Genomic DNA, 56814 nt, shown 5'->3' on the forward strand with positions numbered 1-56814 from the left:
GTGGTCCCACCTGACCCCATGCCGAACTCAGAAGTGAAACGCCGTAGCGCCGATGGTAGTGTGGGGTCTCCCCATGCGAGAGTAGGGAACTGCCAGGCATCAAATTACGTAATAAACCAGAACCATATCTGGTAATTACAAAAAATACGGTGGAGCGGTAGTTCAGTCGGTTAGAATACCTGCCTGTCACGCAGGGGGTCGCGGGTTCGAGTCCCGTCCGTTCCGCCACTTATTAAGAAGCCCTGAGCTCACGCTCAGGGCTTTTTTCTTGCCTGCTGTTTGATTATTGCTGTAAACGCAAAAATCCTCTGCTTAATACGATCTTTTTTCACATATCCCCGCCAGAGATAATCCTCTTTATTAACAAACATGATGAAGAAAAGAGGAATTTCATGTCTATCCCTGCATTCGGTCTTGGCACTTTCCGCCTGAAAGACGACGTTGTTATCGCATCCGTTAAAACTGCCCTCGAACTGGGTTATCGCACGATTGATACCGCCCAAATCTACGACAACGAAGCCGCTGTGGGTCAGGCGATCGCAGAGAGCGGCGTACCGCGTAACGAACTTTTTATTACCACCAAGATCTGGATTGAGAACCTCAGCAAAGAGAAATTAATCCCAAGCCTGAAAGAGAGCCTGAAAAAGCTGCGCACCGATTATGTGGATCTGACCCTGATCCACTGGCCATCGCCGAACGATGCGGTGTCCGTTGAAGAATTCATGCAGGCTTTGCTGGAAGCTAAAACGCAGGGACTGACGCGCGAAATTGGTATCTCCAACTTTACTATCCCGTTGATGGAAAGGGCAATTGCCGCAGTTGGCGCAGAAAATATCGCCACCAATCAGATCGAACTATCCCCTTATCTGCAAAACCGGCAGGTGGTGGAGTGGGCGAAGCAGCATGGCATCCATATCACTTCTTACATGACGCTGGCTTACGGTAAGGCTCTGAAAGACGAAACCATTCTGCGCATTGCTACCAGGCATAATGCCACCGCAGCACAGGTTATCCTGGCATGGGCGATGGGCGAAGGTTATGCAGTGATCCCGTCTTCAACCAAACGTGAAAACCTGGCGAGCAATCTGCTGGCACAGGATCTGAAGCTGGATCTGGATGATAAAAAAGCGATCGCGGCACTCGACTGCAACGATCGTCTGGTTAGCCCGGAAGGTCTGGCGCCGAAGTGGGACTAATCTAGCCCGCCCTCTGTACCCTGAACCCTCTCACAGCTCCTTCGGGAGCTGCTTTACATGCTCGCTCAGAAAATCAATAAAGGCCCGGATGCGGGTGCTTACCGCTCTGTCACTGTAATAAACCGCACTGAAGGGCATCTCTACCGGCAGGCGCTTGTCTGCCATCAGCTCGACTAACTCCCCCCGCGCAATCTCTTTATCAATCATATAATCCGACAGGCAGGCAATCCCATTTCCTTCAAGGCATAACTGTTTGAGCGTCTCGCCGCTGTTGGATGATAAACCGCAAACCACTTCATGCAGCTGGCCATCATGGCAGGCGAGAGGCCATGTATTAAGGGATACCGGCTCCGTAAAGCCCAGGCAGAGATGCTGCTTCAGTTCCTCTATCGTCTCAGGCTTGCCGAAACGGGCAATATAGGCCGGGGAGGCGATGATTTTGCGATAACTGGTGAACAGAGGGCGTGCCCGCAGGCTGGAATCGGTCAGCGTCCCCGCGCGGATCGCCACATCCACCTTGCGCTCAATCAGGTTGATAAACGTTTCTGAAGAAACCAGAGAGAGCGTCATTTCCGGATAACGTTCGCGGAAAGGTTTAATTAAAGGCATCAGGAAATGCAGCACCACGGGCGTCGCCGCATCGATACGCAGAAGCCCGCGTGGCGTGCTGCGCGTCTCCATGATCTCTGTTTCTGCGGCGGCCATCTCCTGCAGAATAGACTGCACGCGGCGAAAATAGCGTTCGCCTTCTTCGGTCAGGCTCAGTTGCCGGGTCGTCCGGTTAAGCAGGCTGACGCCCAGCTTCATCTCCAGCTTTTTCACCGAGCGGCTGACGGCTGAATTAGCCTGTCCCAGCTGTTCTGCGGCACGGCTAAAACTGCCGCTCTCAACGACGGCGACAAATATCGCCAGCTCCTCAGACGTTGCTTTCATTGTTGCTTAATCCGCAAAATTGTATTGATACTTTGAGCATTTTTGTTATTTAAACACTGGCGCATACTCCGTGTCATCTTAATCCTGATGAGACGGAGTTATTTATGCCTCTGGCGCTACTTGCCCTGACGATCAGTGCCTTTGCAATCGGCACGACTGAATTTGTTATTGTAGGTCTGGTTCCTACGATTGCTGACCAACTTGCCATCTCGCTGCCTTCGGCGGGTTTACTGGTCTCTATCTATGCCCTCGGTGTGGCTATCGGCGCACCGGTACTGACCGCACTCACAGGCCGTCTGCCGCGTAAACAGCTGCTAATGGCGTTGATGGTGCTGTTTACCGCAGGCAATATCCTTGCCTGGCAGGCACCTGATTATACAACCCTGGTCATAGCCCGCCTGCTGACGGGGCTGGCTCATGGCGTCTTCTTCTCCATCGGCTCGACAATTGCGACGAGCCTGGTGCCGAAAGAGAAAGCGGCCTCTGCTATTGCCATTATGTTTGGCGGTTTAACCGTAGCCCTGGTGACGGGTGTACCGCTGGGCACCTTTATTGGGCAACATTTTGGCTGGCGTGAAACCTTCCTCGCGGTCTCTCTGCTGGGCGTGATTGCGCTGATTAGCAGTCTGGTGCTGATCCCGTCCACTATTCCGGGACGCGCGGCAGCGACGCTGCGCGATCAGCTGAAAGTGCTGACTCATCCTCGTTTACTGATGATCTATGCCATTACGGCGCTGGGCTATGGCGGCGTGTTTACCGCATTTACCTTCCTGGCGCCAATGATGCAGGATCTGGCAGGCTTCTCACCGAGCGCAGTAAGCTGGATCCTGCTGGGCTATGGCGTTTCGGTGGCGATCGGCAATATCTGGGGCGGAAAGCTGGCCGATAAGCATGGCGCAGTCCCGGCGCTGAAAATTATCTTTGCTGCCCTGATAGTGCTTTTACTGGTCTTCCAGTTCACCGCTTCCATACAGTATGCCGCGCTGGGTACGGTACTGGTAATGGGGATCTTCGCCTTCGGCAACGTACCGGGTTTACAGGTCTATGTCGTGCAGAAAGCCGAACACTATACACCCAACGCCGTGGATGTTGCTTCCGGTCTTAATATCGCCGCGTTTAATGTCGGTATCGCCCTGGGTTCCATTATTGGTGGGCAGACGGTCGAGCATTTTGGTCTGTCGCAAACGCCGTGGATTGGGGCGGTCATTGTTCTCGTGGCGTTTCTGTTGATTGGCCTGAGTGGTCGTCTGGATAAGCCCGCGCGCGTTACTCTCGGATAACTTTATGTAAGTACTTACCGACAAAACAGCTCAGCGGAATCTGAGTAACTCAGTAGTTTCTTAGTAATAGCGTTGAAAGTGTGAGCTGAAAACCCTATAACATTAGAACCCGCTCCTGTTTCTGGACGGGTTCAAGTTGATAGGGGTCGTTTCACACCGTGCGAAAAAATACCTATGCCATGCGTTATGTTGCCGGACAGCCAGCGGAGCGAATTTTACCTCCGGGGTCGTTTGCGAGCATTGGCCAGGCATTGCCTGCAGGTGCGCCTTTAAGCAGCGACGAAAAAATTCGGGTGCTGGTATGGAATATCTTTAAACAGCAACGCGCCGAATGGTTATCCGTCCTGCAGAATTTTGGTAAAGATGCTCATCTGGTGCTGCTGCAGGAGGCGCAAACCACACCTGAACTGGTCAGGTTTGCGACCACTAACTATCTCGCTGCTGACCAGGTGCCGGCATTTGTCTTACCCCAGCATCCGTCAGGGGTGATGACGCTCTCTGCCGCTCATCCCGTCTATTGCTGCCCACTGCGCGAGCGCGAACCGCTTCTGCGCCTGGCGAAATCCGCCCTGGTCACCGTGTATCCGCTGCCGGATACCCGGCTGCTGATGGTGGTCAATATCCACGCGGTTAACTTCAGCCTTGGCGTGGATGTCTACAGCAAGCAGCTGCTGCCTATCGGCGATCAGATTGCCCATCACAGCGGCCCGGTGGTTATGGCTGGCGATTTTAATGCCTGGAGCCGTCCGCGAATGAATGCGCTTTATCGCTTTGCGCGTGAGATGTCGCTGCGCGAAGTACGTTTTACTGATGACCAGCGGCGCAAGGCCTTTGGTCGTCCGCTCGATTTTGTCTTCTATCGTGGTCTGAACGTGAGTGAAGCCTCTGTGCTGGTCACTCGCGCATCCGATCACAATCCGCTACTCGTTGAATTCAGTCCCGGCAAACCTGAGAGATAGAGGTGCGTCAGGTCTGCCGTGGGGCAGGCCTGTACGGGTGCTGCCCTTTATTTTTCATCAACCGAAGGACAGCAAAATGACAACACAGTCCCATCATGACAACGTAGAAAAACAGTTTGGCTCTCAGGCTAAGGCCTACCTCACCAGCGCGGTTCACGCATCCGGGCGCGATTTGCAGCGTCTGGCTGAACGTCTGGCTGATTTTCCGAAAGCCAGCGTCCTTGATTTAGGCTGCGGGGCAGGTCATGCCAGCTTTGTGGCAGCGCAGCAGGTGGCTCAGGTGACGGCATATGACTTATCCAGCCAGATGCTGGAGGTGGTTGCCGCCGCAGCCAGCGAGAAGGGGCTGAATAATATTGCCACCCGTCAGGGCTATGCAGAATCATTACCCTTTGACGATGAAATGTTTGATATTGTGATCAGCCGCTACTCGGCGCACCACTGGCATGACGTCGGCCAGGCGTTGCGCGAAGTTAAGCGGGTGCTGAAGCCGGGTGGGCTGGTTATCATCATGGATATCATGTCGCCGGGTCATCCGGTACGTGATATCTGGTTACAGACGGTAGAAGCGTTGCGGGATACCTCGCATGTCCGGAACTACTCCAGCGGCGAGTGGTTGTCCATGTTCACCGATGCCGGGCTGATTGCACAATCGCTGCAGACTGACAGATTAAGGCTGGAGTTTTCTTCGTGGATTGCGCGTATGCGCACACCAGAGACGTTGAGCCAGGCGATCCGGCTGTATCAGGATAGTGCCTCGGCCGAGGTCAAAGCCTACTTTGAGCTGCAGGAAGAGGGCTCCTTTACCAGCGATACCCTCCTGGCTGAAGCCCAAAAGGCGGGATAAACAAAAAAGGCACCGAGGGGAATCGGTGCCTTTTTACATCAGGTCTCTGAAATCAGGAATCCGGTGTGGCGTTGTTTTTTACAAACAACGTTATCCGGTCGCCAGGCTGCAGATTATCCGTATCGCTGTTCCAGCGCATCACATCTTTGATGTTTACGCCGTGACGCTTGGCAATACTGGAAAGCGAATCGCCTTTTTGTACGCGATAGGTAATGCTATCGCTATTATTGGCGAGACGCTGCGCGCTGTTACCCGCGCCAATCGTCAGGTTCTGACCCACTTTCAGGGTAGAGCCACGCAGCTTGTTCCACTGCTGCAGATCTTTCGTGCTCACGCCAAGACGTGAAGCAATGCCTGAAAGCGTATCGCCTGTACGTACCCGATAGCTACGGCTATTTAACGGTGTGTTATCCGCAATCAGCGTAGACTGGACCGCTGCAATCTCACCCGACGCTAACGATACCCGTAACTGTTCAGCGTGTTTCTGCGGCACCAGAACGTATTTTGGTCCGCTGGTACCTAACGTAGAGCCCTTCACACCTGCGTTGAAGGCTTTCAGTTTGGTCACCGAGATACCTGCCATATCCGCAACCTGTTTCAGTTCAACAGGGTTGTTGATACGCACTTTCGCCAGCGCACGACTTTCGTCGGAGGTTGGCAGCTGCACGCCGTACTGTTTGCTGTTTTTGAAGATTTCACTCAAAGCCAGCATTTTAGGTACGTATAATTTGGTTTCCCGTGGCAGTGGAAGCGACCAAAAGTCGGTAGGTTTACCCCGTGCTTTATTCGCTTTCATTGCCTTCAGTACACGACCCTCACCGCTGTTGTACGCAGCGACAGTCAGCAGCCAGTCACCGTCGAACATCTTGTTCAGACGTTGCATCATATCGAGAGCGGCAGTCGTCGAGGCGACCACATCACGACGCGCATCGTAGTTGCGGGTCTGTTTTAAACCATAATTGCGCCCTGTGCTCGGTATGATCTGCCAAAGACCTGCGGCCTTGGCGCCAGACGTTGCGTGTGGGTCAAAAGCGCTCTCCACTATGGGTAGTAGTACCAGTTCCATGGGCATGTTACGTTTCTTAACTTGCCCTGCTATCCAGTACATATACGGCTCTGCCCGTAAAGTTACATCGTGGAGATAGCTCTTATTGCTTAAATACTTCTGTTTCTGTTCGCGAATCCGGCTGTTTTCCGGAATTCCCATCTTTAGCTCGTCACCAATAGAGACCCACAAGTCTTGATCCTGTGCGAAGGACGTCCCATCGTCTGCCCATCGCGATTGACTTGTGAACTTCCCTGCTTCCCCTTGACCAGCTGCAGAAAGGCTCTGTGCGTGCTGTTGTACGTTGCCAGTGTTCTGTGACGACTGGCAACCCACAAGCAGGACAGAGGCGAGTAATATCGCTTTTGCCTTCATGTGTGTGTCAATAGTTGCTTAAAAGACGAGCGATGATAACGACGAATAGTTAAAAAGGCAACATGCAATTGTCAGAAGTCATCTTTCTTTGCCCTTAACCACGCGAAACAATCCTCAGGTTGTAACATATTTGTTTCTTCTTTAATTTTATTAACTAAATCAATGTCATTTGTTCTAAGAAATAAATTAATTTTACGTTCATTTTTCAGAATTACGGGCAGTGTTTTTTGGTTTTTTGCACGTAACTCATTCACTTTGCGGTAATAATCCTGAATCGCACTATCCTCAGGCAGAACGTGCATCGCAAACTTCATATTCGCTAAAGTGTATTCATGTGCGCAACAAATAAGGGTATCGTCGGGGAGAGCGTTAATTTTCTGGAAGGACTGGTACATCTGGGCTGGAGTGCCTTCGAAGAGTCGTCCGCAGCCACCAGAGAACATTGTGTCCCCACAGAAAAGATAAGGGAAGCTAAAGTACGAAATATGTCCAGAAGTGTGACCCGGTGTGGCAATTACAGAAAATTCCAACGTAAGAATGAGGATCTTTTCGCCATCTTTTACTACGCGCGTAGCCCCCTTATCTTGTGTCTCAGCAGGACCGTATACCACAAGATGCGGAAATTTTGCGCAGAGTGCCGCCACGCCGCCCACATGGTCATGGTGATGATGCGTGAGCAGAATGGCTTCCGGCTGCCACTGGTTTTGCTCGATGGCGTTTAACACCGGCTCCGCCTCGCCAGGATCGACAATCACGCAACGACCCTCATCATTGCTTAAAACCCAGATGTAATTGTCCTGAAAAGCAGAAATACTGTTAAGATTCATACATTACCTCTCATAGCGTGGCGGGTGTTTTGATGAAACCGGCAAGGATACCTCAGATTGTTACCGCACCGAAACACTGGGCGGAGTTGCCCTGGGGTGAATACTATCGTGAAGCGCTCGAGTTACAGCTTAAGCCCTGGTTTGCGAAAATGTATGGTTTTCACCTGCTTAAGATTGGCAATCTGAGCGCGGAAATCAACTCTGAAAGCTGCGCCATCTCGCATCAGGTCAATGTTTCGCTGGGCGGTGAACCCGTTCAGGTGAAGGCCAATCCGCTGCAGCTCCCTTTTGCCGAGAAGTCCGTTGATGCGTGCCTGTTGGCACATTCGCTGCCCTGGTGCGATGACCCGCACCGTCTGCTGCGGGAAGCCGATCGGGTTTTGATTGATGATGGCTGGCTGGTGATTAGCGGCTTTAACCCGATGAGTCTGATGGGGCTGAGAAAGCTGGTGCCGGTGCTGCGTCGCACGCCACCCTATAACAGCCGCATGTTCACGCTGATGCGCCAGCTGGACTGGCTCTCGCTGCTCAATTTTGAGGTGATGCACCAGAGCGGTTTTCAGGTGATACCCTGGACGCGGCAGGGCGGGAAGTTACTCAGCACCCATTTTCCGGCGCTGGGCTGTATGCAGCTAATTGTGGCGCGCAAGAGAACCATCCCCCTGACGCTCAATCCGATGAAATCAGGCAAAGCCAAGACCCAATTGCGCCCCGCTGTAGGTGCCACGCGGCAGTACCGAAAGCCCTGATCAGGCTTCCGGTTTATACCCCACATCGTCATGCTGCGGATTGAGCGCAGCAGCGCGCGCCAGTTCGTCGCAGCGTTCGTTTTCGGGATGTCCGGCGTGGCCTTTCACCCATTCCCACTGGATTTTATGCTGGCTGAGCGCCGCATCCAGGCGTTGCCAGAGATCGACATTCTTCACCGGTTTTTTGTCCGCGGTTTTCCAGCCGCGTTTTTTCCAGTTGTGGATCCACTGGGTGATCCCCTGGCGTACATACTGGCTGTCGGTACTCAGCACAATATCGCAATGCTCTTTCAGTGCCTCAAGAGCCACAATCGCGGCCATCAACTCCATGCGGTTGTTGGTGGTCAGGCGAAAGCCTTCATTGAAAGTTTTTTCGTGCTGTCGATACCGCAAAATGGCGCCGTAACCCCCTGGGCCCGGATTGCCGAGGCACGAGCCATCGGTGTAAATCTCTACCTGTTTACGCATCCTGGCAGACATCCTGTAATAAAAACGGTAAGTCTGACATAAATGGTCTTCCTCGGCACGGCAAAATAAAGTCCGCGTGAATTAGCCTTTGAACGCCAGGTCAGGTTGATTACAATGTCATCGTTAATAAGAACAGGCTGACAGAATGAGTATTGCAGACACACATAACGCCGACAGGATCATCGTTCTCGATACCGAAACGACGGGTATGAACCAGATCGGTGCTCACTATGAAGGGCATAAGATCATCGAGATCGGTGCGGTAGAGGTGGTCAACCGCCGTCTTACCGGCAATAACTTTCACGTTTACCTGAAGCCAGACCGGCTGGTGGACCCTGAAGCCTTTGGCGTTCACGGTATTGCAGATGAGTTTCTGCTCGATAAACCTACCTTTGCCGACGTTGCCGATGAATTCATCGACTACATTAAAGGCGCCGAGCTTGTCATTCATAACGCCTCGTTCGATATCGGCTTTATGGATTACGAATTCAGCAAGCTCAACCGCGGCCTGCCGAAAACAGACGCCTTCTGCAAGGTCACTGATAGCCTGGCGATGGCAAGGAAGATGTTCCCCGGCAAGCGGAACAGCCTTGATGCATTGTGCTCGCGCTATGAAATAGATAACAGCAAACGAACGCTACACGGGGCACTGCTCGATGCCCAGATCCTGGCGGATGTTTATCTGATCATGACGGGCGGCCAGACCGCCCTGGCGTTTAATGCCGATAACGAGGCGCAGCAAGAGTCCGGCGAGAGCGAAATCCAGCGCATTATTCGTAAGTCCAGCGCGCTGCGCGTTATACTTGCGAGTGATGAAGAGTTAATGGCGCATGAATCCCGTCTGGATCTGGTGCAGAAGAAGGGCGGAAGCTGCCTCTGGCGAGGCTAAAAGCCGCTGAAATGCTGGTAAAATAACCGTTTGGATCGTTTTTGCAGCAAACGATTCAAAAGCAGAGAAAAAGCATTGACGGGATCGAGGGTAAACCGTAATATCTGCCTCGTTCCCAAGGGAACACAGCGGAGCGGTAGTTCAGTCGGTTAGAATACCTGCCTGTCACGCAGGGGGTCGCGGGTTCGAGTCCCGTCCGTTCCGCCACATTCAGGCCCATGTTAGCAATAACATGGGCCTTTTTTCGATCTCTGTTTTTGTGCAACTTCCCCCAGCAACATCTTCCGTCTGGCTTATGCCGTTGAGCCTGAAAATGCCCAGGTTCCGTTATCCTCATTCAGCGTATTCGCAACGATAGACTCCTCCTTATCTTTTTCCGGCCTGCATAAATAATAAATTCAACAACGCTCCAGTCGCCCAACCGGTTAACGGGAAAAAAGAAGAGGTTAAAAATGGTCTGCGTTCTTCTATTAAGGGGCAGGGCAATATCCTATTTTGCGGAGAAGAATTTCATTGTTAAACCCGGCGCAGGATTCAAGCAGGGCAGGGCGAATGATTTCTGGACGCATGGCTTCAAAGGACGCCAGGTTATTACGTTTTAGAGGACAAGGATATGCAAACTTCTTCCGTTATTCCCACACGTTACGATCGCTTTTCTCGCCTTTTACACTGGGTGGTTGCAGCCGTCATTATCTACGCCATGTGCATGGGCTACATTCTTCACGCGCTGGAAGGGACCCGTTGGTTTACCTTTTTTTCTGTGTTGAATATGTCGCTTGGCACCATTGCAACGCCAATCATGCTGGTGCGTTTTGTCTGGCGCTTCTTTCGTCCTTCAGTGCCTTATCCGGCAACGGTGGCGGGGCGGAAAAAGCAGATGGTGGTTTTTATCCATGAGCTGTTTTATCTGACCATTATGTTGGTGCTGGCCAGCGGCTTCCTGATGCTGCACAAAGATTACAGCCTGTTTGGGCTGCTGCCGATTACTCATCCAATTAACACGATTGAAGTTAATGAATTCTTCTTTAAAGTGCATCGCGTTAGCTGCATTTTACTGGGCCTGATTCTGCTTGGGCATGTCGCGGCGGTAATCAAATATACCTTCAAGGGACAGCGCGAAATCCTGCAACGCATGCTGTAAGAAAAAGGCTGACGCCTTTCATTAGATGAAGTAACAAACAGCAGAGCCGCACCGCTCCTGTCCCTTTATGCCGGTGAGGTGAGGGGACAGGGACAGTGCGGCTTTACCCTTCAGTCAATACTAAACGGATCCGCATCCTGCCAGGCAGGAAACTTCTCCCGGTACTCCCTCAGCGCGGTCAGCGACAGCTCGGCATCAATCCGGGTTGCATGATGCGGCTCAGCGGTGGCAATAATCTCACCCTGCGGGTTGATCACCCGGCTGTCGCCCCGGTAGTGATGCCCGTTGCCGTCAGTACCGACCCGGTTGCAGCCAGCGATATAGGCCTGGTTCTCAATCGCACGTGCCGTCAGCAGCGCCTGCCAGTGGAGAGAGCGGGGCGCCGGCCAATTGGCGACGTAGATCGCCAGGTCGTAATCATCGCGGTTACGGGACCACACCGGGAAACGCAGGTCGTAACAGACCAACGGCAGAATGCGCCAGCCGCGCCACTCAAAGACAACCCGCTCATTACCCGCTTCATAGTGCTGGTGCTCGTCCGCCATGCGGAACAGATGGCGCTTATCGTAGAAGTGCACCTTGCCCTCGGGCTCCACCAGCAGAAAACGGTTCACCGGTCCGCGTTCGGTCTGCAACGCTGCGCTGCCAGCGATTAACGCCTGGGTTTGTTGCGCTCTGGCCTGCATCCAGGCAACCAGCTCGTCCTGCGGCAGGGACTGCTTAGCCGCCTCCATGGCGAAGCCAGTGGTGAACATCTCGGGCAGGATAATAATATCCCGTCCGGCGATCCCTTCCAGCTGACGATCAAAATGGCGCAGGTTGGCCGGACCATCCATCCACACCAGCGGTTGTTGCAAAAGCGTAATCTTCAGACCAGGCACAGTTAAGACTCCTCGAATAACCCCATTTTGACACTGTAGCACGACAAACAGAGAAACGGGTGGCAATAAAAAACCCCGCACGAGGCGGGGTTTTGGCGGGCTGAAATGGCTTACGCAGCTTCAGGTTTACGCACGATCTCTTTCAGCTTTACCGGCTGTGTCGCCAGCTCTTCAGCGTCAAAATCATCAACGTTAATACTGCGCAGACGGCTCTCTTCGGCTTTAATCAGCAGGTCCGCTTCATCTTTGGTGATGATGCCGCCCGCCAGCGCCTCTTTAGCCAGCTCGTTCAGGCGGGTGAAGGGCAGGTTTTTACCCAGCTGCTTGCAGATCTTCTGGTGAATCGGGTCGGCCGCCATCACATCCAGCAGCGCCTCTTCCAGCAGACCGACCGGGTTGTGCTCGCTTGGGGTCAGATACTGACCGCGGCCAATACGGGAGCGGGTTGCGCTCGGTACCTGCAGGATCTTCGCCACTTTATGATCCAGCTTATCGGACGGGGCCAGATAGTGACGACCGGTCGGGAAGATCACCACGCGCAGGGCGCCTGCCACAAAGCGGTTCGGGAAGTTGGCCAGCAGATCGTCGATGGCCTGTTCCGCCTGATACAGCGCATCCTGTACGCCCCAGTGGACCAGCGGCAGGTCCGCTTCATGACGGCCTTCATCGTCATAGCGTTTCAGTACCGCCGAGGCGAGGAAGATCTGGCTCAGCACATCACCCAGTCGGGCGGAGATGCGTTCCCGGCGTTTCAGGCTACCGCCCAGCACCGCCATTGACACGTCAGAGAGCAGCGCAAGGTTGGCACTCAGACGGTTCAGGTGCTGGTAGTAACGACGGGTCGCGTCGCCGGTTGGCGTGGCGCTGGTCAGGCCGCGGGTCAGGCCCAGCCACAGGCTGCGCATTTTATTGCTACCGACATGGCCGATGTGTTTAAACAGCAGTTTATCGAAGGCATCCACGTCGTTGTTCTGCGCGGCGGCCATCTCTTCCAGCACGTATGGATGGCAGCGGATTGCCCCCTGACCGAAGATCATCATGCTGCGGGTCAGAATGTTCGCCCCTTCAACGGTGATGGCAATCGGTGCGCCCTGATAGCCACGCGCCAGGAAGTTACCTTCACCCAGCATAATGCCTTTACCGCCGGCAATATCCATCGCATCGATGATCGACTGTTGGGCACGGTGGGTACAGTGGTACTTCACGATGGCGGACAGCACGGCCGGTTTTTCACCCAGCATGATGCCATAGGTAATTAAGGAAGCGGCGGCATCCATCACATAGGCGTTACCTGCGATACGGGCCAGTGGCTCCTCAATCCCTTCCATCTTACCGATAGAGATTTTGAACTGACGGCGGATGTGGGCGTAAGCGCCAATCCCCATTGCCACCGATTTCAGACCGCCGGTTGAGTTCGACGGCAGGGTAATACCACGGCCAACAGACAGACACTCAACCAGCATGCGCCAGCCCTGACCGGCCATTTTCGGGCCGCCGATGATGTAATCGATCGGCACAAAGATATCCTGACCGCGGGTCGGACCGTTCTGGAACGGTACGTTCAGCGGGAAGTGGCGACGACCAATCTCCACGCCAGGCGTGGTGGTCGGGATCAGCGCACAGGTGATGCCCAGATCCTCTTCGCCGCCTAACAGCTTGTCCGGGTCGGAGAGTTTAAAGGCCAGACCGAGCACGGTGGCGATAGGCGCCAGCGTAATGTAGCGTTTGTTCCAGGTCAGACGCATACCCAGAACCTGCTCACCCTGCCAATCGCCCATGCAGACCACACCCGTATCCGGGATAGCGCCCGCATCGGAACCCGCTTCCGGGCTGGTGAGTGCGAAGCAAGGGATTTCCAGACCACGGGCCAGGCGCGGCAGGTAGTGATTTTTTTGCTCTTCAGTACCGTAATGTTGCAGCAGTTCGCCCGGGCCTAATGAGTTAGGTACGCCGACGGTGATCGCCAGGATCCCGGAGACGCCGGACAGTTTTTGCAGCACCCGAGCCTGGGCATACGCAGAGAACTCCAGCCCGCCGTACTCTTTCTTGATGATCATCGCGAAGAAGCGATGCTCTTTTAAAAATGCCCACAGCTCCGGCGGCAGATCGGCCATCTCATGGGTGATCTGGAAATCGTTCGCCATCCGGCAGGCTTCTTCAACCGGACCGTCAATAAACGCCTGCTCTTCAGCAGTCAGGCGCGGCTGCGGATAGTTATGCAGCTTTTTCCAGTCAGGGTTGCCCTGGAACAGCTCGCCTTCCCACCAGGTGGTGCCCGCGTCGATCGCCTCTTTTTCGGTACGCGACATCGGCGGCATCACCTTACGGAAACCACGGAAGACCGGGGCAGAAATCAGGGATTTACGCATCGAGCGCACGTTGAACGGCACCAGGATAATTGCCAGCGGAACCAGCACCCAGATGTTCCAGATGCCGGTCACGCCAAGGGCAGCGGTCCAGGCCAGTAAGATAAGACTGCTCAGCATTAAGCTGACCCGGTGATAGAACAACACCCCGAGCAGAACAACGGTTAACAGAATACTTAAAATCATCATAAAGAATTGCTCCCTGTCTTGTAGGAGGTCTGACCACTTGTGATGATATGGTTGTAGTGGATGTTATTTCTTTTAGCAATGCATTCACAAAATAATTACAACCTGGTTCACATTGTTCAGGTTTTACCCGGCACAAAAACGCAAAACGCCCGACGATTCCCATGGCTTTAGCTTCTCGCTTTTACCGCTATCCGGTAAACTTGCTCTGTTATTTCATCAATACTGAAGGATTATCCTCATGTACCAGGATCTTATTCGTAACGAACTGAACGAAGCGGCGGAAACGCTGGCCAACTTTCTGAAAGATGAAGCCAATATCCACGCTATTCAGCGCGCGGCGGTCCTGCTGGCCGACAGCTTTAAAGCGGGCGGTAAAGTGCTCTCCTGCGGCAATGGTGGTTCACATTGTGATGCCATGCACTTTGCCGAAGAGCTGACGGGGCGTTATCGTGAAAACCGTCCGGGCTACCCGGCGATCGCGATCTCTGACGTCAGCCACATCTCCTGCGTGAGCAACGACTTTGGTTACGATTATGTCTTCTCCCGCTATGTTGAAGCGGTAGGGCGTGAAGGGGATGTCCTGCTGGGGATCTCCACCTCCGGCAACTCCGGCAACGTCATCAAAGCCATTGAAGCGGCTCGTGAGAAGGGGATGAAAGTTATCACCCTCACCGGCAAAGATGGCGGCAAAATGGCAGGCACCGCAGATATCGAAATTCGTGTGCCTCACTTCGGTTACGCTGACCGTATTCAGGAAATTCATATCAAAGTGATCCACATCCTGATCCAGCTGATTGAAAAAGAGATGGTTAAGTAAGACTTCGCTGGGGGGGGAGTGCCCCCCGCTGTTGTGGAGGTGAGATATGTGCGAACTGCTCGGGATGAGCGCCAATGTGCCAACCGATATCTGCTTTAGTTTCACCGGACTGGTGCAGCGCGGTGGAGGAACCGGGCCGCATAAAGACGGCTGGGGTATCACCTTCTATGAAGGAAAAGGCTGTCGCACGTTCAAGGACCCACAACCCAGCTTCAACTCCCCTATTGCCAAACTGGTGCAGGACTACCCCATTAAATCCTGCTCGGTGGTGGCGCATATTCGCCAGGCCAACCGCGGTGAAGTGGCGCTGGAAAATACCCACCCCTTTACCCGCGAGCTATGGGGACGCAACTGGACTTACGCCCATAACGGCCAGCTTAGCGGCTATAAGTCGCTTGAGACGGGCAACTTCCGCCCGGTGGGTGAAACCGACAGCGAAAAGGCTTTTTGCTGGCTGCTGCATAAGCTGACTGAACGCTACCCGCGCACGCCGGGCAACATGACCGCGGTCTTTAAATACGTGGCCTCGCTGGCGACGGAGCTGCGGGAGAAAGGGGTCTTTAATATGCTGCTGTCGGACGGGCGGTATGTGATGGCGTTCTGCTCGACGAACCTGTTCTGGATCACCCGGCGGGCGCCGTTCGGCGTGGCAAAACTGCTGGATCAGGATGTGGAAATCGATTTTCAGACCGAAACCACACCCAACGATGTGGTCACGGTGATCGCCACTCAGCCGCTGACGGGCAATGAAGCCTGGCAAAGAATCATGCCAGGCGAGTGGATCTTATTTTGTCTGGGGGAGCGCATAGTTTGACGCCAGCTGTGGCTGGACGACTTCGTGGCTCAGCGGCTTGCTGACCACGTAACGTCCATCCACCACCGAAACGGTCGGCGGCTTGTGCGTCTGCTGGAAGTAGTCATAACCCGGCTTCAGCTGTTTCCAGAAATCGGCGTAGTATGAGCTCTTGTGACGCTGCATATTGGCATCGGTCATGCGGAACGGATAGATGCTGACCTGCACCGCAGACTGGCCAAAGACCAACGCGCCGGTGACGAACTGGAAGATCTCATCAATACCGCTGTCGGTCATGGCGTAGCAACCCACTGACACACAGGCACCATGAATCATCAGATATTTACCGTCATAGCCGTGCGCACGGTCAAAGGCATTGGGGAAACCAATGTTGATCGCTTTATAGAAGCGACTGTCAGGTTTTAGCTGGTTACGCTGAACGCTGTAGAACCCCTCCGGGCTTTTGAAATCACCCTGACGCTGTTTCGGGCCAAGGCCACCGGAGTAGTTGCAGATTTTATAGCTGTCGAGCAGCTGATACGTCTCACCCATCTTCACGAACAGGTCTAACGTGCGCTCTTCCTTATAGATCTGGATATAGACCGGAGAGCCCATCAACTGCTGTTTGTATTCTTTGCTAATCGGCGTTGTTGAGCTGTTGCTGCTGAGCAGCCCGGCAAACGAAACGCACGGAATAAGAAGCATCGCAATGAACAATGCGATTTTACGCATACTACATGTTCCTTGATAAAACCTAACCAACTTGCCAGGACGGCAAAAGAGACCCGAAATCAGATTAATCTGCATTAGGAGCGCTCACATTAGCACCACTGCATTTTTTCGCAAGCGTCAGCGCGTCGGTTTACAAAATAGTTTTCCTTATAACCTGGATTGGCCGTGCTGGCATTGAGAACTTTGCGTAATCGGTCGCATTTTAGCACCCGCCGCTGCGTTATCGCTGCCGCCTGATTGGCAGAAATGGTACACTCCCCGCGTCTTACGACCGAAGGTGAAGAAAGGATGCTTTTCTCAGGGTCAGCCACGATCCTGCATGTAACATGAGTGAGCGTTCACCGCCTTTCTTCTCCTGTGAAACGACTTCTGACTCGTCCGGCTATCTGGCCGGAACGATTTTTCATGGATAACAACTAACACTATGATTAGAATCAGAAAAGGACTTGATTTGCCGATTTCTGGCATTCCCGATCAGCAGATTTCGCCCTGTCCGATGCCTCGCCACGTTGCGCTTCTGGGGGACGATTACGTGGGCATGCGCCCCACGATGCTGGTACAGGAAGGCGACAGCGTCATCAAGGGGCAGCCGCTATTCGAGGATAAAAAAAATCCTGGGGTCTTCTTTACCGCACCCGCCAGCGGGACGGTCGTCGCCATCAATCGTGGCGAACGCCGGGTACTACAGTCGGTGGTGATCCGCATCGAAGGTGAGGGTGAGCGCGAGTTTACCCGTCACGATGCGACGGCGCTCGCCACCCTTACCCGTGAGGCTGTGCAATCCCAACTGCTGGAGTCGGGACTGTGGACGGCATTTCGTACCCGCCCCTTCAGCAAAACCCCGGTGCCCGGCACCGTCCCGGCAGCCATTTTTGTCACCGCCATGGACACCAACCCGCTCTGTGCCGACCCGCAGCCGCTCATTCTGGCGCAGCGTCAGGCATTTGATGCCGGGCTAACCCTGCTCACGCGTCTGACGGAGGGCAAAGTGCATGTCTGCCAGGCAAGCGGCGGCAAACTGGGCGGACACCCGCAGGGGCAAGTCACCTTTAATACCTTCGCCGGGCCGCATCCGGCAGGGCTTGTGGGTACGCACATCCATTTCCTGGAGGCGGTCAGCCTGACCAAACAGGTCTGGCATCTGAACTATCAGGACGTTATCGCTATCGGCAAGCTGTTCACTACCGGCCAGCTTTGCACCGAGCGGGTTATCGCCCTGGGCGGCCCGCAGATGCGCCATCCGCGTCTGGTACGCACCTGCCTTGGCGCAGACATCAACGAGCTGCTGGTGGACGAAACCCTGGAAGGTGAAAACCGTCATATTTCGGGTTCTGTGCTGAGCGGCAGACATGCCGTCGGGGTGCAGGCGTACCTCGGGCGCTTCCATTTGCAGGTCAGCGTGGTGAAGGAAGGGCGTGAGAAAGAGCTCTTTGGCTGGGTGATGCCGGGCAAAGAGAAGTTCTCCATCACTCGTACGACGCTGGGCCATTTCCTGCGCAACAAGCTGTTCAACTTCTCCACCGATACCAACGGCGGCGAGCGGGCGATGGTGCCTATCGGCAACTACGAACGGGTGATGCCGCTCGACATCCTGCCGACCGTGCTGCTGCGCGATCTGCTGGCGGGTGATACTGACGGTGCTCAGGCGCTGGGCTGTCTGGAGCTGGATGAAGAAGATCTGGCGCTCTGCACCTACGTTTGCCCCGGCAAATATGAATACGGACCGGTGTTGCGCGAGGTGTTAACCCGCATTGAGCAGGAAGGATAACTGATGGGCCTGAAACATCTCATTGAAAAACTGGAGCCGCATTTTACTCACGGCGGCAAGCTGGAAAAGTACTACCCGCTGTTTGAAGCGACCGCGACGCTCCTGTATACGCAAGGGCAGGTGACGAAAGGGGCCGCGCACGTGCGCGACGCCATCGATCTCAAACGTATGATGATCCTCGTCTGGTTCGCTGTGTTCCCGGCGATGTTCTGGGGCATGTACAACGTCGGTCTGCAAACCATCCCCGCGCTTAACCATCTGTACGATGCGCAGCAGCTTCAGCAGGTTATCGCTGGCGACTGGCACTACCGGCTGGCGCAGACGCTGGGCGTGAGCTTTGCGCCTGATGCCGGCTGGATCAGCATGATGACGCTGGGGGCGGTCTACTTCCTGCCCATTTACATGACGGTCTTTCTGGTCGGCGGCTTCTGGGAAGTGCTGTTTGCCATCGTGCGTAAGCATGAAATCAACGAAGGCTTCTTTGTCACCTCCATTCTGTTTGCCCTGATTGTGCCACCGACGTTGCCACTGTGGCAGGCGGCGCTGGGGATCACCTTTGGTGTGGTGATGGCGAAGGAGATCTTCGGCGGTACCGGGCGTAACTTCCTTAACCCGGCCCTCGCCGGGCGTGCGTTCCTGTTCTTTGCTTATCCGGCGCAAATCTCCGGCGATCTGGTCTGGACCGCCGCCGACGGGTTTTCCGGCGCAACGCCACTCTCCCAGTGGGCCGCTCGCGGCGGTGAGGCGCTGGTCAACAACGCCACCGGACAGCCGGTTAGCTGGTTCGATGCCTTTATCGGTACCATTCCTGGGTCAGTCGGCGAAGTTTCCACGCTGATGATCCTGATTGGCGGAGCCATCATTCTCTTTGGCCGTGTCGCCTCCTGGCGCATTGTGGCAGGCGTCATGCTTGGCATGATCCTCACCGCGACGCTGTTCAACCTGATCGGTTCGGCGACGAATCCGATGTTCGCCATGCCGTGGTACTGGCATCTGGTGCTGGGCGGGTTCGCCTTCGGCATGATGTTTATGGCGACAGATCCGGTTTCGGCATCCTTTACCAATAAAGGAAAATGGTATTACGGGGCGCTTATTGGTGCGATGTGCGTCCTTATCCGCGTGGTGAACCCGGCCTATCCGGAAGGGATGATGCTGGCGATCCTGTTCGCCAACCTGTTTGCGCCGCTGTTCGATTACCTGGTGGTGCGTGCCAACATCAAACGGAGGAAGGCGCGTGGCTGAGATTAGAAATAATGACACTATCGGCAAGACGCTGATGGTGGTGGTGGTGCTTTGCCTGGTCTGCTCCATTGTGGTAGCAGGATCTGCGGTGGGTCTTAAATCCCGTCAGCAGGAGCAACGCGCCCTGGATAAACAACGTAACATCCTGGCCGTCGCCGGGCTGATGAACGGCGAAATGAGGGCTGAGGATGTGGCGCAGACCTTTGCTTCACGTATCACGCCACGTCTGGTGGATCTCAATACTGGCGAGCTGCTGGAGACCGATCCATCCACATACAATCAGGCCCAGGCGCTGAAAGATCCGCAGCGCAGCACCGAACTGGATGCCAGCCAGGATCCGGCAGGGATTAAACGCCGCAGCAATACGGCGGAAATTTACCTGGTGCGCGATGAACAAAACCGTGTCCAGGAGTTGGTTCTGCCGGTCTATGGCAATGGTCTGTGGTCGATGATGTATGCCTTCGTGGCGCTCAACACCGATGGACGCACCGTCAAGGGCATCACTTACTACGATCAGGGCGAAACCCCGGGGTTGGGTGGCGAAGTCGAAAACCCAGCCTGGCGGGCGCAGTTTGTCGGCAAAAAAGTGCTGGATGATAACGGCCAGCCGGCGCTTAAAGTGGTGAAAGGCGGGGCGCGTCCGGGTGATGAGTACGCCGTCGATGGCCTGTCGGGCGCCACGCTGACCTCAAACGGTGTGCAGCATAGCTTTGATTTCTGGATGGGCGAGATGGGTTTTGGTCCTTTTCTCAAAAAGGTACGTGAAGGAGAGCTGAACAATGGCTGATGTGGGCGAACTGAAAGAAGTTAAACGGGTGCTTATTGGGCCGCTCATCGCCAACAACCCGATTACCCTGCAGGTACTGGGCGTCTGTTCGGCGCTGGCGGTCACCACAAAACTGGAGACCGCCGTGGTGATGACCCTGGCGGTGACGCTGGTGACGGCGTTTTCCAGCTTGTTTATCTCAATGATCCGCCACCACATCCCGAACAGCGTGCGCATTATCGTGCAGATGGCGATCATCGCCTCGCTGGTCATTGTGGTGGATCAGCTGCTGCGGGCATTTGCCTACGAAATCTCAAAACAGCTGTCGGTCTTTGTTGGCCTGATCATCACCAACTGCATCGTGATGGGACGTGCAGAAGCCTATGCGATGAAAATGCCGCCGCTGGCCAGCTTTATGGACGGTATCGGCAACGGTCTTGGCTATGGCGTGATCCTGCTGACGGTCGGTTTCCTGCGCGAGCTTCTTGGCAGCGGCAAACTGTTTGGTATTCCTGTCCTTGAAACCGTACAAAACGGTGGCTGGTATCTGCCAAACGGCTTGTTCCTGCTGGCGCCCAGCGCGTTCTTCATTATCGGTTTGTTGATCTGGGCGGTGAGAACCTGGCGCCCTGAACAGCAGGAAAAGGAGTAACCGACAATGGCTCATTACATTAGCTTGTTTGTGCGCGCGGTGTTTGTCGAAAACATGGCGCTCGCGTTTTTCCTCGGGATGTGTACTTTCCTCGCGGTCTCCAAAAAGGTATCGACCGCCTTCGGGCTGGGCATTGCCGTCACGGTGGTGCTGGGGCTGTCGGTCCCGATCAACAACCTGGTATTTAACCTGGTGCTACGCGACAGCGCGCTGGTTGAGGGGATTGACCTGAGCTTCCTCAACTTTATCACCTTCATTGGGGTGATTGCGGCACTGGTTCAGATCCTCGAGATGATCCTCGATAAATACTTCCCGTCACTGTATACGGCGCTGGGCATCTTCCTGCCGCTGATTGCGGTGAACTGCGCCATCTTCGGTGGCGTATCGTTTATGGTTCAGCGTGATTACAACTTTACCGAGTCGATAGTGTACGGTTTCGGCTCTGGTATTGGCTGGATGCTGGCTATCGTGGCGTTGGCGGGTCTGCGTGAAAAAATGAAGTATGCCAACGTGCCGGCCGGTCTGCGCGGCTTAGGGATCACCTTTATCACCACTGGTCTGATGGCGCTGGGCTTTATGTCCTTCTCCGGTGTGCAGCTGTAAGGGCAAAATCTATGGAAATTATTCTTGGCGTAGTGATGTTCACGCTGATCGTGCTGGTGCTCTCGGGGCTGATTCTGGTGGCGCGCTCAAAGCTGGTCAATTCCGGCGATGTGATCATTGAGATAAACGATGAGGCAGATAAGCAGATCCTGACGCCTGCGGGCGACAAGCTGCTGAACACCCTCTCTGGCAATGGCATTTTTATCTCCTCTGCCTGCGGTGGCGGTGGCTCGTGCGGACAATGCCGCGTGACCGTCAAAGAGGGCGGCGGCGATATTCTGCCAACCGAGCTGTCGCACATCAGCAAGCGCGAGGCGAAAGAGGGCTGTCGTCTGGCTTGCCAGGTGGCGGTTCGCCAGAACATGAAGATCGAATTGCCGGAGGAGATCTTCGGCATTAAGAAGTGGCAGTGTGAAGTTATCTCCAACGATAACAAAGCCACCTTCATTAAAGAGCTTAAGCTGCGGGTTCCCGACGGGGAAGACGTGCCGTTCCGTGCGGGCGGATACATTCAGATTGAATGCCCGGAACATACTGTCGCGTATAAAGATTTTGATGTGCCTGAGAAGTACCGCGGTGACTGGGATAAATTCAACCTGTTCCGTTTTGTCTCTGAGGTAAAAGAGCCGACGCTGCGCGCCTATTCAATGGCCAACTACCCGGAAGAGAAGGGCATTATCATGCTCAACGTGCGTATTGCCACGCCGCCACCAAACGTGCCGGACGCACCGCCGGGGATCATGTCTTCTTATATCTGGTCGCTGAAAGCGGGAGATAAAGTCACTATCTCCGGTCCATTTGGTGAGTTCTTTGCTAAAGATACCGACGCCGAAATGGTCTTTATCGGCGGGGGCGCCGGCATGGCGCCGATGCGCTCGCACATTTTTGACCAGCTTAAGCGCCTCGGCAGTAAGCGTAAAATCAGCTTCTGGTATGGTGCCCGTTCGCTGCGCGAAATGTTCTATCAGGATGAGTTTGAACAGCTTGCGCGGGACAACCCGAACTTTACCTTCCACATTGCGCTTTCCGATCCGCAGCCGGAAGACAACTGGACCGGCTATACCGGCTTTATTCATAACGTCCTGTATGAAAACTATCTGAAGCACCATGCCGCGCCGGAAGACTGTGAGTTCTACATGTGTGGTCCGCCGATGATGAACGCCGCAGTCATTAAAATGCTGCAGGATTTGGGCGTGGAAGATGAGAACATCATGCTGGATGATTTTGGAGGCTGATGATGATGACCTTCGTGCTGACCTTTGCCGTTTTTGTGCTGGTGATCTTCGGCATGTCCCTCGGCTGGCTGATTAAGCGCAAAAGCATTCAGGGCAGCTGTGGTGGCATCTCTTCCCTGGGTATGGAGAAAGTTTGCGATTGCCCTGAGCCGTGCGATGCGCGTAAAAAGCGTATGGCGCGTGAGGCGCAGCGCCAGCAAAACCGGATCCTCTGAAATAAACAGGCCGCATCAAGCGGCCTGTTTTTTTTACTTAAGCCACTCCCGCGCCTGGGCTGGGGAATCGACCATCACCCCATCGGCCCCCAGCGCTTTTGCTTTCTGGTAATCCTCCGCGGAATTTACCCCCAGCAGGATAATGTGACCATTCCCCTGCGAGCGGAAACAGTCCATCGCCTCTTTGTCCCATGTCAGGGTTGCCGGAGAGATCCCCTCGCCCAGGGTAAATTTCTCCACCACCTCGACCTTGCGGTTCAGCTCCAGCCCGTACCAGTATGCGTCCATTGTCTTTGCTGGTGCCTGGCACACGTGGTTCAGCGAGATATTTGCCAGCCGGGTACGCGTTTCACTGCGGGTGACAAAACGCGGTATTTCTGCAGGCAGCGCATCCAGATAGCGATCTTCGGTAGAGTACACGCGCACGCGGTTCAGGCTGTTGGTCTCTTTCAGCACGGTCAGCAGCTGCTTGCCCATCCCGGCCGCATCAGCATCCGGGGATTTGATATCAATATAGAAGCGGGTCTCAGGCCAGCGTTCAAGCACGGCTTTCAGCGTTGGAATAGTGGCGCCGGTAACGCTCTCTTTCCATTTCGCACCTGCGTTAAATGTCGCCAGCTCTGCCTGGGTGTACTGGGACACTTTTCCCTGAGCGGGGGTTAACGCGCTCAAATCGCTGGGACGATACAGAACGGGAACGCCGTCACGGCTGAGCTGCACGGTTATCCAGATAGCCTGAGCATGATTTTCCAGCGCCAGGGCGATGGCAGGCAGCGTATTCTCCGGCGCATCGGCGGTTCCGCCGCGGTGAGCAATAATTTGCGGGTCAGCCCAGGCGTTTGAGGCGATCAGCAGTGAAGCGATAATCATCTTTTTCATGAATAAATTTCCATTTTAAATGCATTAACTTGATGAATTTAAAGCGTTTATTGGCTCTATCTTGTACCACGATTTAATGACAGAAGTGAGACAGTAAAACTGCTGACGCATTTTTTGTACTTTGTTATACTGGATGTAATTACAGGTGTGGTGAAGACTATGCGCAAAATCATCCATGTCGATATGGACTGTTTTTTTGCTGCGGTGGAGATGCGGGATAACCCGGCGCTGCGGGATATCCCCATTGCCATTGGCGGCAGTCGCGAGCGGCGTGGCGTGATCAGTACCGCTAACTATCCGGCGCGTAAGTTCGGGGTGCGCAGCGCCATGCCAACCGCCATGGCGTTAAAACTCTGCCCGCATCTCACCTTACTACCGGGGCGTTTCGATGCCTACAAAGAAGCCTCCAGCCATATCCGCGACATCTTTTCCCGCTACACCTCCCTGATTGAACCGCTGTCGCTGGATGAAGCCTATCTGGATGTCACCGACAGCCTGCACTGTCACGGCTCCGCCACGCTGATGGCGCAGGAGATCCGTCAGACGATTTTCAATGAGCTGCAGCTCACCGCCTCGGCGGGCGTCGCCCCGGTTAAATTTCTCGCCAAAATTGCCTCGGATCTCAATAAGCCCAACGGTCAGTATGTGATCACCCCCGACGAGGTCCCGGCATTTATCAAAACGTTGCCGCTCAGCAAGATCCCCGGCGTGGGTAAAGTCTCTGCGGCAAAGCTGGAGAAGATGGGACTGCGCACCTGCGAGGATGTGCAGAACAGCGATCTGGGCATGTTACTTAAGCGCTTTGGTAAGTTTGGCCGGGTGCTCTGGGAGCGAAGCCAGGGCATTGACGAGCGCAACGTTAACAGCGAGCGGCTGCGTAAATCGGTCGGTGTGGAACGGACCCTGGCTGAGGATATCCACGAGTGGGCAGCCTGTGAAACCATTATTGTCGAACAGCTTTATCCGGAACTGGAACGGCGGCTGGCGAAGGTCAAACCGGATCTGCTGATTGCCCGGCAGGGGGTAAAACTGAAGTTTAACGACTTTCAGCAAACTACGCAGGAGCACGTCTGGCCGCGGCTCAACAAGGAAGATCTGATCGCCACCGCGAAGAAAACCTGGGAAGAGCGTCGGGCAGGGCGCGGGGTGCGGCTGGTGGGATTACATGTCACGCTGCTGGATCCGCAGCTTGAACGGCAGCTGGTGCTGGGGCTGTAAAAAAGCCCGGTGGCGCTCGCGCTTACCGGGCCTACAAACTACTGCCCGGTGGCGCTCACGCTTACCGGGCCTACAAATGACAAACGACGTTGACCTTGTAGGCCCGGCAAACGCAGTGCCGCCGGGCAACAGTCGGCTGATTACTTCGCCGGGATCGCTTTCAGCAGTTCCGTCAGCAGGGTCCTGTAATGGCCCACGCTTTCAATATGAACCTGCTCATCCGGCGAGTGCGGACCGGTAATGGTTGGCCCGATAGACACCATATCCATATCCGGGTACGGTTTTTTGAACAGACCGCACTCCAGACCAGCGTGGATCACCTGAATGTTCGGCGTGCTGTTGAACAGACGCTGATAGGTTTCACGCACCAGCGCCATCACCGGCGAGCTCGCATCTGGCTGCCAGCCCGGGTAGCTGCCCTTGGCGACGGTCTGCGCGCCAGAGAGTTTGCCCAGAGATTCCAGCATGCTCACCACGTAATCTTTCCCGCTGTCGATCAGGGAGCGGATCAGGCAGATGATCTCTGCGCTGTCGTCAGCCATGGTCACCACGCCGACGTTCAGAGAGGTTTCCACCACGCCTTTCGCCACGTCAGAGTTGCGGATCACGCCGTTTGGCGTGGCGTTCAGCAGCTGAACAAAGCGGTCGCGGGACTGTTCAGTCAGCGCCGCTTTATCGCTGGTGCTCGCTTCCAGAACCACGGTCAGGTTCTTCTCTTTGGCGTCCAGTTCGTTTTTCAGGATATCCAGATAAACGGAGGAGAGCTTTTTCAGCGCATCGGCTTTGTCTGCGGCAACCGCCACGGTCGCGAACGCTTCACGCGGGATAGCGTTACGCAGCGTACCGCCATTGAAATCCACCAGACGCAGATCCAGCTCGGCAGCATGACCGGCCAGGAAACGGGCCAGCAGTTTGTTGGCGTTGCCTAACCCTAAGTGGATGTCACCGCCGGAGTGGCCGCCTTTCAGACCTTTCAGCGTCAGCTTAAAGGTCTGGAACCCTGCCGGGATCGCTTCACGGGTCAGTGGCAGCGTGGAGATAAAATCAATCCCCCCGGCGCAACCCATATAGATTTCGCCTTCCTCTTCGGAGTCGGTATTGATCAGGATATCCGCCTGCAGCCAGTTCGGTTGCAGACCAAACGCGCCATCCATACCGGCTTCTTCGGTCATGGTCAGCAGCACTTCCAGCGGACCATGCTCAACGCTATCGTCGGCCAGCACCGCCAGCGCAGAGGCCATACCGATACCGTTATCGGCACCCAGGGTGGTGCCGCGGGCTTTAACCCACTCGCCGTCGATGTACGGCTGAATCGGATCTTTGGTGAAGTCGTGAACGGTGTCGTTGTTCTTCTGTGGCACCATGTCCAGGTGCGCCTGCAGCACAACCGGTTTACGGTTTTCCATGCCTGCGGTGGCGGGTTTGCGGATCAGAATGTTGCCAACCTGGTCGCGTTCGGCGTGCAGCCCTTTTTCCTTCGCCCAGCCCATGATGTGTTCGGCAAGCTGTTCTTCGTGATAGGACGGGTGAGGAATGGAGCAAATTTTGGCAAAAATATCCCACAGCGGCTGTGGCGATAGTTGAGACAGTTCAGACACAGTAAGTCTCCTTGTCGATCTCCTGCAGACAATCTTGCAGGTCACGGGGTTAGCAGGTTTAGAGTTACCACAAGTCAGACTTGCGAGGTGGGTTTGAGAATACCACTTTCTCTGTCGGCTGGTAGGGGTAAGCAAGTAAAAACTCCCGCTGTAACCGCTTAGCACTGGTTTTTAGTGCTTCAGATCTCTATAATCTCGCGCAACCATTTTCCCCCTCGAACACTTTTTAAGCCGTATAAACACAGGCTGGGACAATTCACATGAGCGAAAAATACATCGTCACCTGGGACATGTTGCAGATTCATGCACGTAAACTGGCTGCGCGCCTGATGCCATCCGAACAGTGGAAAGGCATCATCGCTGTCAGCCGCGGCGGCCTGGTACCAGGGGCACTGCTGGCACGTGAGCTGGGTATTCGTCATGTCGATACCGTGTGCATCTCCAGCTACGACCATGACAACCAGCGTGAGCTGAAAGTGCTGAAACGCGCTGAAGGCGATGGTGAAGGTTTCATCGTGATTGACGATCTGGTTGATACCGGCGGTACGGCAGTGGCTATCCGCGAAATGTATCCAAAAGCGCATTTCGTCACTATCTTCGCGAAACCAGCCGGCAAGCCGCTGGTTGACGATTATGTCATTGATATCCCACAGGATACCTGGATCGAGCAGCCATGGGATATGGGCGTTGTATTCGTCCCACCTATTTCTGGTCGCTAATCCATATTTTTTAACGCCCGGTGATGCCGGGCGTTATTTTTTCGCCACTGGCGCGTTACAATGACCCTCTCTGACGTATCTATAGAGGCAGCGCGCAATGTCCCAGGCGAATCTCAGCGAAATTCTCTTCAAGCCCAAGTTCAAGCACCCGGAAACGTCGACGCTGGTTCGTCGTTTTAACGGCAGTACACAGCCGTCAGTACAGTCCGCGCTCGATGGCAAAAATATCCCGCACTGGTATCGCATGGTTAACCGCCTGATGTGGATCTGGCGTGGTGTCGATCCCCGCGAAATTCTCGACGTGCAGGCGCGTATTGTCATGAGCCAGGCCGAGCGCACCGACAGTGAACTGTACGACACGGTGGTGGGCTATCGCGGCGGCAACTGGATCTATGAATGGGCAAAACAGGCGATGATCTGGCAGCAGAAGGCCAGCCAGGAGGAGGATCCTCTGTTAAGTGGCCAGCACTGGCTGCACGCCTCTAACCTCTACAGCATTGCGGCTTACCCGCACCTGAAAGGCGACGAGCTGGCAGAGCAGGCCCAGGCGCTGGCAAACCGCGCCTATCAGGAGGCGGCCCAGCACCTGCCTGGCCGGATGCGGGAAATCAGCTTTACCATCCCCGGCGGCCCGGCAGTCACCGGCTTCCTCCATATGCCCGCGGGCGACGGCCCCTTCCCGACGGTGATGATGTGCGGCGGCCTCGACTCCCTGCAAACCGATTACTACAGCCTGTATGAGCGCTACCTGGCGCCGAAAGGGCTGGCGATGCTGACCCTCGACATGCCCTCTATTGGCTTTTCGTCAAAATGGAAACTGACCCAGGATTCCAGCTTGCTCCACCAGCATGCCCTGAGAGCGCTGGAGCAAAACCCGTGGGTGTATCACACCCGCGTAGCGGCGTTTGGTTTCCGCTTTGGCGCCAATGTCGCTGTCCGTCTGGCTTATCTCGAATCTTCACGTCTGAAGGCGGTGGCCTGTCTGGGGCCGGTGGTTCACGCCCTGTTAAGCGAACCTGCCCGCCAGAGCAGCGTGCCGGAGATGTACCTTGATGTGCTGGCCAGCCGGCTGGGTATGCACGATGCCTCGGACGAGGCGCTGCGCGTAGAGCTCAACCGCTACTCTTTGAAAATGCAGGGGCTGCTGGGGCGTCGTTGCCCTACGCCAATGCTCTCTGGTTTCTGGAAAAACGATCCCTTCAGCCCGGAAGAGGAGTCCCGCTTAATCACCTCGTCATCTGTGGATGGCAAGCTGCTGGAGGTGCCGTTCAGCCCGGTGTATGAGAATTTTGACAAAGCACTGCAGCAGATCACGCGCTGGATCCATCAGAGATTGAGTTAAGAGATTGCTAATTTTTTTGGGTTTGGTAAAACAGTGGCTTCACAAAAGGAGATCGCAATGACGTTACCGAGTGGACATCCGAAAAGTAGGATGATCAAGAAGTTTATGGCTCTTGGCCCCTACATCCGCGAAGAGCAGTGCGAAGAGAATCGCTTCTTTTTCGATTGCCTGGCAGTTTGCGTTAACGTAAAGCCAGCGCCGGAGAAGCGCGAATTCTGGGGATGGTGGATGGAAATGGAAGCAGAAGCGTCACGCTTCACCTACAACTATCAGTTTGGCCTGTTCAATAAAGAGGGTCACTGGCAGGAGATGGCCATTAAGGATCCAGAAGTGATCCAGCGCCTTGAGCATACCTTGCGTGAATTCCACGAAAAAGCCCGTACGCTGCTGGCAACGTTCGATCTGAAACTCGAGCCTGCTGATGATTTCACCAATGAACCGGTGAAGCTGACAGCATAAGCCCGGCATCAAAAAGACAATAAAAAAACCCGGCGCTTAGCCGGGTTTTTTATCGGCATAAATCAGAACTGGTAGGTCATACCCAGCGCAACGATGTCATCGCTGCTCACACCCAGTTTATTGTTGTCATCAATCTGGTTGATTTTATAATCAACAAACGCGGACATATTTTTGTTGAAATAGTAGGTCGCGCCGACGTCGATATATTTCACGATATCTTCATCACCGATGCCTTCAATATCCTTGCCTTTTGACTGGACATAACCCAGGGATGGACGCAGACCAAAGTCAAACTGATATTGCGCAACGGCTTCGAAGTTTTGCGCTTTATTGGCAAAGCCACCGGAGATTGGCGTCATATTACGCGTTTCGGTGTACATGGTTGCCAGATAAATGTTGTTGGCGTCATATTTCAGGCCGGTACCCCAGGCTTCGGCTTTTTTACCTTCGCCGCGCGCCAGCAGGTTCTGGGCATTGGTTCGGTCAGAGTTGGTGTAGGCGCCGCTAATGGCGAAGTCGCTGCCGCCGAAGTCATAGGTCAGAGCGGTACCAAAGCCGTCGCCGTTCTGTTTTTTAGCTTCGCGGCCTTCGTTTTTACCCTGATATTGCAGCGTCAGATCCAGGCCATCGATGGCGCCGAAGAAGTCACTATTACGATAAGTTGCCAGGCCGCTGGAGCGCTTGGTCATGAAGTTGTCGGTCTGCGCAGAAGAGTCACCGCCGAATTCCGGGAACATATCGGTCCAGGCTTCAACGTCATACAGCGCACCGAGGTTACGACCGTAATCGAATGAGCCGAAATCCTTCAGCTTAATACCGGCAAAGGCCAGACGGGTTTTCTGTGAAGAGTCGCTTTCAGCTTTATTGCCGGAGAACTCAGCTTCCCAGCGGCCATAACCGGTGAGCTGATCGTTAATCTGGGTTTCGCCCTTAAAGCCGAAACGCACATAAGTCTGGTCACCATCTTTGGCATCATCATCGCTGATATAACGCATCGCTTTCACTTTTCCGTAAACGTCCAGTTTATTGCCGTTTTTATTAAACACTTCGGCTGCCTGTACAGATGCGGAAGCAACAACGCCCATTACCACTAATGCCAGAGTACTCTTTTTCATTTTCAATCCTGGTTTTATATACGCGCTAATATTCGCTGAACAGTAAGCTCATGCTTTTGTTCCGTGAAAAAACAGGAAGGGTTTTAACGTTCTGTAATGAACGTTTTATGACAATCTCAGAATAATTTTAAATAATTGTATTTTTCTGTTTCAGTAATAAAACCGTCAAATTCTGCCGCTACGCTTCCTGATCCCGCGCAACAAAGTGGTTGCCTCTGCGTTATGGCGGTTGGCAACGGACCCCAGTCCTGATAAAAAGTCTGATTAATATCATTTCCCTTATTGTTGAACGGCAGAGAACTATGAGTGACAGCCAGACGCTGGTGGTAAAACTCGGTACCAGTGTGTTAACAGGCGGATCGCGCCGCCTTAATCGCGCCCATATTGTTGAGCTGGTGCGCCAGTGCGCGCAGTTGCACGCCGCAGGGCACCGTATTGTGATTGTCACCTCCGGGGCGATTGCTGCCGGGCGTGAACACCTGGGCTACCCCGAACTTCCGGCCACTATTGCCTCCAAGCAGTTGCTGGCGGCGGTGGGGCAAAGCCGTCTGATTCAGCTCTGGGAACAGCTGTTCTCCATCTATGGCATCCATGTCGGACAGATGCTGTTGACCCGCGCCGATATGGAAGACCGGGAGCGTTTTCTGAACGCCCGCGACACCCTGCGCGCGCTGCTGGATAACAACATCGTTCCGGTCATTAACGAAAACGACGCGGTCGCCACCGCAGAAATCAAAGTCGGCGATAACGATAACCTTTCGGCGCTGGCCGCCATTCTGGCGGGCGCAGACAAGCTGCTGCTGCTGACCGACCAGCAAGGTCTCTTCACCGCCGATCCGCGTACCAACCCGCAGGCTGAACTTATCACCGATGTAAAAGGTATCGACGATGCGTTGCGCGCCATCGCGGGCGATAGCGTCTCTGGCCTCGGCACCGGCGGCATGGGGACCAAACTGCAGGCCGCCGATGTGGCCTGCCGCGCCGGGATCGACACCATCATCGCCGCGGGCAGCCGTCCGGGGGTTATCGGCGATGTCATGGAAGGCATCTCGGTGGGCACTCGTTTCCATGCCGAAGCGACCCCGCTGGAAAATCGCAAACGCTGGATCTTCGGCGCGCCACCCGCCGGACAGCTCACCGTGGATGAGGGCGCCACCGCCGCTATTCTGGAAAGAGGCAGTTCATTGCTTCCAAAAGGAATTAAAAGCGTGACAGGTAACTTCTCCCGTGGTGAAGTGATTCGTATCTGTAATCTGGAAGGGCGCGACATTGCCCACGGCGTCTCCCGCTACAACAGCGATGCGCTGCGCCGCATTGCAGGCCACCATTCACAGCAGATCGATGCCATTCTCGGCTATGAGTACGGCCCGGTTGCTGTCCATCGCGACGATATGATCACCCGTTAAGGAGCAGGACATGCTGGAACAAATGGGCGCCGCTGCCAAAGCCGCCTCGTACAAACTGGCGCTCCTTTCCAGCCGCGAGAAAAACCGCGTGCTGGAAAAAATCGCTGACTATCTGGAAGCCCAGTCCCACGAGATTTTGCTCGCTAACGAGCAGGATCTGCTGGAAGCCCGCCGCAACGGTCTGAGCGAGGCGATGCTCGATCGCCTGGCATTAAACCCTGCGCGTCTGAAAAGCATTGCTGACGATGTGCGTCAGGTATGCAGTCTGGCCGATCCGGTAGGGCAGGTGATTGACGGCGGACTGCTGGACAGCGGCCTGCGCATCGAACGTCGCCGCGTGCCGCTGGGGGTGATTGGCGTGATCTATGAAGCCCGTCCGAACGTCACCGTTGATGTCGCCTCGCTGTGCCTGAAAACCGGCAATGCCGCCATCCTGCGCGGTGGAAAAGAGACCTGGCGCACCAACGCCGCCACGGTAAAGGTGATCCAGCAGGCGCTGGAAGAGTGCGGCCTGCCAGCCGGTGCGGTACAGGCGATTGAAAGCCCGGATCGTGCCCTGGTCAACGAGATGCTGCGCATGGACAAATATATCGACATGCTGATCCCACGCGGTGGCGCAGGCTTACATAAGCTGTGCCGCGAGCAGTCGACGATCCCGGTGATCACCGGTGGTATTGGCGTGTGCCATATTTTTGTAGATGACACTGCCGAGCTCGAACCGGCCCTGAAGATCATCGTCAACGCCAAAACCCAGCGCCCAAGCACCTGTAACACGGTGGAGACGCTGCTGGTACACCAGGGCATCGCCGAGACCTTCCTGCCTGCCCTGAGCAAGCAGATGGCGGAAAGCGGCGTGACTCTGCATGCCGATGCCAACGCGCTGACGCAGCTGCAGAACGGCCCGGCGAAGGTTGAACCGGTGAAAGCGGAGCAGTACGACGACGAGTTTCTGTCGCTGGATCTGAACGTGAAGGTGGTGGCCGATCTCGACGATGCTATCGCGCACATTCGTGAACACGGCACCCAGCATTCAGATGCGATCCTCACCCGCACCCTGAGCAATGCCGGTCGCTTTATCAACGAGGTGGACTCATCTGCGGTTTACGTCAACGCCTCCACCCGCTTCACCGACGGCGGCCAGTTTGGTCTGGGCGCAGAAGTGGCGGTCAGCACCCAGAAGCTGCATGCCCGCGGCCCGATGGGTCTTGAAGCGCTCACCACCTACAAATGGATTGGCTTCGGCGACGATACCATTCGCGCCTGATTGCCTGCGGGGGCAGCCTCAGCGGTTGCCCGCGCTCGCTCTGGTGTTGAGACCTGCCCGATTCTGCGCCGCCAGGTCCAGCACGGCGATTTGCTGTTTTAGCGCTGTCAGGCTGAGCGGCCTGCTGATGTAATAGCCCTGGGTTTCATCGCACTCCATCATCATCAGTTTTTGCAGTTGTCCTTCGTTCTCTACGCCTTCAGCCGTAATACTCAGCGAGAACGCTTTACCCAGGCCGATAATATTTTCGACGATGGTATTGGCGCTGTCGCTCTCTGGCATACCGTCGATAAACGATTTATCCAGCTTGATGCCATCGAACGGGAAATTGCGCAGGTAGCTCAGGGAGGAGTAGCCGGTGCCGAAATCGTCCATCAGCAGCTTCACGCCCAGTTTCTTGAGCGCCAGCATGATTTCGAGGCTGTTTTCAGGATTCCACAGGGTGGCGTTTTCGGTGATTTCAATCTCCAGCCGGGATGGATCTAACTGCGATATCTCTAGCGCCTCTTTGATGCGCTCTACGACCTGCCAGGACTGGAACTCGACGGCAGAGATATTCACCGACACGGCGAGGCCGTGCAGCGACTGCTGCGCGTCCCGACAGGCGGTTTTCAGCACCCAGTCGCTCAGCGGAACGATCAGCCCGGTCTCTTCGGCCAGGGAGATAAACTGATCAGGCATGATCAGACCGAGCTCAGGGTGATCCCAGCGAACCAGCGCCTCCACGGCGATAATGCGCGAGGAGTCGTGACCATAGCGCGGCTGATAGACCAGATGGAACTGCTCTTTTTTAATCCCGTCGCGCAGGCTCTCTTCCATCTCGCGACGCTGCACCATCTGTTCAGCCATTTCAGGCGTATAAAATACCCACTTGTTACGGCCGGTGCTTTTGGCTTTGTACAAGGCGATGTCTGAGAAGCGCAGGAGCTCGCTCGCGTCGACCCCATCATGCGGTGCGATAGCCACGCCGATACTGGCACCGATTACGATCTCATTCCCGTTGATCAGGAAGGGGCGCGTAAGTTCGGCAATGATACGTTCGCACAGGGTATCAACGTACTTCCTGTCATGAATGTCGGAGATAATCAGGATAAATTCGTCCCCGCCCTGGCGCGCCACCAGATCGTAATCGCGGATACAGTCTCGTAGCCTGGTCGAAACTTCATGCAGTACGCTATCGCCGGCACTGTGACCAAACAGATCGTTGACCGGTTTGAACTTATCGAGATCGAGGCTGAGCATCGCCAGCGGATGCATCTGCGTAGGCTGCGCCCGCAGCTTGCCCTCAAGGAACTCGCGCATCCGCACCCGGTTGGGCAGCCCGGTGAGATCGTCGTGCCGGGAGAGATACTCCACGCGCGCCTGGGCCTCCACTTCAAGAGTGACATCCGTGGCGGTGCCGCGGTAGCCGGTGATCCCCTCCGGCGCGATAACCGGTTTAATCGCAATATGGCAGTAGCGCTGGTGGCCCATCGCCGAAAGATAACGGCAGTGCAGCAGGCGGCGATGACCCGTCTGGCCGGGAAGGGTGATCCACTCCGCCAGCGACTGGTTTTCGGCCTCCATCAGCTCGCTGAGCGGACGGCCAATCCAGGCCGATATGCTGTGCCCGGTGATCCCGGGAAAACGCTCCGAAAGCCAGGTAAAACGCAGCTCGGTGTCCGTCTCCCAGATCCAGTCCGTGGTCGCCTCGGCAACGTCACGAAAACGCCGTTCGCTGGCGGTGAGCGCCAGACGGTTCTGCGCCAGCAGCCAGGTATTTTCATCATACATGCGCGCCTTTTTCAGCGCGTTACGCCCCAGCATCACGCCGGGAATAGCGGTGCACAGCGCCAGCAGGATCAGCAGCGGCAGGATATAGCGCAGCAGCTCCCGACCCGGATTTTCGCTTTTCCATTCGAACGTAACCTGCTGACCATCAACGGGAAGGGTGGCTACCCCGCGTCGTCCTGCCAGCGTTGAGGTGCCCGTATGCTGCACGCGAGTCTGGGCGATACCGTACTCTTCACCCAGCGCGGCGAGTTTACGCTCATCCAGCACGTCCACAAACACCAGCACCGAGGCTGGGCCGGGGGCAGCTGCAATGCTTGAGTCATCGCCCGTAGTGATGTTGGCTGCTGCTACCAGTGCCGGATGACCTCCCTTCAGTACCACCGTGTTAGATACGGGGACGGCGTCCGGTTTGCTTATTTTCTGAATCAGGTCGGGCATGGGATCGTCGCCCAGCCAGGCTTGCAGAGAGCGTGTCACCAGCTTGCCGTTGATGACGCTATAACGGGTCTGCCCGTTGACATCCAGCACGAAGACCCCTTCGTACTCAAAATCGCGCCAGAGGGTCGCGCCCATATTCTGGCGGGTATAGGCCCAGTCGATATCCACCTTCGGATGCAGGTGCTGGTAGGCTTCTCCCCACCAGGCATAGTCTTTAATGTGGGTCGCGAGGGTATCGACACGGTTATGAATGGCCTTTTGCAGCAGCATGGCGCTGTGCTTATCGCTGTCTTCATTGATATTTCGCACAATCGTCAGCAGCGCGATGATGGCGATAATAAACAGCACCATTAGCAGAGAGACCATCAGCAGCAGGGCGCGTTTGATAAAGCTGGCGGTTCTTTTTGGCTCAAGGTCCGTGCCAGCTATGTCATCGGTGACAAAAAATTTATTCATTATGTACCCACTCTCTCAGGCATTTCTGTGTTCCGATTAGAATTGTTATCGACCTGTTCTGGCGGGGCTTGATGCCAAAATGAAAACTGAAGATAGCCGATCCTGTTGGGAAATGGGGGAAGATGGCATCGCCGATGCAGGCAAATAACCACAAAATGTGAAGAAAGGCGAAAATAGCCCTTTTTTCTGCATGGTTTTTGCGCGAGTTGGTGTAAAAATCAACGACTAAAAGAGGAGGGGTTGACGAGGTGGGCACTTTTTCTTACCCTTTTACACCGCAGTACCTCTCCTGAAAGCCGATATAGCTCAGTTGGTAGAGCAGCGCATTCGTAATGCGAAGGTCGTAGGTTCGACTCCTATTATCGGCACCATCTAAGTCAACGCGTTACCTCTGATATTCACCAGTCAGGAATGTTAGTCCCAGGTATTATCAACAGAACATATTCTTTGCATAATTTTTAGCCTGCACCGTTTACATAAGCCTGAGAAGGTGTTCGGGCAGCACCAGTAGCCTGGATACCGCCCAGCGAAACATAGAATGTTGCCAATCTACCCTGCGTGTTTTTACGTCCAGGCTTAGCTTATTTTGATGTCATCCAGATTAATATCTTCCTCTTCATCATCGTGGTTTATAACCACGTCGCGAGGAACATCCTTTTTGATGACGGCATAGACAGTAGCCGTGACAACGATATTCACCAGTAACGCCATAATACCCGCCATGGGGTGTGACATGGTTGGAATCATCAACACGCCGCCGAAAGGTACGGTTGCGTCAGCACCATATACCATGGTAACGGCACCACCACAGGCGCCACCGATTGCCGCAGCGGTAATGCCGCGAATGATATCGTTCATCACGATAGGTATTGAACCTTCCACGATATTCACCACTCCCATCGGCACCGCCGATTTCAACATCTCGATCTCTTCGTTGTTATAGATGTTTTTGCGCAGAAGTTTGGCGATAAAAAAGGCCAGCCCCAGACCGATAGGGGTTGCCGTATTCACTAGCTGAAGTGCAGTAATGGGTTCATTTATACCCTGCGCCTGAAGCGTTAAGACGAATGCGAAGCAGGTTTTATTGATCGGCCCGCCGAAATCAACAATACACAACGCGCCAATCACAGCCCCTAAGACTAAATTGGAAGAGGTACCCATACTTCTCAGGAAAGAGGTAAGCGCATCGGTAAAAATACCGATAGGCGTACCGATGATGTAGACCATGATCAGGGCGCTGATGATAGAGGCAAAAAATGGCACAATCAGTGTAGGCATTAAGCCCCGAGCCCAGCCAGGTACCTTCACATTTTTAATGATAGCAAGCGCAATATACCCGGAAATGTAGCCGCCGATCATGCCGCCGATGAAACCTGCACCAATAGCATTAGCCGCCAGGCCCACAATAAAACCCGGCGCAATACCGGGTTTGCCAGCGATCGAGCCGGAAATCCCGATAGCGATAACGACGGGCAAAAGTCCAAGGGCCTTTGCGCCCATCGTTGCTAAGGCCTGCCACAGATCAAACTGGCCCGGCACTAACGCGTCCTGAACCGTACCCCCTAGGCCCATGCCGATGGCAATAATAAATCCAGCACCACAGACAATGGGAATTAAGAACGAGATAGCAGTAAGCAGATGACCTTTAGGGTTGGCTGCTTTCCATATTTCTTTTATATTCATAAATTACGCCCTTTAATTTATAGGATACGCACAGGTAAACGTTATGAATTCACTAATTCACTGAGCTTTTCAATAAGCTTATTAGGAGATTTAACCGCCATTTCTGTTGGAACTTTAACTACTCGCTTTCCGGCGAACCGTTCTTCTCCAGATACCTTTACATCAGCGGCCAGCAGAACAATATCGGCCTGTGCAATTTCTTCAGCGGTTAAGGCGTTCTCGATACCGATAGTGCCTTGCGTTTCAATTTTGACATTGTGACCGGCTTTTTTTGCTGCTGTTTCAATTTTCTTCTGCGCAATGTATGTATGTGCAATACCTACAGTACAGGCTGTAATTCCAACGATATTCATGGGTATTCTCCATAATTTGCTTTGAGATGTTCAAACTTATCAGATAATGGCAGAGGTAATAATTTCCGGAATTAAACGGTCTGGTCTTCAGCTTCTGAATTTAATAGCTCAATGAGCTTCTGAGGATCAGTTTCTACCAGCAACTTAGCGATAATATCCTCGTCGGCTAATGAGCCTGAGACATGTGATAATAAACGGATGTGAGTGGTATTCTGATCTGCCAGACGAACAGCAAATAAAATAATACAGCGGACATCGCTCCCGTCCATCGTTTCCCAGGGAATGTCGTGTTGGGTACGCCCAATAGCCAATGCCGTATGGGCGACAGCCGAGGATTTACCGTGCGGGATCGCAATATGATTTTCGAATCCCGTTGATCCCTGCTCCTCGCGCAGCCAGACATCCCGAATAAATTCATCTTTATTAATGACCGCGCCATCCTGCACCAGTAAATCCGTTAATTCTTCAATGGCATCTTCCTTACTTCTCGCACTCATGCTTAACTTGATATTTTTGACGTTAAGAACTTCCGAAATATCCATAATTCACCTTCGATAATAAAAAAGCATTGATATAAGTGGGGATACAAAATGCTTCTTGCTTTGGCAACTACGTGCTAAAAGGTACAGCGCCCTCAACCGTACTAATCAGGAGCGCGGATAAAGAGACAGACCGGTTAAAAAGACCTTTATCCTGCGCGATGGCTTAATACGGCTGAGCGCACTGCAATTTTCAGGCAGCGACTTCGCGCTGGTAAATATCGACCATTTTATCCCAGGCATCACTCACATTATCCGCCAGGGAGAACAGGCCAGAGGTTCCTACAATAAAGACGTCAACACCGGACTGAGCGATCACATTAAAGGTTTTCTCGTTGCAGGAGCCGTCAATCTCGGTCAGATAGTGGTAACCATGTGCTTCACGCATCGCAATCAATTCTCTGATTTTGTTGAGTGATTCCGGAATAAACTTCTGCCCGGCGTAGCCTGGGTCAACCGACATGACGGTCACTTTATCCAGCAGATGCGCGTACTCTTTAATGGCATCAGCCGGGGTAGCCGGGTTCAACACCACGCCACAGCGACGGCCCGCATCTTTAATCTGGTTCAGCAGACGGAATATTTTGTTATTCGCCGTCTCCGGATGGAAGCTGATAATATCGGCCCCTGCATCAATACACATCGGAATAATATCTTCCGGGTGGTTCACCATAAGGTGCACATCGATTGGCACATCGGTTATTTTCTTCAGGTTTTCGATAAAGAACGGTGATAGCGTAATATTTTTCACATAGCTGCCATCCATAATATCAACGTGATAAAAATCCGCCCGCCCGTTCATTGCCGTAATTTGTTCTCTGAATTGCGTTAAATCCATACACATTAACGAGGGCGAAAATTTAGCCGCCATACTTACCTCCAAAAGAATCAATTAGTTAAACAGTGATACGACATGCCCAAGAATGATGCCAACCACCCCGAAGTCCGCATCGCCAAAGGTGGTGGATGCAAAGCCAAGGTCGCCCATCAAAGGCAGCAAAATTGCCGGCAAAAATGAAATCAGCAGACCGTGAGCAAATGCACCCACCACCGCGCCGCGGCGACCTCCGCAGATGTTGCCGTAAACGCCCGCCGTCGCGCCGCAGAAGAAGTGCGGCACCAGGCCAGGAACGATGACGCTTAAACCAAAGAGCGGGCACAGGAACATACTCACCAGACCGGCGGCAAAGCTTGACAGGAATCCGACGATCACCGCGTTTGGAGCGAATGGAAAGACGGTAGGGCAGTCGAGAGCCGGTTTGGCGTCTTTCACCAGTTTGTCGGCGATGCCTTTAAAGGCCGGAACAATTTCGGCAATAATCATGCGCACGCCCGCCAGGATGATCCACACGCCTGCCGCGAAGGTCAGCGACTGGATAATGGCGAAGATGATAAAGTTCTGACCACCGCTGATACTGGTTTCGACAAACTCTTTGCCTGCTACCAGCACCAGAATCACGAACAGGATCATCATCGTCAGCGAGATGGCGACCGAGGAGTCACGCAGGAAGTTCAGTGATTTCGGTACCTTCAGCTCTTCAATCGACGGGCTGCCCTTACCGATCGCTTTTCCCACCAGCGCCGACAGCAGATAGCCAGTTGAACCAAAGTGGCCCAGTGCCAGGTCATCAGTACCAGTTATTTTGCGTGTGAACGGCTGCAGAATGGCCGGCGAGACCACCATCATGATGCCGAGGATCACCGCACCCACCAGCACCACCCACAGGGGTGACAGACCGCCGACTGAGAGGATAACGGCCAGCATCGCCGACATATAGAGCGTGTGGTGTCCCGTCAGGAAGATGTACTTCAGCGGTGTAATACGGGCCAGGACAATGTTAAACAACATCCCCAGGACCATGATCATTGCCGTTGCGGTACCGTAGTTTTTCTGGGCCAGCGCCGCCATAGCATCCGTATTGGGCACTACTCCCTGAATATGGAATGAGTGCTCAAACAGCTGGCTAAAGGTCGTTAATGTCGTGGCGATAATCGCCGCTCCGGATGTTAATATCACAAAACCCATAATGGTTTTGAGGGTTCCGGAAATAACATCGGAAAAAGCTTTTTTCTGCAATAATAAGCCGATCAGGGAAAAGAGACCGACCAGGATTGCTGGTGTGCCCAACACATCATGAATAATAAACTGCAGCATAGAATAACTCCGTAAGGCCGCAAATAATTAATCAGAGATTTTCGGAAAGAATTTCTTTGATTTTATTGTTATCCAGCAGGTTAGATAAGCCAAAGACCTGGGCAGAATGGCTGGAAAGATGTTCGGCAATATCCTTAGCGCTAAGAATAATATCGGCAGTTTCACTTTTTGCCGAAGTCAGATCGGTATGAGAAACCTCTGCTTCTTTATTCAGCTCTTTAATTATTTTTTTTACGTTCATTTCGACGATAAAACTGCTGCCTAAACCGTTACCGCAAACAATCAGAACCTTTTTCATCTTCACCTCTTTATCCGTTGATAACAGTTTGAATTGTTTCCATTGTTGATGCTTTCAGCAGTGCTGAGAGTCGTTCATCATCGCTAAAAATCTCCGCCAGGTTGGTAATCATATTGATATGCTCATCTCCTGAAAGCGCACACAACATAATCACAACATAAATAGGGTCATTCTCGTCGGCATTAAAAGAAACCCCTTGTTTAATATGTAAAAGCGACAGCCCGTTTTTAATCGCTCCTTGCTCCGGGCGAGCATGTGGCATCGCCAGGCCGGGAGCTAATACATAATAAGGACCCAGCTCCTGATGGCTCTTAAAAATGGCTTCAACATATTCTTCGGTAATCGTCTCTTTCGCTAATAAGGGCTGAGCCGATAACCTAATGGCCTGTTTCCAGTCGCTGACTGAATCCACAATCTGGATATTTTCTACAGGTAGCCAGGTTGTAATCATAAATACCCCGATAGCGTTGAAAGTGAACTTACTATAGTGGAATGACTTTGCGGCTTACCGTGATCTGTATCGCAAAGTTAGCGCTAACACGGCAATAATGTTAAAATCCTTGTTACCGCTAACTTTATTATCGATACTTGTAATTACTTTGCAGTTGGGCAATGCGAAAAACGCTAAACATCATTTACAATGGTTGCCCAGTCAGGCGAAAGGAGGAGATCAGTGCAGACGTTAGAAGCGGACGATAGCGCGAGAGAAAAACGCAGGAAAAACACCGGTAAAATTACGCTCGCTGAAGTTGCAAAACTGGTCGGCGTTAGCACGATGACCGTGTCGCGCGCGTTACGTATGCCTGAAAAAGTGAATCCTGAACTCCGTAACCGCATCGAAGCGGCAGTGAGTGAGCTGGGCTATGTGCCCAATCTCCAGGCCCGTAGCCTCGCCTCCGCTGACTCCAGCCTGGTGATGGGCGTGGTGCCCTCATTTTCTTCTCCGGGCTTTCTTGCCGTCTCCGAAACCCTGCAGACCGTGCTCGCGACTCAGGGCTATAGCATGATGTTTATTGAGTCCAGTCAGGGAGGGCAGAGCGAAGAGCGCGCTTTTGCGCAAATGCTCGCCTATAACCCGGCGGCGATTGTTCAGTTCAACATTGATAACATCAGCAGTTGTTCGCAAATGATCAGTAACACCGGCGTGCCGGTGGTTGAAATTGGTGCCATCAATCGCGATGCGAGCTGGGTCAGTATTGGCGTTGACTATGCTGCTGCCATCAAAAAGCTGGTCACATCGCTTGTGCAGGCCGGATATAAGAATATCGGCCTGCTTTGCACGGCGTCCAATAACATTATGTTTCGCCAGGTACTGAGCGGCTGGAACAGCGCCATGCTCTCCGTTAACCACTCTCCCCACCGTGTGGTGACTTCTCATCTGCCCGCAGGTATTACGACCGGTTTAAACCTGCTGGGCGATATTCGTATTACCTGGCCAGAGCTGGATGCGCTGATTTGCACCTCTGATGAAATTGCCTGCGGCTGCATTATGGCCTGCCACGGTGCAGGGCAAAAAGTGCCTGACGCCCTGGCTCTGGCAAGCCTGAGCGGGGGGACCCTTGCCGCAGTCTGTTCCCCGGCGCTGACGGCGGTTGAATTCCCATGGAGTGAGACGGGAACGGTCGCAGGGAAAACGTTGCTTGATCTACTGGCTGGCAAATCGACAGATAAAGCCATCGAATTACCCTCAACGTTACAAGTTCGCGCCAGCACCAGAAAGCAGTAAGGCCGGTACCCTGGTTATGCCGCCGCATACGACAGGATGACGGGCGGTCACTGGCATTCCCGCCATGCTTATTCGCCGCTCACGACCAGCAGCATTTGACGCCAGATCCTGGTGGATCACCGCGTGTGGGCCCTTACCGCCGCCACGTCCGCCACCACCGACAGCGCCAGCGTGTTGGCATCCCGCGCCTGGGGGAAGATGCCAATCGGGGCCTTAATCCGCGCGATATCCGCATCTTTCCAGCCCAGCTCACGCAGTTTGCCCACCCGCCGCTGGTGGGTGCGCTGGCTGCCCAGGGCACCGATATAAAACGGCGCCGCTCCCAGCGCGGCCTGTAACACCGGCAGCTCCTTGTGCTGATCGTGCCAGAGCAAAATCACCGCCGTGTCCGCATCCATCAGCTCAACCGTGGGGGGATTGCAATACACCTCGTATCCCGCCGCCTGCGCCACATTGGCTGTGGCCTGCGCCTCCACCGACCCGCCATAGATCAGTAGCCGTGGGCAAGGGCGATAGCCCTGCTCGAAGCGATCGTCCTTCCAGCCTGTCCTGGGTGTCCAGGGCGCCGACTGCAATGATTGGGAAGAGGGGAGGTAATGCAGTCCCACCGGTTTACGCTGGGCGAGGCTGTTCAGCACCGCCAGCAGCGGCTGTACCGTGCGCACTTTATGGATGTTCAACGTGATGCCGCCGCCGCAGGGGAGCACAATATCGAACCACGGCGATCCCTCGCCATACTTCACCTGACGGTCCGTGCCGCAGGCGAGGGTCTCCAGCGCCTCGTACGCGGCAGCGGCCTCCACGCAGCCGCCGGAGACATAGCCGCAATAGAGCCCGTCCTCGCGAACGGCCATCTGTGCCCCCAGCGGCCTTGCTGCGCCGCCGCGGATCTCCACCAGGGTCACCAGCGCCACCGCCATGCCTGCCGTAAACGCCTCCGCCGCGAAGCGCAGCACCGCCACGCTGTCGTCGGTAGCAAAAGCCTGCTCGGGGATAATCTGTTCACTCAGCGCAGCGCCTTGCAGCATGCTCTCTCCTTACACCACATCGGGTAGCGCATCGATCAGCTTGTCCAGGGTGATGGGATACTCCCGCACCCGCACCCCCGTCGCGTTATAAACCGCATTGGCGATGGCCGCCCCGACGCCACACAGCCCCAGTTCACCCACCCCTTTGGCCTTCATCGGCGAGGAGATGGGATCGGTATCGTCGAGGAAAATCACCTTCTGTTCCGGGATATCGGCATGAACCGGGACTTCATACGCCGCCATATCGTGATTAACGAAGTAGCCAAGACGGGTATCCACCGCCAGCTCTTCCATCAGCGCCGCGCCGAGCCCCATGGTCATCGCGCCAATTACCTGGCTGCGGGCGGTTTTCGGGTTGAGGATCCGGCCTGCGGCACAGACCGCCAGCATGCGGCGGACCCGGACTTCACCTGTCGCCATATCTACCGCCACTTCGATAAAGTGACCGGCAAAGGTCGACTGCTGATACTGCTTATCCAGATCGCCAAACTCGATATTGTCTTCGGCGGTCAGCGTGCCGTTGGCTGCGGCCTCGCGAATGTCCGCGCTGCGGGTATCAAGAACGATCTTCCCGTCGCTGAACTGCGCCTGGTCCGGATCAAAACCGAGGTTCGTGGCTATGGTCTGGCGTAACTTCACGCAGGCGGCGTAAACCCCCGAAGTGGAGGTGTTCGCACCCCACTGGCCGCCTGAACCGGCCGACACCGGGAAGTTCGAATCACCGAGATGCACCGTCACCTTGTCCAGCGGCACGCCCAGCATCTCCGCCGCCGTCTGGGCAATGATGGTATAGCTCCCGGTGCCGATGTCCGTCATGTCGGTTTCTACCGTCACGTTTCCGTCCGCGTCCAGATGCACCCGGGCACCCGATTTTTCTAACAGGTTATTGCGAAAACCGGCCGCCATGCCGTAGCCCACCAGCCAGCGTCCGTCGCGAACCTGGCCGGGCGTTGCGTTGCGCTGCTTCCAGCCGAACTCTTCGGCGCCGGTACGCAGGCACTCGATAAGCTGACGACGGGAGAAAGGGCGGTTGGGATCGGCCGGATCGACCTGAGTATCATTGAGAATGCGAAACTCGACAGGATCGATGCCCGCTTTCTCCGCCATCTCATCGATGGCGATCTCAAGCGCCATCATGCCCGGCGCTTCACCGGGGGCGCGCATGGCGTTGCCCTCGGGCAGATCCAGTTTTGCCAGCCGCAGGCCGGTATGACGATTGGCGCCCGCGTAAAGCAGTTCGGTCTGCTGCACCGCCGTCTCCGGCGTGCCGCCGGGCAGATTGCCTGACCAGCTGTCATGGGCGATGGCGGTAATCTTGCCCGCCTTGTCGGTCCCGATGCGAATATGCTGAATAGTGGCCGGGCGGTGGGTGGTGTTGTTGGGGATGGTCGGGCGCGACAGCATGACCTTTACAGGGCGCTTCAGGGTGCGGGCTGCCAGTGCGGCCAGCAGCGCATCGCTCCTAAGGAACAGCTTGCCGCCAAAGCCTCCGCCGATATAGGGGGAGATGATGCGCACGTTCTCCTCGGGAATTTTCAGCGTCGCCGCCAGATCGGTGCGGCACCAGGCGACCATCTGATTGGAGGTCCAGACGGTCACCTTGTCGCCGTCCCAGACCGCCATGGAGGCATGCGGCTCCATCGCCATATGGCTCTGGTCGGGGGTGGTATAGGTCACATCTATCTTCACCTCGGCGGCGGCAAAGGCCGCATCAAAATCGCCGACGTTTTTGTCAGGGGTCTTCTCCGGGGGCTGGTTGACGGCGGGTTTTTCCTCTGCCAGCGACCAGGCGCCCTTTTCACGGCGGTACTGGACCTGCACCAGCGACGCCGCGGCCCGGGCCTGCTCGAACGTCTCTGCCACCACCAGCGCAACGGCCTGATGGTAGTGCTCTATTTTCGGGCCGCCCAGCAGGGTGGCCGTATTTCTCTCGCCTTTGCCGAGCTCGCCAGCACTGCTGGCCGTGACGACCGTCAGCACGCCTGGCGCGTTTTTCGCGGCTTGGGTGTCGATGGCGGCAATCTCGCCTTTGGCAATCGCCGATCCGACCACATAGCCATAGGCCGCGTTGGGCGCGGTGTCGTGCCATTCATAGGCATAGTGCGCCTTGCCGGTGGTTTTTAACGGGCCGTCGATACGGTCATGGGGCTGTCCAACCACCTTTAACCGATCGATTGGGTTTTCCCCTGCCGGTTTCTCAAATTTCATACCTGAGCCCTCGCTTCTGTCAGCACGGAGGCAAGCGTTCGCTTCGCCAGGGTGAGTTTGAACCTGTTTTCAGCCGTCGGATGCGCGTCGGCAAACAGCGCGTCATACACCGCCTGTGCCCCCTGGGGGAGTTGCGCATCGGCCTGCGCCATCCGCCAGGGTTTATGGGCGACGCCGCCCAGCGCGACGCGGCCGGTGCCATCGGGCTGGACAATCGCAGCCACCGAGACCAGCGCAAAGGCGTAGGAGGCGCGATCGCGAACCTTACGGTAGATGTGTTGCCCGCCCACGGGCGGCGGCAGGGTGACGGCGGTAATCAGCTCGCCGGGCGTCAGCACGGTCTCAATATGGGGCGTCTTCCCCGGGGCACGATAGAAATCGGCGAGGGGGATGTTGCGCGTTTTTCCATCTGCATTGATGGTTTCTACCACCGCGTCCAGCAGGCGCATCGCGACGGGCATATCGCCGGGATGGGTGGCAATGCAGGCTTCGCTCCCCCCGACGACCGCATGCTGACGACTAAAACCTTCCAGCGCCGCGCAACCGCTGCCGGGAAGGCGTTTATTGCAGGGCTGGTTCGTATCGTAAAAGTAGGGGCATCGCGTGCGCTGCAGAAGATTGCCCGCCGTGGTGGCCTGGTTGCGCAACTGACCAGATGCCCCGGCCAGCAGCGCTCTGGAGAGCACGGCATAGTCGCGGCGCACGCGCTCATCTGCAGCCAGATCGGTGTTACGCACCAGGGCGCCGATGCGCAGACCGCCCTCGTCGGTGGCGTCAATCTTATCCAGCCCCAGACCGTTCACGTCGATCAAATGCCCAGGGGTCTCGATTTCCAGCTTCATCAGATCCAGCAGATTGGTGCCGCCCGCGATAAATTTGGCGCCAGGTGTGCGCTGGGCGCTGGCGGCGGCTTCAGCCGGGGTTTTTACCCGCTCATAGGTGAAGGCTTTCATGATTTTTCCCCTCCGGCGACATCCTCAATGGCAGCGAGTATGTTGGCGTATGCGCCGCAGCGGCAGATGTTGCCGCTCATGCGCTCGCGGATCTCCTGGGCATTCATTTCGGGAGGAGAGACCAGATCGAGGGTCACATGGCTGGGAATGCCCGCCTCAATCTCTTTCAGCACCGCCACCGAGGAGCAGATTTGCCCCGGCGTGCAGTAGCCGCACTGATAGCTATCGTGTTTAACAAACGCCGCCTGCATAGGGTGCAGATTGTCAGGAGTGCCCAGCCCCTCGATGGTAGTGATATCGGCGTTCTGGTGCATCACGGCCAGGGTGAGGCAGGAATTGATCCTGCGCCCGTCAACGATGACGGTGCAGGCGCCGCACTGTCCGTGATCGCAGCCCTTTTTGGTGCCGGTCAGGTGCAGGTTCTCGCGCAGGGCATCCAGCAGGGTGGTGCGGGTATCCACCTCCAGCTGCTGCGCCTCTCCGTTAACGCGAAACGTTACCGGCATTTTCTCCGGTGCGGGTGTGACGGCGGATTCGCCCTCGGCCAGGGCGGAACAGGGATAGACCGCCGCGGTCGCCGCTGCTGCGGCGCTGGCTTTTAAAAGGTCCCGTCGGGACAGGCTAAAATCGTGTTGTTCGTGCTTCCCGAACTCACCATCTTCGGGGTATTCGCCTTGGTTGCTCATGCCAGGCCTCCGGTATGCAAAGGGGAAATAACGGTCAAAGAGGGCGCGACGTTGTCGTCTTTTTTTAAACGTTAAGCATAGACGGCGATGTTGGTGGGATTATTCTTAAATCCAGCAGGGGGTTAAACAGGGCAGGAAAGGGTCGGCAGCGGGCGGGGCAAAGCCTGCTGCCGACGGGGGTTAGCCGTTCAGCGCGGAACCGGGCGTCGCAGAGGTCACATACTCTGCGGACACGGGATTCCACAGCTCGTCATAGGAATAGCCCGTGAGGTCTTCCACGACATGGCGAGCCTCGGGCGTGACATCCTGTTTGCGGCCATGTGCCTTCAGGCGTTCAATTTCATCTACAAAGATCTTGTGCGTGCGCTTGTTCAGATGGAAGGTGAGCGCCTGCCACAGGGCAATAATCAGCAGACCGGCGGTACCCACAAACAGCAGCAGGGCGATGGTATTGATGGCTTCCTGTGGCTGAACCTGGCTCCCTTTCACGAAGCCGCCGCTCTGCAGGAACAGACCCACCGCAAAGGTCGCAATGGCGACCGTAGTCTTACGGGAGAAGGTCATTACCGCCGCAAACAGCCCTTCACGACGCTGACGCGTGATCATTTCGTCGATATCCGGAATAAACGGGAAGACGTTCCATGGGGTAAATTCCAGCACGCAGCGGCCCACCTGATAAACCCCGGCGAGGATCACCAGCAGCATCACTTTGTGGTCTGTCGGGAACTGATAGACCAGGAAGAACCCGCCGAGACAGAGCAGCATGACAGAGTAAGCAAAGACATAAAGACGTGACGGGCCATATTTGATGATTGCCACGCCTGCCGCCAGCGTAACCGGCAACCCGACGATGCTCATAGAGAGCAGGGAGCCCGCCAGCGAGGAGGAAACGCTCAGACAGTAGACGCAGAAGAAGACGAAAACCGTGTTGTAAACATCCTTGGCGGTAAAGGAGAAAAGATAGATGGCGAGGTGTTTACGGAACGCGCGAACCTTCAGCGTTGAAGCGTACTCCTTAAACAGATTGCCTACGGCGGCGAGTTGCTCAGCGGCTGTTTTTGCCTGTGGCGCTTTTTCCATTTCTGCCAGCATTTCTGGGGTTAACTCTCGTTCCCATGTAACTTTCCAGGAGATAAACACGCAGACGGTGAACAGCACGGCAAACACCACGCCGTTGATCAGATAAGCATCGGCATTGTGATCGCCCAGCCAGCCAATCAGCAGGCCTGGAATAAAGGTCGCGAGGAACGTTCCGGAGGCTGACAGGAACATACGGCAGGTGGAAAGTTTGGTACGGTCGTTAAAGTCTTTGGTCATTTCCGATGGCAGCGTTTCCCATGGGATCAGCACCATTGCAGCAATGATTTCAAAGGCCAGATAGACGGCGAGATAGAACCAGAAATTCATCCCGTTCAGCCAGAGCAGAATATAAACCAGCATCAGCGGCGCACCGATCAGCAGAAAGAACCGCCGGCGACCAAATTTTTTGCCCAGATAATTTTTATAAAAATGATCCGTAAAACTGCCCATAAACAGGCTGACGATCGCGTCGACAATACGGGCGATAGCGACGATAGAGGCTGCTTCAATCGGCGACAGACCGACAAAGGTGGTATAGAAGAAAAGCAGCCAGGCACCAATAACGGTAAAAGCCCCGCCACCCATGATATCTGTCAGACCATAGCCGATACTGACAGGAATAGTGACTTTTCTCTTCTTAAGCGACATAGGTTATTCCTGCCTCAGGCTTGAGCAAAACAAAAATAGCGGCGTGCGTTTTCAACACAGATGCCGCGAATCATGGAAGCAAGGATCGCTTCATCGTTCGGGACTTCCCCTCTCTCTACCCAGCCGCCAATCAGATCGCAGAGGATCCGGCGGAAGTAATCGTGACGGGTATAGGAGACGAAGCTGCGGGAGTCGGTGAGCATGCCAATAAAATTGGCCAGTAAACCCTGATCGGCCAGGGTGTTAAGCTGGCTAACCATGCCGCGGCGCGTATCGTTAAACCACCAGCCGGAACCAAATTGCAGCGGGGACTTCACGCCCTCTTCACCGCTCTGGAAATTGGCAAGGGTGGAGGCGACCACGTCGTTGTAGCTGGCGTTAAGGTTATAGAGGATCGTTTTTGGCAGACCGTCGTTTTCAGCCATGGCATTGAGCAGGGCGTTCAGGCTCCCGGCGAGATGGGGCTGATCGCCAATTGAATCAAAACCGCTATTAATGCCGACTTTGCGGAACATCGGCATGTTGTTGTTACGGATCGCACCGAAGTGAATCTGCATCGCCCAGCCGCGCTCTTTGTACATTCTGGCAAGCGCGACAAAAATGAGGCTATCCCACGCCTGGCGTTCATTTTCCGTCAGCGTTTCACCTGCCAGTCGGCGTTGGAACAGCGCGGCTTGCGCGGTTTCATCGAGACAGCAATAGTGCACTGCCAGCGGCCCGTGATCGGAAATTCGGCAGCCCACGGAGTGGAAGAAATCAATGCGTGACGCCAGTGCAGCCAGGAAGTGTTCGAGTGACGCGATCGATATGTCTGTTTTCTGCGCCAGCCGTTCGACAAAGGTCAGGAAGCGATCCGGGTCCGTCTCGAACAGTTCATCCGGGCGGAAGGTAGGCAGGACGAGAGTGGCAAAATCGCTCTGCGCTGCCAGTTGCTGATGGTAGTGCAGATCGTCAAGCGGGCCATCGGTAGTGCACAGCGCTTCAACGTTAGAGCGGCGAATTAATGCCTGGGGTAAAAAATCACTGCTACGTAACTGTTCATTACAGCGGCGCATAATTTCACGCCAGTTTTTGCTGTTGAGGGTGTCGTCGATATTAAAATAGTGCTTCAGTTCGAGATGGGTCCAGTGGTAAAGCGGATTGCCAAAACTGGCTTCAACGGTTTGCGCCCAGGCTTCGAATTTTTCTTCCGCACTGGCATTACCGGTAATTTTCCGTTCAGGGATCCCATTCGCGCGCATGGCACGCCATTTGTAATGATCGCCCTCCAGCCATAGCTGAGTCATATCGGTAAAGGGTTTATTTTCCCATATCGCTTTTGCATCAAGATGACAATGATAATCAATAATGGGTAGCGATTTTGCCAGTTCAGAATATAGCTTCTGCCCTGTGATGTTGTTGATCATAAAGCTATTATTAATCAGTGACATAAAGTCTCCGTGAGCGCAGTTTTTTATAACCTAAACACCGCCCTTTTTGGCCGAAGCAGGCCAACGGCGCATGTCTTATGCCATAAACATTAAACCTCTCACGGATTACAAGTCTACTACCATACAAGTATAAATAAAAAAGTGTGACTCATATCATAGTCATCAAATGTTATTTATTTGTTCTTTTTGGCGAGGGTTGTGTTTATTTGTGCATTTCTGAATGTAAATAGCAGAATATATATTACATAATGCTTTTCTTATTAAAATCTTTCACAAAATAACAACCTTTACTGCAAGGGTTATTTCTTCTAACGGGGAGGCAGGCTTCCACCGCGTTGCAGGGTAAAAGAGACGTTATTTTTCCGGCGAGGCTTGATCTCATAAAAATTACTGAATATGCTTTTTCATACTAGTATGGTACTTATTCAGAACGCGAAAACGTAACGACAAAGGTGGAAGCAAAATGCAGATGACAATGCGCTGGTTTGGGCCTCAGGAGGATAAAATTCCCCTTGAGTATATTCGACAGGTGCCCGGGGTTGAGGGTGTCGTGGGGGCATTGTATGACGTTGCGCCCGGAGAGATCTGGCCGGTGGAAAAAATTAAGGCTCTGGTAGAGCAGGCTCATGCCGCAGGGTTAACGATGGAGGTGATCGAAAGCGTCAACATCCACGATGACATCAAAATCGGCACCCCCGAGCGCGACCGTTACATTGAGAACTACAAACAAACCATCCGTAATCTGGCGGGTTTTGGCGTAAAGGTTATCTGTTATAACTTCATGCCGGTCTTTGACTGGATGAAAACAGACATGAACTACCGCCTTCCGGATGGCTCCCTGACCATGGCATTCGAAAAACAGGGGATAGATAAGACCCTGGAGGAGGTGGTGAAGGAGGTTCTGGATAATTCGAATGGTTTCGCGTTGCCAGGATGGGAACCGGAGCGTCTGGCAAAAGTGCAGGAATTATTTGCTCGCTATAACGGCGTGGATGACGACAAGCTGCGTGAAAACCTGTTTTACTTTCTGCGTGAAATTATTCCTGTTTGTGAAGAAGTTGGCGTGAAAATGGCGATCCATCCCGATGATCCTCCGTACTCTATTTTCGGACTGCCGCGAGTGGTGAAAAATTACACCGATCTGGCAATGATTTGCGATGCGGTTGACTCCCCCTCTAATGGGATAACGCTGTGTACCGGCTCTATTGCTGAAGATCCGGACAATGACGTGTACGAAATTCTGGCCGAATTCACCCGCCGTAAGCGTCTCCATTTTGCCCATGTGCGTAATATTAAGTTAATTAAGGATAAAGACTTCTACGAGTCTGCTCATCCTTCCCGGTATGGTTCACTGGATATGTATCGCGTTATGCAGGCTCTGCATGATAACGGTTTCGATGGCTATATCCGCCCGGATCATGGCCGCTTTATCTGGGGTGAAGAGGGCCGCCCGGGCTACGGTCTGTACGATCGTGCATTGGGTGTCACTTACCTGATGGGGCTGTGGGAAGCGCTGGAAAAGAAAAACAAAAATTAACTGAAAAGCGTGCTCACTTGGTGACGGCATTTCATGCTTGTCTGTTTTTGAACAGACAAGCATGATGACAGACTGTTATCCAGCGCGCTGGCGTACCACTTCCGCTCTCGCTATTTATCCTTCCGGTGATCGCTGATGGCCTGCGCCGCGCAGATCAGCGCCAGATGGCTTAACCCCTGGGGCATGTTGCCAACCCATTCGCCGGTGCGGGTATCGAACATCTCATTAAAGGTTTCGACATTGCCGCGATGGCACAGGGTATTGAGAATTTCATCCATGTTCGCTTCCGCCAGCGCCGGTTCACCCATGGAGGCCCAGGCTTCAGCCAGCCAGAAGGCGCAGGCGATAAAGGTGCTCTCCTCCTGCTCAACGCCGCTGTAGCGGTAGATCATTGCGCTGTTATGGCCCAGCTCGCGATAGATCGCCTCATAGGTGAGCTTCATGCGCTTCGGGTTGACCTTCACACCGTAGCGTGACACCAGGGTGAGTGACACATCAAGCAGCCCACCATCGCCGCTGTAAAAGCAGTAAGACTGATGGGTTTCGGACCAGCAGTGTTCTTCAATCCAGTCGCGGATCCTGTCCCGCTCCCGCGCCCAGCGCGCTTTCCATGTGGGTTCGATATGGCTGCCCTCCGCCAGTACCACGGCGCAGTCCAGCGCCAGCCAGCAGGACATTTTTGAGTGGGTATAGTGCCGCTCTTCCGGCAGTTCCCAGATCCCCGAATCCTTCATGCGCCAGCGATCGGCGCACTGATTGGCAAGATGCCCTAAAAAGCGCGACGTGCCCGTATCCAGAATATGGCCCGCCTCGACGAACAGTTTTGCCACCCCCAGCATATCGCCATACATGCTCAGCTGGCGCTGGGTTCGGGCATTATTGCCCAGGCGTACCGGCTGCGAATCCCGGTAGCCCTGGAGCTCCGCGTACTTCTCTTCCGGCACCAGCTCGCCGTCGAGGGTGTAGCAGGCCCGCATCTCCGGGCCGTGTTTGATGATGGTTTTCGACAGCCAGGAGAAGGCCGCCTTACACTCTTCAAGGGTGCCAAGATAGGTAAAGGCTTTGATGATCAGGCAGGCATCGCGCACCCAGGCAAAACGGTAATCATAGTTTTTACTGCCGCCGGGCCCCTCCGGCAGAGAGGTGGTGGCCGCCGCCGCCAGCGCGCCGGTAGGAGAGTACCAGAGGAACTTCAGCGCCAGCGCGGAGCGGATAACGTGATCTTTGTACAGGCCATCATATTTCAGCCCCTTCACCCAGTCCTGCCACGCGGTGTGGCTGGTCTCAATGCGGTTATCAATCGCCTCGATATCGGGCACCGCCAGCGGCTCACTCTGCGTCACCAGCAGTGCGACCAGCTCCCGGCTCCCTTTTTTCAGAACGATTTCCGCCTCGACCTCTTCATCATCGGCATGGGTAATGACTACGTTTTTGCTGGTGTGCAGCATCGCCATCAGGTCGCCAATATGATAAACGCTGCCCTTGAAGGTATCGGAGCGCCAGGGCGAGCGGGTTTCGATCATCGTTCCGAACCGCAGATGAAGCCTGAACGTCACGGTGCCGCGGAGGCCTTCCAGACGGCGCGCCAGCTCACTCCAGGGCAGGCGGCCCGCCAGAGTACTGTTAATGGATTCGGTTAACAGAACCGTGCCGCCTTTCGTCTCATAGCGGGTTTCCAGAATGTTGCTGTCATCGCGATAGGCGCGCGAGACGGTGTATTCATCCGCAGGTGTCAGGCTGAAAAAACCACCGATGTTGGGATCCAGTAACCGGTCGAAGAGGGGCGGGGAATCGAGATTGGGCGCGCCCCACCAGTCGATCGAGCCATCCGGGGCGATGAGCGCTACCGAGCGTCCTTCGCCGATAGCAGCATAGTCCCCGAGGCTAACGAACCCGTTATCACGTTGGGGCATGTCGTATTTCGCATTTTTCAAATGAGCGATCCCTTTATGCAGGCGTAAGTCGTGCGAGGTGATGTGACGGCTGGGTATGCGACACAGTCGGCTCCTTGCGTTTCGTTGATGACATAAAGCCTGGCATAATGAGACCGTTATCGCGCTTTCAGAGGATGAAATAGCGCATTAACGCCGTTCACTTGCGCGTAAACTGCTGCTCGGTAATCGTGCTACCCCACTGATCGCCTTGCCACTCTTTCGATAATGTAAAACCGAACGATTCATACAGGCGTCGCGCCGCCGTCAGCTTGTTAAAGGTCCACAGCTGAACGGCGGAGAACTGCTTTTGGTCGCAAAATATCATCGCTTCGGCAATCAGCTTTCTGCCCACGCCGCTGCCGCGACAGCCATCATCCAGGATAAACCAGCGCAGATGCGCCTCGTTGTTGCCCAGGTCTTCACCATCAATGGCGACAGATCCGACGATGCGCCCGTTCAACATTGCCAGCCAGATTTGGTTGCACGGCTTCTCCAGACGGCCTGAAAATTCCGCCAGGCCAGCGGCGACTTTACTCTCAAAGAAACTGCCGAAATGGTGTTCGCGGGCATAAAAGCTGCCGTGCATTTCCGTTATGCGGCCAATCATGCCCGGATGATAGCCAGAGACGATGGTGATCGTGCTCTTCTCATCCAGGCTGGAATCATCGCGGCAGGCTTTCAGGGCCTGGGCATAAATGCTCAGACCCTTTGAAACGACGCGCTGCTGGCTGGAGTCCATTTTTTGCAGGGCAGAGATGACGCGTTCATTCCCGTAGGCATTAATCCTGCGCACCGTTTCCCGGCCCTGAGGGCTAAGGCTCAGCTGCTTAAATCGCGCATCTTCGCTGGAGAACGTTTCCTCCAGCTCACCGGCCTTAACGAGTTTCGCGAGCATACGGCTGACGCTGGATTTCTCAAGCCCCAGGATCTGCACGATCCCGGCTGCGGTCAATGAGCTCCGGGCTTCGATTTCCAGCAAGGTATGCACCACAGAAGGGGAGTAGTCCGTTGCCGCCAGCGTGTGGTTCATAAAACCGAGTTCCCGCACCATCAGGCGTGACGAGATACGGATCTCTTCAACAATCGACGAATCAGCCATCATTAACCTTAACGTGTAAAAAATAGTTGTGTTATACAACTATGTTTCACAAGTGGCTGTCAATCAAGGCCAGAGCCGCCAGCAGTACCGCGACGTTGAGTACTACGCTGATCATAAACCAGGTTTTAAACGGCTGTTTTTGGGTTTTATGGCGAAACAGCTGCTGGCCGAGGATCGCCCCGGGCCATCCGCCCACCAGGCCACATATCAGCAGCGTGGCTTCAGGCACCCGGCGCCAGGCCTTGCGGGCCGCCATTTTATCTGCGCCGTAAATCATAAATGTCAGCGCGCTGGTGAGCACAAACCAGATGGCTAAAGGGGAGGGCGATAACGCACTGCCCGCAGCGGCCAGGGCCAGAAGAAAATAACAGAGATAATTGAGAGGCATAGGGCAGCAACGGCATGAGCGAACAGGGGAGGGCAATGATACGCGATTCTGACGAGGGAGTAATCAGGCCTGATCCGTTAACCGCTTTGCCAGGCAAATCGCCTCTTCTCGTCCGATATAGGGGCCATAGTTATCTATCTGGGCATAGCCATGCTTCAGGTAGAACTGCACGGCGCGGGTGTTAATTTTTCGCGTCTCAAGCCACAGCTCACGATAGCCCATCGCCCGTGCCGCCTCTTCAAGCCAGGCAAGCATAGCCGCCCCTGTTCCCGGATAAGCGCGGTTCGAAAACATGCGTTTGAGTTCGGCGGTGTGATCCGAGAGGGGACGCAAGGCGCCGCAGCCGACGGGCTGATTGTTTTTATCTTTTGCCACCGCCCATACGGCCCGCGGCCCTGATACATCCTGAGCATTAAAATGACTTTTTCCGCTGTCACCGGTAATCGCGGCCAGCTCTGCGGAGAGCTGCTCAATTAGTGCCTGCGAGTCGGCTGAGGTCGGGCTGGATTTTTCGATGGTTAACATTTTTTAAGAGGGGCCGGGATCAGGTTCTGATGCCAGTATAGGGCATGACAAAAATCCCCATCCATACGGAAAAGTTGTGATGCCCATAATCAGAGGCCCACCACCCCGTCTCCAGCATCCCGAAACTGACAACTCTGGAACGCCCCAGCTCCTTCGCCCGGTACAACGCCACGTCCGCGGCGCGCAGCAGGTTGTCGCTCTGGACGTGCTGCGGGTAGCTGGCAATACCGATCGACACATCCACCGTACCTATCTCCGTCAGCTCATAACGCAGCGCCAGGCTGTGCACGTTGGTATGGATTTCGGAGGCGCAGGCAAAGGCCGACGCCTCATCGGCACCCGGGAGCAGGACCAGGAACTCCTCCCCGCCATAGCGAAACGCCATCCCCCTGTCGCTGACCGCGCGCTGCACCACCGTCGCCACGCTTTTGAGCACCAGGTCGCCGGCATCATGACCAAACTTGTCGTTAATGGCTTTGAAGTGGTCGATATCGATCATCAGGCAGCTTACCGGCTGGCCGGTATGCTGCGCCTGACTCAACTGGGTACGCAGGGCATCCTCCAGATGATGACGATTGCGCAGATTGGTTAGCGGATCGAACAACGCTTTCTCCAGCAGGGCATCACGCAGGCGCTGGTTGGCCAGCGCCAGACCGAGCGCCTCGGCCATCAGCTCCAGATAGGCGCGGGATGGAGCCATCGCCGGGGTCACGTTCTGGAACGAGAGCAGGCCGATGGTCTCGCCCTGGGCAATCAGGGGAACGCAGAGCGCATGGCTGGCACAGGCGTCGGGGAGGTGGTAACAGGTAATATCCGGCTCGCCGGTCACTGGCGGATGACTCTGCCCGCGGCGCACGGCCCAGCACTGGTCCGGATGGAAGGGATCGGACTCACCCTGCGGGTCGAGCC

The 56814-nt window shown here is 54.8% G+C and carries 52 protein-coding genes, 3 tRNA genes, 1 rRNA gene and 1 pseudogene (1 of these 57 only partly in view); 28 read left to right on the plus strand and 29 right to left on the minus strand.

From position 1 onward, the window contains the following. The 3 genes from rrf to dkgB all read left to right on the plus strand — a co-directional run. Window positions 1-98: ribosomal RNA gene (gene rrf, locus WFM46_RS05565) — 5S ribosomal RNA — on the plus strand; the annotation flags it as partial. A gap of 53 nt (window positions 99-151) precedes the next feature. Continuing rightward, window positions 152-228 (plus strand) — tRNA-Asp (locus tag WFM46_RS05570). A gap of 164 nt (window positions 229-392) precedes the next feature. Continuing rightward, complete coding sequence (dkgB, locus tag WFM46_RS05575; RefSeq protein WP_180210841.1) at window positions 393-1196, plus strand: 2,5-didehydrogluconate reductase DkgB; 804 nt, start codon at window positions 393-395, stop codon at window positions 1194-1196. A gap of 30 nt (window positions 1197-1226) precedes the next feature. Here the strand turns inward: dkgB and yafC are convergent, their stop codons facing one another. Beyond that, window positions 1227-2129: a DNA-binding transcriptional regulator YafC gene (gene yafC, locus WFM46_RS05580; RefSeq protein WP_156653942.1), complete on the minus strand. Its 903-nt coding sequence runs from the start codon at window positions 2127-2129 to the stop codon at window positions 1227-1229. Between the two features lie 104 nt (window positions 2130-2233). Here yafC and WFM46_RS05585 point away from each other — a divergent pair, with 104 nt between their 5' ends. The 3 genes from WFM46_RS05585 to WFM46_RS05595 all read left to right on the plus strand — a co-directional run bounded on the left by WFM46_RS05585 (window position 2234) and on the right by WFM46_RS05595 (window position 5215). Further along, window positions 2234-3409 (plus strand): MFS transporter, encoded by a 1176-nt coding sequence (locus tag WFM46_RS05585; RefSeq protein ID WP_336997219.1) that lies wholly within the window; start codon window positions 2234-2236, stop codon window positions 3407-3409. A 158-nt stretch (window positions 3410-3567) separates the two neighbouring features. After that, window positions 3568-4368: an endonuclease/exonuclease/phosphatase family protein gene (locus tag WFM46_RS05590; RefSeq protein WP_039032074.1), complete on the plus strand. Its 801-nt coding sequence runs from the start codon at window positions 3568-3570 to the stop codon at window positions 4366-4368. A gap of 76 nt (window positions 4369-4444) precedes the next feature. Continuing rightward, window positions 4445-5215: a class I SAM-dependent methyltransferase gene (locus tag WFM46_RS05595; protein ID WP_156653944.1), complete on the plus strand. Its 771-nt coding sequence runs from the start codon at window positions 4445-4447 to the stop codon at window positions 5213-5215. 52 nt (window positions 5216-5267) lie between these two features. Here WFM46_RS05595 and mltD read toward each other — a convergent pair whose 3' ends face one another. Both mltD and gloB read right to left on the minus strand, forming a co-directional pair. Further along, the gene (gene mltD, locus WFM46_RS05600; protein ID WP_103178365.1) at window positions 5268-6635 is read right to left on the minus strand and encodes a murein transglycosylase D; all 1368 of its coding nucleotides are present in this window, start codon (window positions 6633-6635) and stop codon (window positions 5268-5270) included. A 71-nt stretch (window positions 6636-6706) separates the two neighbouring features. Beyond that, window positions 6707-7462 carry a hydroxyacylglutathione hydrolase gene (gloB, locus tag WFM46_RS05605; protein ID WP_159339671.1) on the minus strand — a complete coding sequence of 252 codons (756 nt, stop codon included), beginning with the start codon at window positions 7460-7462 and terminating at the stop codon, window positions 6707-6709. Between the two features lie 32 nt (window positions 7463-7494). Between gloB and WFM46_RS05610 the strand changes: the two genes are divergently transcribed. Further along, a complete protein-coding gene (locus WFM46_RS05610; protein ID WP_336997220.1) occupies window positions 7495-8211 on the plus strand; it encodes a class I SAM-dependent methyltransferase in 717 nt (238 codons plus the stop codon). Here WFM46_RS05610 and rnhA read toward each other — a convergent pair whose 3' ends face one another. Beyond that, window positions 8212-8679 carry a ribonuclease HI gene (rnhA, locus tag WFM46_RS05615; protein ID WP_103178368.1) on the minus strand — a complete coding sequence of 156 codons (468 nt, stop codon included), beginning with the start codon at window positions 8677-8679 and terminating at the stop codon, window positions 8212-8214. Between the two features lie 145 nt (window positions 8680-8824). Between rnhA and dnaQ the strand changes: the two genes are divergently transcribed. The 3 genes from dnaQ to WFM46_RS05630 all read left to right on the plus strand — a co-directional run bounded on the left by dnaQ (window position 8825) and on the right by WFM46_RS05630 (window position 10709). Continuing rightward, on the plus strand, window positions 8825-9568 hold the full coding sequence (gene dnaQ, locus WFM46_RS05620; protein WP_156653947.1) for a DNA polymerase III subunit epsilon: 744 nt from the start codon (window positions 8825-8827) through the stop codon (window positions 9566-9568). Between the two features lie 130 nt (window positions 9569-9698). Beyond that, window positions 9699-9775 (plus strand) — tRNA-Asp (locus WFM46_RS05625). A gap of 406 nt (window positions 9776-10181) precedes the next feature. Next, a complete protein-coding gene (locus WFM46_RS05630) occupies window positions 10182-10709 on the plus strand; it encodes a cytochrome b (RefSeq protein ID WP_156653948.1) in 528 nt (175 codons plus the stop codon). Window positions 10710-10819: 110 nt separating this feature from the next. Here WFM46_RS05630 and WFM46_RS05635 read toward each other — a convergent pair whose 3' ends face one another. After that, entirely contained in the window at window positions 10820-11590 is a 771-nt protein-coding gene (locus tag WFM46_RS05635; protein ID WP_103178371.1) for an amidohydrolase, read from the minus strand. 110 nt (window positions 11591-11700) lie between these two features. Further along, window positions 11701-14145 (minus strand): acyl-CoA dehydrogenase FadE, encoded by a 2445-nt coding sequence (gene fadE / locus WFM46_RS05640; protein WP_156653949.1) that lies wholly within the window; start codon window positions 14143-14145, stop codon window positions 11701-11703. A gap of 238 nt (window positions 14146-14383) precedes the next feature. On the opposite strand from fadE, the gene lpcA reads away from it, so the two are divergent. After that, window positions 14384-14962: a D-sedoheptulose 7-phosphate isomerase gene (gene lpcA / locus WFM46_RS05645; protein WP_103178373.1), complete on the plus strand. Its 579-nt coding sequence runs from the start codon at window positions 14384-14386 to the stop codon at window positions 14960-14962. A gap of 46 nt (window positions 14963-15008) precedes the next feature. After that, on the plus strand, window positions 15009-15776 hold the full coding sequence (locus WFM46_RS05650) for a class II glutamine amidotransferase (protein ID WP_336997221.1): 768 nt from the start codon (window positions 15009-15011) through the stop codon (window positions 15774-15776). Here the strand turns inward: WFM46_RS05650 and dpaA are convergent. Beyond that, window positions 15747-16487 carry a peptidoglycan meso-diaminopimelic acid protein amidase gene (gene dpaA, locus WFM46_RS05655; RefSeq protein ID WP_103178375.1) on the minus strand — a complete coding sequence of 247 codons (741 nt, stop codon included), beginning with the start codon at window positions 16485-16487 and terminating at the stop codon, window positions 15747-15749. The two genes, WFM46_RS05650 and dpaA, sit on opposite strands and share 30 nt — an antisense overlap. 424 nt (window positions 16488-16911) lie before the next feature. Here dpaA and WFM46_RS05660 point away from each other — a divergent pair, with 424 nt between their 5' ends. From WFM46_RS05660 to nqrM, 7 genes are read left to right on the plus strand one after another with little or no spacing between them, the layout of a single operon-like run. After that, entirely contained in the window at window positions 16912-18255 is a 1344-nt protein-coding gene (locus WFM46_RS05660) for a Na(+)-translocating NADH-quinone reductase subunit A (protein ID WP_156653951.1), read from the plus strand. Window positions 18256-18258: 3 nt separating this feature from the next. After that, window positions 18259-19497, plus strand: a complete 1239-nt coding sequence (locus WFM46_RS05665; protein WP_156653952.1) for an NADH:ubiquinone reductase (Na(+)-transporting) subunit B — start codon at window positions 18259-18261, stop codon at window positions 19495-19497. Further along, window positions 19490-20284: a Na(+)-translocating NADH-quinone reductase subunit C gene (locus WFM46_RS05670; protein WP_180210848.1), complete on the plus strand. Its 795-nt coding sequence runs from the start codon at window positions 19490-19492 to the stop codon at window positions 20282-20284. Before WFM46_RS05665 ends, WFM46_RS05670 begins: the two co-directional genes overlap by 8 nt. Beyond that, on the plus strand, window positions 20277-20915 hold the full coding sequence (locus WFM46_RS05675) for an NADH:ubiquinone reductase (Na(+)-transporting) subunit D (protein ID WP_103178379.1): 639 nt from the start codon (window positions 20277-20279) through the stop codon (window positions 20913-20915). Before WFM46_RS05670 ends, WFM46_RS05675 begins: the two co-directional genes overlap by 8 nt. A 6-nt stretch (window positions 20916-20921) precedes the next feature. Beyond that, a complete protein-coding gene (nqrE, locus tag WFM46_RS05680; protein ID WP_103178380.1) occupies window positions 20922-21518 on the plus strand; it encodes an NADH:ubiquinone reductase (Na(+)-transporting) subunit E in 597 nt (198 codons plus the stop codon). A gap of 11 nt (window positions 21519-21529) precedes the next feature. Further along, a complete protein-coding gene (nqrF, locus tag WFM46_RS05685) occupies window positions 21530-22753 on the plus strand; it encodes an NADH:ubiquinone reductase (Na(+)-transporting) subunit F (protein ID WP_103178381.1) in 1224 nt (407 codons plus the stop codon). Further along, a complete protein-coding gene (gene nqrM / locus WFM46_RS05690) occupies window positions 22753-22968 on the plus strand; it encodes a (Na+)-NQR maturation NqrM (RefSeq protein ID WP_168192001.1) in 216 nt (71 codons plus the stop codon). The genes nqrF and nqrM overlap by 1 nt, the downstream gene beginning before the upstream one ends. Window positions 22969-23001: 33 nt before the next feature. Here the strand turns inward: nqrM and WFM46_RS05695 are convergent, their stop codons facing one another. Then, complete coding sequence (locus tag WFM46_RS05695) at window positions 23002-23847, minus strand: glycerophosphodiester phosphodiesterase family protein (RefSeq protein ID WP_180210851.1); 846 nt, start codon at window positions 23845-23847, stop codon at window positions 23002-23004. Between the two features lie 159 nt (window positions 23848-24006). Here WFM46_RS05695 and dinB point away from each other — a divergent pair, with 159 nt between their 5' ends. Beyond that, complete coding sequence (gene dinB / locus WFM46_RS05700) at window positions 24007-25065, plus strand: DNA polymerase IV (protein WP_156653954.1); 1059 nt, start codon at window positions 24007-24009, stop codon at window positions 25063-25065. Window positions 25066-25205: 140 nt separating this feature from the next. Here the strand turns inward: dinB and pepD are convergent, their stop codons facing one another. Then, on the minus strand, window positions 25206-26663 hold the full coding sequence (gene pepD / locus WFM46_RS05705) for a cytosol nonspecific dipeptidase (RefSeq protein ID WP_336997222.1): 1458 nt from the start codon (window positions 26661-26663) through the stop codon (window positions 25206-25208). Between the two features lie 260 nt (window positions 26664-26923). Here pepD and gpt point away from each other — a divergent pair, with 260 nt between their 5' ends. The 3 genes from gpt to crl all read left to right on the plus strand — a co-directional run bounded on the left by gpt (window position 26924) and on the right by crl (window position 29183). After that, the gene (gpt, locus tag WFM46_RS05710) at window positions 26924-27382 is read left to right on the plus strand and encodes a xanthine phosphoribosyltransferase (protein ID WP_032616685.1); all 459 of its coding nucleotides are present in this window, start codon (window positions 26924-26926) and stop codon (window positions 27380-27382) included. Window positions 27383-27479: 97 nt separating this feature from the next. Then, window positions 27480-28724, plus strand: a complete 1245-nt coding sequence (frsA, locus tag WFM46_RS05715) for an esterase FrsA (RefSeq protein WP_336997223.1) — start codon at window positions 27480-27482, stop codon at window positions 28722-28724. A 57-nt stretch (window positions 28725-28781) separates the two neighbouring features. Then, window positions 28782-29183: a sigma factor-binding protein Crl gene (gene crl / locus WFM46_RS05720; RefSeq protein ID WP_103178387.1), complete on the plus strand. Its 402-nt coding sequence runs from the start codon at window positions 28782-28784 to the stop codon at window positions 29181-29183. 62 nt (window positions 29184-29245) lie between these two features. Here the strand turns inward: crl and phoE are convergent, their stop codons facing one another. Next, complete coding sequence (gene phoE / locus WFM46_RS05725; RefSeq protein ID WP_156653956.1) at window positions 29246-30298, minus strand: phosphoporin PhoE; 1053 nt, start codon at window positions 30296-30298, stop codon at window positions 29246-29248. A gap of 302 nt (window positions 30299-30600) precedes the next feature. Between phoE and proB the strand changes: the two genes are divergently transcribed. Next, window positions 30601-31704: a glutamate 5-kinase gene (gene proB, locus WFM46_RS05730; protein ID WP_103178389.1), complete on the plus strand. Its 1104-nt coding sequence runs from the start codon at window positions 30601-30603 to the stop codon at window positions 31702-31704. A gap of 10 nt (window positions 31705-31714) precedes the next feature. After that, on the plus strand, window positions 31715-32968 hold the full coding sequence (gene proA / locus WFM46_RS05735) for a glutamate-5-semialdehyde dehydrogenase (protein ID WP_103178390.1): 1254 nt from the start codon (window positions 31715-31717) through the stop codon (window positions 32966-32968). Between the two features lie 18 nt (window positions 32969-32986). On the opposite strand, the gene WFM46_RS05740 is transcribed toward proA, so the two are convergent. Then, window positions 32987-35635: a bifunctional diguanylate cyclase/phosphodiesterase gene (locus tag WFM46_RS05740; protein WP_336997224.1), complete on the minus strand. Its 2649-nt coding sequence runs from the start codon at window positions 35633-35635 to the stop codon at window positions 32987-32989. Window positions 35636-35930: 295 nt separating this feature from the next. Between WFM46_RS05740 and WFM46_RS05745 the strand changes: the two genes are divergently transcribed. Next, window positions 35931-36006 (plus strand) — tRNA-Thr (locus WFM46_RS05745). Window positions 36007-36211: 205 nt separating this feature from the next. Here WFM46_RS05745 and WFM46_RS05750 read toward each other — a convergent pair. The 7 genes from WFM46_RS05750 to WFM46_RS05780 all read right to left on the minus strand — a co-directional run bounded on the left by WFM46_RS05750 (window position 36212) and on the right by WFM46_RS05780 (window position 41114). Continuing rightward, window positions 36212-37318 carry a PTS fructose transporter subunit IIC gene (locus tag WFM46_RS05750; protein ID WP_103178391.1) on the minus strand — a complete coding sequence of 369 codons (1107 nt, stop codon included), beginning with the start codon at window positions 37316-37318 and terminating at the stop codon, window positions 36212-36214. Between the two features lie 41 nt (window positions 37319-37359). Continuing rightward, a complete protein-coding gene (locus tag WFM46_RS05755) occupies window positions 37360-37671 on the minus strand; it encodes a PTS fructose transporter subunit IIB (RefSeq protein ID WP_103178392.1) in 312 nt (103 codons plus the stop codon). 71 nt (window positions 37672-37742) lie between these two features. Further along, complete coding sequence (locus tag WFM46_RS05760; protein WP_214421643.1) at window positions 37743-38213, minus strand: PTS sugar transporter subunit IIA; 471 nt, start codon at window positions 38211-38213, stop codon at window positions 37743-37745. A 190-nt stretch (window positions 38214-38403) separates the two neighbouring features. After that, window positions 38404-39081 carry a D-allulose 6-phosphate 3-epimerase gene (alsE, locus tag WFM46_RS05765; RefSeq protein ID WP_103178394.1) on the minus strand — a complete coding sequence of 226 codons (678 nt, stop codon included), beginning with the start codon at window positions 39079-39081 and terminating at the stop codon, window positions 38404-38406. 21 nt (window positions 39082-39102) lie between these two features. Then, entirely contained in the window at window positions 39103-40365 is a 1263-nt protein-coding gene (locus WFM46_RS05770) for a PTS ascorbate transporter subunit IIC (protein ID WP_103178395.1), read from the minus strand. 31 nt (window positions 40366-40396) lie between these two features. Continuing rightward, window positions 40397-40663 carry a PTS sugar transporter subunit IIB gene (locus WFM46_RS05775; RefSeq protein ID WP_103178396.1) on the minus strand — a complete coding sequence of 89 codons (267 nt, stop codon included), beginning with the start codon at window positions 40661-40663 and terminating at the stop codon, window positions 40397-40399. A 10-nt stretch (window positions 40664-40673) separates the two neighbouring features. Beyond that, window positions 40674-41114: a PTS sugar transporter subunit IIA gene (locus WFM46_RS05780; protein ID WP_336997225.1), complete on the minus strand. Its 441-nt coding sequence runs from the start codon at window positions 41112-41114 to the stop codon at window positions 40674-40676. Window positions 41115-41336: 222 nt separating this feature from the next. Here WFM46_RS05780 and WFM46_RS05785 point away from each other — a divergent pair, with 222 nt between their 5' ends. Then, window positions 41337-42389, plus strand: coding sequence for a LacI family DNA-binding transcriptional regulator (locus WFM46_RS05785; protein WP_103178398.1), 1053 nt, complete (start codon window positions 41337-41339; stop codon window positions 42387-42389). Window positions 42390-42505: 116 nt separating this feature from the next. Here WFM46_RS05785 and WFM46_RS05790 read toward each other — a convergent pair whose 3' ends face one another. From WFM46_RS05790 to uxaC, 6 genes are all read right to left on the minus strand, one after another. After that, window positions 42506-43417, minus strand: a complete 912-nt coding sequence (locus WFM46_RS05790) for an XdhC family protein (protein WP_103178399.1) — start codon at window positions 43415-43417, stop codon at window positions 42506-42508. A gap of 9 nt (window positions 43418-43426) precedes the next feature. Further along, window positions 43427-45625, minus strand: a complete 2199-nt coding sequence (gene paoC, locus WFM46_RS05795; RefSeq protein ID WP_336997226.1) for an aldehyde oxidoreductase molybdenum-binding subunit PaoC — start codon at window positions 45623-45625, stop codon at window positions 43427-43429. Next, window positions 45622-46578 carry an FAD binding domain-containing protein gene (locus WFM46_RS05800; RefSeq protein WP_156653962.1) on the minus strand — a complete coding sequence of 319 codons (957 nt, stop codon included), beginning with the start codon at window positions 46576-46578 and terminating at the stop codon, window positions 45622-45624. The genes paoC and WFM46_RS05800 overlap by 4 nt, the downstream gene beginning before the upstream one ends. Next, window positions 46575-47264 (minus strand): aldehyde dehydrogenase iron-sulfur subunit PaoA, encoded by a 690-nt coding sequence (gene paoA, locus WFM46_RS05805; RefSeq protein WP_214421646.1) that lies wholly within the window; start codon window positions 47262-47264, stop codon window positions 46575-46577. Before paoA ends, WFM46_RS05800 begins: the two co-directional genes overlap by 4 nt. Before the next feature lie 180 nt (window positions 47265-47444). Then, on the minus strand, window positions 47445-48992 hold the full coding sequence (locus WFM46_RS05810) for an MFS transporter (RefSeq protein WP_180209805.1): 1548 nt from the start codon (window positions 48990-48992) through the stop codon (window positions 47445-47447). Between the two features lie 14 nt (window positions 48993-49006). Continuing rightward, window positions 49007-50422 (minus strand): glucuronate isomerase, encoded by a 1416-nt coding sequence (gene uxaC, locus WFM46_RS05815; protein WP_336997227.1) that lies wholly within the window; start codon window positions 50420-50422, stop codon window positions 49007-49009. 463 nt (window positions 50423-50885) lie between these two features. Between uxaC and uxuA the strand changes: the two genes are divergently transcribed. Continuing rightward, the gene (gene uxuA / locus WFM46_RS05820) at window positions 50886-51959 is read left to right on the plus strand and encodes a mannonate dehydratase (RefSeq protein ID WP_103178405.1); all 1074 of its coding nucleotides are present in this window, start codon (window positions 50886-50888) and stop codon (window positions 51957-51959) included. Between the two features lie 110 nt (window positions 51960-52069). Here uxuA and WFM46_RS05825 read toward each other — a convergent pair whose 3' ends face one another. The 5 genes and pseudogenes from WFM46_RS05825 to WFM46_RS05845 all read right to left on the minus strand — a co-directional run. Further along, on the minus strand, window positions 52070-53893 hold the full coding sequence (locus WFM46_RS05825) for a glycoside hydrolase family 15 protein (protein ID WP_442913449.1): 1824 nt from the start codon (window positions 53891-53893) through the stop codon (window positions 52070-52072). Window positions 53894-54050: 157 nt separating this feature from the next. Beyond that, a complete protein-coding gene (locus tag WFM46_RS05830; RefSeq protein WP_336997229.1) occupies window positions 54051-54995 on the minus strand; it encodes a helix-turn-helix domain-containing GNAT family N-acetyltransferase in 945 nt (314 codons plus the stop codon). A 43-nt stretch (window positions 54996-55038) separates the two neighbouring features. Further along, window positions 55039-55380 carry a DUF1294 domain-containing protein gene (locus WFM46_RS05835; protein WP_336997230.1) on the minus strand — a complete coding sequence of 114 codons (342 nt, stop codon included), beginning with the start codon at window positions 55378-55380 and terminating at the stop codon, window positions 55039-55041. Between the two features lie 63 nt (window positions 55381-55443). Next, complete coding sequence (locus tag WFM46_RS05840) at window positions 55444-55905, minus strand: GNAT family N-acetyltransferase (protein ID WP_336997231.1); 462 nt, start codon at window positions 55903-55905, stop codon at window positions 55444-55446. A 109-nt stretch (window positions 55906-56014) separates the two neighbouring features. Further along, window positions 56015-56814, minus strand: a pseudogene (locus WFM46_RS05845) (diguanylate cyclase) (its annotated part continues 976 nt past the right edge of the window); the annotation flags it as partial.

This window comes from Leclercia sp. M50, assembly GCF_037150775.1.
Taxonomy (GTDB): domain Bacteria; phylum Pseudomonadota; class Gammaproteobacteria; order Enterobacterales; family Enterobacteriaceae; genus Enterobacter.

Bases quoted from the DNA above. Each gene is read 5' to 3' on its own strand.
- gpt (WP_032616685.1), top strand. From the start codon at position 26,924: ATGAGCGAAAAATACATCGTCACCTGGGACATGTTGCAGATTCATGCA.
- uxaC (WP_336997227.1), bottom strand. From the start codon at position 50,422: ATGTCACTGATTAATAATAGCTTTATGATCAACAACATCACAGGGCAG.
- proA (WP_103178390.1), top strand. From the start codon at position 31,715: ATGCTGGAACAAATGGGCGCCGCTGCCAAAGCCGCCTCGTACAAACTG.
- WFM46_RS05830 (WP_336997229.1), bottom strand. From the start codon at position 54,995: ATGATGGCTGATTCGTCGATTGTTGAAGAGATCCGTATCTCGTCACGC.
- WFM46_RS05610 (WP_336997220.1), top strand. From the start codon at position 7,495: ATGAAACCGGCAAGGATACCTCAGATTGTTACCGCACCGAAACACTGG.
- paoA (WP_214421646.1), bottom strand. From the start codon at position 47,264: ATGAGCAACCAAGGCGAATACCCCGAAGATGGTGAGTTCGGGAAGCAC.
- WFM46_RS05585 (WP_336997219.1), top strand. From the start codon at position 2,234: ATGCCTCTGGCGCTACTTGCCCTGACGATCAGTGCCTTTGCAATCGGC.
- gloB (WP_159339671.1), bottom strand. From the start codon at position 7,462: ATGAATCTTAACAGTATTTCTGCTTTTCAGGACAATTACATCTGGGTT.
- dinB (WP_156653954.1), top strand. From the start codon at position 24,007: ATGCGCAAAATCATCCATGTCGATATGGACTGTTTTTTTGCTGCGGTG.
- fadE (WP_156653949.1), bottom strand. From the start codon at position 14,145: ATGATGATTTTAAGTATTCTGTTAACCGTTGTTCTGCTCGGGGTGTTG.
- nqrF (WP_103178381.1), top strand. From the start codon at position 21,530: ATGGAAATTATTCTTGGCGTAGTGATGTTCACGCTGATCGTGCTGGTG.
- WFM46_RS05780 (WP_336997225.1), bottom strand. From the start codon at position 41,114: ATGATTACAACCTGGCTACCTGTAGAAAATATCCAGATTGTGGATTCA.
- WFM46_RS05630 (WP_156653948.1), top strand. From the start codon at position 10,182: ATGCAAACTTCTTCCGTTATTCCCACACGTTACGATCGCTTTTCTCGC.
- crl (WP_103178387.1), top strand. From the start codon at position 28,782: ATGACGTTACCGAGTGGACATCCGAAAAGTAGGATGATCAAGAAGTTT.
- yafC (WP_156653942.1), bottom strand. From the start codon at position 2,129: ATGAAAGCAACGTCTGAGGAGCTGGCGATATTTGTCGCCGTCGTTGAG.
- WFM46_RS05665 (WP_156653952.1), top strand. From the start codon at position 18,259: ATGGGCCTGAAACATCTCATTGAAAAACTGGAGCCGCATTTTACTCAC.
- nqrE (WP_103178380.1), top strand. From the start codon at position 20,922: ATGGCTCATTACATTAGCTTGTTTGTGCGCGCGGTGTTTGTCGAAAAC.
- WFM46_RS05755 (WP_103178392.1), bottom strand. From the start codon at position 37,671: ATGAATATCGTTGGAATTACAGCCTGTACTGTAGGTATTGCACATACA.
- uxuA (WP_103178405.1), top strand. From the start codon at position 50,886: ATGCAGATGACAATGCGCTGGTTTGGGCCTCAGGAGGATAAAATTCCC.
- lpcA (WP_103178373.1), top strand. From the start codon at position 14,384: ATGTACCAGGATCTTATTCGTAACGAACTGAACGAAGCGGCGGAAACG.
- WFM46_RS05650 (WP_336997221.1), top strand. From the start codon at position 15,009: ATGTGCGAACTGCTCGGGATGAGCGCCAATGTGCCAACCGATATCTGC.
- WFM46_RS05835 (WP_336997230.1), bottom strand. From the start codon at position 55,380: ATGCCTCTCAATTATCTCTGTTATTTTCTTCTGGCCCTGGCCGCTGCG.
- nqrM (WP_168192001.1), top strand. From the start codon at position 22,753: ATGATGATGACCTTCGTGCTGACCTTTGCCGTTTTTGTGCTGGTGATC.
- paoC (WP_336997226.1), bottom strand. From the start codon at position 45,625: ATGAAATTTGAGAAACCGGCAGGGGAAAACCCAATCGATCGGTTAAAG.
- WFM46_RS05750 (WP_103178391.1), bottom strand. From the start codon at position 37,318: ATGAATATAAAAGAAATATGGAAAGCAGCCAACCCTAAAGGTCATCTG.
- WFM46_RS05810 (WP_180209805.1), bottom strand. From the start codon at position 48,992: ATGTCGCTTAAGAAGAGAAAAGTCACTATTCCTGTCAGTATCGGCTAT.
- WFM46_RS05800 (WP_156653962.1), bottom strand. From the start codon at position 46,578: ATGAAAGCCTTCACCTATGAGCGGGTAAAAACCCCGGCTGAAGCCGCC.
- WFM46_RS05840 (WP_336997231.1), bottom strand. From the start codon at position 55,905: ATGTTAACCATCGAAAAATCCAGCCCGACCTCAGCCGACTCGCAGGCA.
- WFM46_RS05775 (WP_103178396.1), bottom strand. From the start codon at position 40,663: ATGAAAAAGGTTCTGATTGTTTGCGGTAACGGTTTAGGCAGCAGTTTT.
- dnaQ (WP_156653947.1), top strand. From the start codon at position 8,825: ATGAGTATTGCAGACACACATAACGCCGACAGGATCATCGTTCTCGAT.
- mltD (WP_103178365.1), bottom strand. From the start codon at position 6,635: ATGAAGGCAAAAGCGATATTACTCGCCTCTGTCCTGCTTGTGGGTTGC.
- WFM46_RS05675 (WP_103178379.1), top strand. From the start codon at position 20,277: ATGGCTGATGTGGGCGAACTGAAAGAAGTTAAACGGGTGCTTATTGGG.
- WFM46_RS05770 (WP_103178395.1), bottom strand. From the start codon at position 40,365: ATGCTGCAGTTTATTATTCATGATGTGTTGGGCACACCAGCAATCCTG.
- alsE (WP_103178394.1), bottom strand. From the start codon at position 39,081: ATGGCGGCTAAATTTTCGCCCTCGTTAATGTGTATGGATTTAACGCAA.
- proB (WP_103178389.1), top strand. From the start codon at position 30,601: ATGAGTGACAGCCAGACGCTGGTGGTAAAACTCGGTACCAGTGTGTTA.
- WFM46_RS05790 (WP_103178399.1), bottom strand. From the start codon at position 43,417: ATGCTGCAAGGCGCTGCGCTGAGTGAACAGATTATCCCCGAGCAGGCT.
- WFM46_RS05695 (WP_180210851.1), bottom strand. From the start codon at position 23,847: ATGAAAAAGATGATTATCGCTTCACTGCTGATCGCCTCAAACGCCTGG.
- WFM46_RS05760 (WP_214421643.1), bottom strand. From the start codon at position 38,213: ATGGATATTTCGGAAGTTCTTAACGTCAAAAATATCAAGTTAAGCATG.
- dkgB (WP_180210841.1), top strand. From the start codon at position 393: ATGTCTATCCCTGCATTCGGTCTTGGCACTTTCCGCCTGAAAGACGAC.
- phoE (WP_156653956.1), bottom strand. From the start codon at position 30,298: ATGAAAAAGAGTACTCTGGCATTAGTGGTAATGGGCGTTGTTGCTTCC.
- WFM46_RS05740 (WP_336997224.1), bottom strand. From the start codon at position 35,635: ATGAATAAATTTTTTGTCACCGATGACATAGCTGGCACGGACCTTGAG.
- frsA (WP_336997223.1), top strand. From the start codon at position 27,480: ATGTCCCAGGCGAATCTCAGCGAAATTCTCTTCAAGCCCAAGTTCAAG.
- rnhA (WP_103178368.1), bottom strand. From the start codon at position 8,679: ATGCGTAAACAGGTAGAGATTTACACCGATGGCTCGTGCCTCGGCAAT.
- dpaA (WP_103178375.1), bottom strand. From the start codon at position 16,487: ATGCGTAAAATCGCATTGTTCATTGCGATGCTTCTTATTCCGTGCGTT.
- WFM46_RS05660 (WP_156653951.1), top strand. From the start codon at position 16,912: ATGATTAGAATCAGAAAAGGACTTGATTTGCCGATTTCTGGCATTCCC.
- WFM46_RS05595 (WP_156653944.1), top strand. From the start codon at position 4,445: ATGACAACACAGTCCCATCATGACAACGTAGAAAAACAGTTTGGCTCT.